The organism is Pseudomonas sp. 2835 (assembly GCF_050435905.1).
Classification (GTDB): domain Bacteria; phylum Pseudomonadota; class Gammaproteobacteria; order Pseudomonadales; family Pseudomonadaceae; genus Aquipseudomonas.
Genome location: NZ_JBNDLE010000026.1, coordinates 1 through 56846, shown reverse-complemented (window position 1 = coordinate 56846; position 56846 = coordinate 1). Strand labels below are relative to the sequence as shown.

Annotated in this window: 53 protein-coding genes and 1 tRNA gene; 38 read left to right on the top strand and 16 right to left on the bottom strand. The window is 62.5% G+C overall.

Annotated elements, in window-relative coordinates:
- Positions 1-250: 250 nt before the first annotated feature.
- From tssF to ABIE20_RS25050, 11 genes are all read left to right on the top strand, one after another.
- Complete coding sequence (gene tssF, locus ABIE20_RS25100; RefSeq protein ID WP_429508076.1) at positions 251-2029, top strand: type VI secretion system baseplate subunit TssF; 1779 nt, start codon at positions 251-253, stop codon at positions 2027-2029.
- 317 nt (positions 2030-2346) lie between these two features.
- Complete coding sequence (locus ABIE20_RS25095) at positions 2347-5064, top strand: type VI secretion system Vgr family protein (RefSeq protein WP_429508074.1); 2718 nt, start codon at positions 2347-2349, stop codon at positions 5062-5064.
- Complete coding sequence (locus tag ABIE20_RS25090; RefSeq protein WP_429508073.1) at positions 5051-9631, top strand: RHS repeat-associated core domain-containing protein; 4581 nt, start codon at positions 5051-5053, stop codon at positions 9629-9631. Before ABIE20_RS25095 ends, ABIE20_RS25090 begins: the two co-directional genes overlap by 14 nt.
- A 23-nt stretch (positions 9632-9654) precedes the next feature.
- Positions 9655-10089, top strand: a complete 435-nt coding sequence (locus ABIE20_RS25085; protein WP_429508072.1) for an SMI1/KNR4 family protein — start codon at positions 9655-9657, stop codon at positions 10087-10089.
- 58 nt (positions 10090-10147) lie between these two features.
- Positions 10148-10411, top strand: a complete 264-nt coding sequence (locus ABIE20_RS25080) for a PAAR domain-containing protein (RefSeq protein WP_429508071.1) — start codon at positions 10148-10150, stop codon at positions 10409-10411.
- A gap of 69 nt (positions 10412-10480) precedes the next feature.
- On the top strand, positions 10481-10819 hold the full coding sequence (locus ABIE20_RS25075; protein ID WP_429508069.1) for a hypothetical protein: 339 nt from the start codon (positions 10481-10483) through the stop codon (positions 10817-10819).
- Between the two features lie 18 nt (positions 10820-10837).
- Entirely contained in the window at positions 10838-11767 is a 930-nt protein-coding gene (locus tag ABIE20_RS25070; RefSeq protein ID WP_429508068.1) for an RHS repeat domain-containing protein, read from the top strand.
- Positions 11764-12297 carry an Imm15 family immunity protein gene (locus tag ABIE20_RS25065; protein WP_429508067.1) on the top strand — a complete coding sequence of 178 codons (534 nt, stop codon included), beginning with the start codon at positions 11764-11766 and terminating at the stop codon, positions 12295-12297. Before ABIE20_RS25070 ends, ABIE20_RS25065 begins: the two co-directional genes overlap by 4 nt.
- A gap of 36 nt (positions 12298-12333) precedes the next feature.
- Entirely contained in the window at positions 12334-12489 is a 156-nt protein-coding gene (locus ABIE20_RS25060) for an RHS repeat-associated core domain-containing protein (RefSeq protein WP_429508092.1), read from the top strand.
- A gap of 102 nt (positions 12490-12591) precedes the next feature.
- Entirely contained in the window at positions 12592-12945 is a 354-nt protein-coding gene (locus ABIE20_RS25055; protein WP_429508065.1) for a DUF7668 domain-containing protein, read from the top strand.
- 67 nt (positions 12946-13012) lie between these two features.
- Positions 13013-13276, top strand: coding sequence for a PAAR domain-containing protein (locus ABIE20_RS25050; RefSeq protein ID WP_258715203.1), 264 nt, complete (start codon positions 13013-13015; stop codon positions 13274-13276).
- 51 nt (positions 13277-13327) lie between these two features.
- On the opposite strand, the gene ABIE20_RS25045 is transcribed toward ABIE20_RS25050, so the two are convergent.
- Positions 13328-13534: a hypothetical protein gene (locus tag ABIE20_RS25045; protein WP_429508063.1), complete on the bottom strand. Its 207-nt coding sequence runs from the start codon at positions 13532-13534 to the stop codon at positions 13328-13330.
- 307 nt (positions 13535-13841) lie between these two features.
- Here ABIE20_RS25045 and ABIE20_RS25040 point away from each other — a divergent pair, with 307 nt between their 5' ends.
- The gene (locus ABIE20_RS25040; protein ID WP_429508062.1) at positions 13842-14732 is read left to right on the top strand and encodes a hypothetical protein; all 891 of its coding nucleotides are present in this window, start codon (positions 13842-13844) and stop codon (positions 14730-14732) included.
- A 62-nt stretch (positions 14733-14794) separates the two neighbouring features.
- Positions 14795-14995, top strand: a complete 201-nt coding sequence (locus ABIE20_RS25035) for a hypothetical protein (protein ID WP_429508060.1) — start codon at positions 14795-14797, stop codon at positions 14993-14995.
- Between the two features lie 129 nt (positions 14996-15124).
- Here ABIE20_RS25035 and ABIE20_RS25030 read toward each other — a convergent pair.
- The 5 genes from ABIE20_RS25030 to ABIE20_RS25010 form a co-directional block, all read right to left on the bottom strand.
- Positions 15125-15200, bottom strand: a tRNA-Gly gene (locus tag ABIE20_RS25030).
- A 63-nt stretch (positions 15201-15263) separates the two neighbouring features.
- A complete protein-coding gene (pgsA, locus tag ABIE20_RS25025) occupies positions 15264-15824 on the bottom strand; it encodes a CDP-diacylglycerol--glycerol-3-phosphate 3-phosphatidyltransferase (RefSeq protein WP_010221879.1) in 561 nt (186 codons plus the stop codon).
- A gap of 32 nt (positions 15825-15856) precedes the next feature.
- A complete protein-coding gene (gene uvrC, locus ABIE20_RS25020) occupies positions 15857-17680 on the bottom strand; it encodes an excinuclease ABC subunit UvrC (protein ID WP_429508059.1) in 1824 nt (607 codons plus the stop codon).
- A gap of 8 nt (positions 17681-17688) precedes the next feature.
- Entirely contained in the window at positions 17689-18327 is a 639-nt protein-coding gene (gene gacA, locus ABIE20_RS25015; RefSeq protein ID WP_010221877.1) for a response regulator transcription factor GacA, read from the bottom strand.
- Positions 18328-18427: 100 nt separating this feature from the next.
- Entirely contained in the window at positions 18428-18814 is a 387-nt protein-coding gene (locus tag ABIE20_RS25010; protein WP_429508057.1) for a helix-turn-helix domain-containing protein, read from the bottom strand.
- Positions 18815-19475: 661 nt separating this feature from the next.
- On the opposite strand from ABIE20_RS25010, the gene ABIE20_RS25005 reads away from it, so the two are divergent.
- The 11 genes from ABIE20_RS25005 (at position 19476) to ABIE20_RS24955 (ending at position 33781) form a co-directional block, all read left to right on the top strand.
- Positions 19476-20783, top strand: coding sequence for a nucleotide sugar dehydrogenase (locus ABIE20_RS25005; protein WP_429508056.1), 1308 nt, complete (start codon positions 19476-19478; stop codon positions 20781-20783).
- A gap of 177 nt (positions 20784-20960) precedes the next feature.
- Positions 20961-22493, top strand: a complete 1533-nt coding sequence (locus ABIE20_RS25000) for a glycosyltransferase (protein WP_429508055.1) — start codon at positions 20961-20963, stop codon at positions 22491-22493.
- 15 nt (positions 22494-22508) lie between these two features.
- Positions 22509-23660, top strand: coding sequence for a PilZ domain-containing protein (locus ABIE20_RS24995; RefSeq protein WP_429508054.1), 1152 nt, complete (start codon positions 22509-22511; stop codon positions 23658-23660).
- Between the two features lie 24 nt (positions 23661-23684).
- The gene (locus ABIE20_RS24990) at positions 23685-25136 is read left to right on the top strand and encodes a sel1 repeat family protein (RefSeq protein WP_429508052.1); all 1452 of its coding nucleotides are present in this window, start codon (positions 23685-23687) and stop codon (positions 25134-25136) included.
- Entirely contained in the window at positions 25133-26584 is a 1452-nt protein-coding gene (locus ABIE20_RS24985) for an alginate export family protein (protein ID WP_429508051.1), read from the top strand. The genes ABIE20_RS24990 and ABIE20_RS24985 overlap by 4 nt, the downstream gene beginning before the upstream one ends.
- Before the next feature lie 14 nt (positions 26585-26598).
- Positions 26599-28026: an MBOAT family O-acyltransferase gene (locus tag ABIE20_RS24980; protein ID WP_258715208.1), complete on the top strand. Its 1428-nt coding sequence runs from the start codon at positions 26599-26601 to the stop codon at positions 28024-28026.
- Between the two features lie 9 nt (positions 28027-28035).
- Entirely contained in the window at positions 28036-29130 is a 1095-nt protein-coding gene (locus ABIE20_RS24975; RefSeq protein WP_429508050.1) for an alginate O-acetyltransferase, read from the top strand.
- A 10-nt stretch (positions 29131-29140) separates the two neighbouring features.
- Positions 29141-29785 (top strand): alginate O-acetyltransferase AlgF, encoded by a 645-nt coding sequence (locus tag ABIE20_RS24970; protein WP_429508048.1) that lies wholly within the window; start codon positions 29141-29143, stop codon positions 29783-29785.
- Between the two features lie 2 nt (positions 29786-29787).
- Entirely contained in the window at positions 29788-31191 is a 1404-nt protein-coding gene (locus ABIE20_RS24965) for an alginate O-acetyltransferase AlgX-related protein (RefSeq protein ID WP_429508047.1), read from the top strand.
- The gene (locus ABIE20_RS24960) at positions 31182-32297 is read left to right on the top strand and encodes a polysaccharide lyase (protein WP_429508045.1); all 1116 of its coding nucleotides are present in this window, start codon (positions 31182-31184) and stop codon (positions 32295-32297) included. Before ABIE20_RS24965 ends, ABIE20_RS24960 begins: the two co-directional genes overlap by 10 nt.
- Before the next feature lie 17 nt (positions 32298-32314).
- Positions 32315-33781 carry a right-handed parallel beta-helix repeat-containing protein gene (locus tag ABIE20_RS24955; protein ID WP_429508043.1) on the top strand — a complete coding sequence of 489 codons (1467 nt, stop codon included), beginning with the start codon at positions 32315-32317 and terminating at the stop codon, positions 33779-33781.
- Position 33782: 1 nt separating this feature from the next.
- On the opposite strand, the gene ABIE20_RS24950 is transcribed toward ABIE20_RS24955, so the two are convergent.
- The 3 genes from ABIE20_RS24950 to ABIE20_RS24940 form a co-directional block, all read right to left on the bottom strand.
- Entirely contained in the window at positions 33783-34112 is a 330-nt protein-coding gene (locus ABIE20_RS24950; protein WP_429508041.1) for an Ig-like domain-containing protein, read from the bottom strand.
- A gap of 68 nt (positions 34113-34180) precedes the next feature.
- Positions 34181-34630, bottom strand: a complete 450-nt coding sequence (locus ABIE20_RS24945) for a GNAT family N-acetyltransferase (RefSeq protein WP_429508040.1) — start codon at positions 34628-34630, stop codon at positions 34181-34183.
- 93 nt (positions 34631-34723) lie between these two features.
- Positions 34724-35122 (bottom strand): DUF488 domain-containing protein, encoded by a 399-nt coding sequence (locus ABIE20_RS24940; RefSeq protein WP_429508038.1) that lies wholly within the window; start codon positions 35120-35122, stop codon positions 34724-34726.
- Between the two features lie 128 nt (positions 35123-35250).
- On the opposite strand from ABIE20_RS24940, the gene ABIE20_RS24935 reads away from it, so the two are divergent.
- A complete protein-coding gene (locus ABIE20_RS24935; protein WP_429508037.1) occupies positions 35251-36867 on the top strand; it encodes an inorganic phosphate transporter in 1617 nt (538 codons plus the stop codon).
- A 62-nt stretch (positions 36868-36929) separates the two neighbouring features.
- Here ABIE20_RS24935 and ABIE20_RS24930 read toward each other — a convergent pair whose 3' ends face one another.
- From ABIE20_RS24930 to ABIE20_RS24910, 5 genes are all read right to left on the bottom strand, one after another.
- Positions 36930-37625 carry a glutathione S-transferase N-terminal domain-containing protein gene (locus ABIE20_RS24930; RefSeq protein WP_429508035.1) on the bottom strand — a complete coding sequence of 232 codons (696 nt, stop codon included), beginning with the start codon at positions 37623-37625 and terminating at the stop codon, positions 36930-36932.
- A gap of 49 nt (positions 37626-37674) precedes the next feature.
- Positions 37675-38181, bottom strand: coding sequence for an N-acetyltransferase family protein (locus ABIE20_RS24925; RefSeq protein WP_429508033.1), 507 nt, complete (start codon positions 38179-38181; stop codon positions 37675-37677).
- Between the two features lie 58 nt (positions 38182-38239).
- Entirely contained in the window at positions 38240-38734 is a 495-nt protein-coding gene (locus ABIE20_RS24920; RefSeq protein WP_429508031.1) for a DUF934 domain-containing protein, read from the bottom strand.
- Positions 38722-40404, bottom strand: coding sequence for a nitrite/sulfite reductase (locus ABIE20_RS24915; RefSeq protein WP_429508029.1), 1683 nt, complete (start codon positions 40402-40404; stop codon positions 38722-38724). Before ABIE20_RS24915 ends, ABIE20_RS24920 begins: the two co-directional genes overlap by 13 nt.
- Positions 40405-40510: 106 nt before the next feature.
- Entirely contained in the window at positions 40511-41584 is a 1074-nt protein-coding gene (locus tag ABIE20_RS24910) for a sigma-54 interaction domain-containing protein (protein ID WP_429508027.1), read from the bottom strand.
- A 274-nt stretch (positions 41585-41858) separates the two neighbouring features.
- On the opposite strand from ABIE20_RS24910, the gene ABIE20_RS24905 reads away from it, so the two are divergent.
- The 3 genes from ABIE20_RS24905 to ABIE20_RS24895 are packed head-to-tail and all read left to right on the top strand — an operon-like array spanning position 41859 to position 45854.
- Positions 41859-43082: a lipase family protein gene (locus ABIE20_RS24905; RefSeq protein ID WP_429508025.1), complete on the top strand. Its 1224-nt coding sequence runs from the start codon at positions 41859-41861 to the stop codon at positions 43080-43082.
- Between the two features lie 11 nt (positions 43083-43093).
- A complete protein-coding gene (locus ABIE20_RS24900) occupies positions 43094-44290 on the top strand; it encodes an LLM class flavin-dependent oxidoreductase (RefSeq protein ID WP_429508024.1) in 1197 nt (398 codons plus the stop codon).
- A gap of 4 nt (positions 44291-44294) precedes the next feature.
- Positions 44295-45854, top strand: a complete 1560-nt coding sequence (locus ABIE20_RS24895) for an ABC transporter substrate-binding protein (protein WP_429508023.1) — start codon at positions 44295-44297, stop codon at positions 45852-45854.
- On the opposite strand, the gene hpaA is transcribed toward ABIE20_RS24895, so the two are convergent.
- Positions 45851-46753 (bottom strand): 4-hydroxyphenylacetate catabolism regulatory protein HpaA, encoded by a 903-nt coding sequence (gene hpaA, locus ABIE20_RS24890; RefSeq protein WP_045194037.1) that lies wholly within the window; start codon positions 46751-46753, stop codon positions 45851-45853. The two genes, ABIE20_RS24895 and hpaA, sit on opposite strands and share 4 nt — an antisense overlap.
- Before the next feature lie 143 nt (positions 46754-46896).
- Between hpaA and ABIE20_RS24885 the strand changes: the two genes are divergently transcribed.
- The 8 genes from ABIE20_RS24885 (at position 46897) to hpaI (ending at position 54254) form a co-directional block, all read left to right on the top strand.
- On the top strand, positions 46897-47568 hold the full coding sequence (locus ABIE20_RS24885; protein ID WP_045194038.1) for a fumarylacetoacetate hydrolase family protein: 672 nt from the start codon (positions 46897-46899) through the stop codon (positions 47566-47568).
- Complete coding sequence (locus tag ABIE20_RS24880; RefSeq protein WP_429508021.1) at positions 47568-48341, top strand: fumarylacetoacetate hydrolase family protein; 774 nt, start codon at positions 47568-47570, stop codon at positions 48339-48341. The genes ABIE20_RS24885 and ABIE20_RS24880 overlap by 1 nt, the downstream gene beginning before the upstream one ends.
- A 5-nt stretch (positions 48342-48346) precedes the next feature.
- A complete protein-coding gene (hpaE, locus tag ABIE20_RS24875) occupies positions 48347-49807 on the top strand; it encodes a 5-carboxymethyl-2-hydroxymuconate semialdehyde dehydrogenase (protein WP_429508020.1) in 1461 nt (486 codons plus the stop codon).
- 106 nt (positions 49808-49913) lie between these two features.
- Complete coding sequence (gene hpaD / locus ABIE20_RS24870) at positions 49914-50771, top strand: 3,4-dihydroxyphenylacetate 2,3-dioxygenase (RefSeq protein WP_195884412.1); 858 nt, start codon at positions 49914-49916, stop codon at positions 50769-50771.
- 105 nt (positions 50772-50876) lie between these two features.
- Positions 50877-51269 (top strand): 5-carboxymethyl-2-hydroxymuconate Delta-isomerase, encoded by a 393-nt coding sequence (locus ABIE20_RS24865; RefSeq protein WP_429508018.1) that lies wholly within the window; start codon positions 50877-50879, stop codon positions 51267-51269.
- A gap of 51 nt (positions 51270-51320) precedes the next feature.
- Entirely contained in the window at positions 51321-52625 is a 1305-nt protein-coding gene (locus tag ABIE20_RS24860; protein WP_429508017.1) for an MFS transporter, read from the top strand.
- A gap of 11 nt (positions 52626-52636) precedes the next feature.
- Positions 52637-53440 (top strand): 2-oxo-hept-4-ene-1,7-dioate hydratase, encoded by an 804-nt coding sequence (hpaH, locus tag ABIE20_RS24855; RefSeq protein WP_429508016.1) that lies wholly within the window; start codon positions 52637-52639, stop codon positions 53438-53440.
- A gap of 10 nt (positions 53441-53450) precedes the next feature.
- Positions 53451-54254 carry a 4-hydroxy-2-oxoheptanedioate aldolase gene (gene hpaI / locus ABIE20_RS24850; RefSeq protein WP_429508015.1) on the top strand — a complete coding sequence of 268 codons (804 nt, stop codon included), beginning with the start codon at positions 53451-53453 and terminating at the stop codon, positions 54252-54254.
- A 73-nt stretch (positions 54255-54327) separates the two neighbouring features.
- Here hpaI and hpaR read toward each other — a convergent pair whose 3' ends face one another.
- On the bottom strand, positions 54328-54750 hold the full coding sequence (gene hpaR / locus ABIE20_RS24845; RefSeq protein WP_429508091.1) for a homoprotocatechuate degradation operon regulator HpaR: 423 nt from the start codon (positions 54748-54750) through the stop codon (positions 54328-54330).
- A 164-nt stretch (positions 54751-54914) separates the two neighbouring features.
- On the opposite strand from hpaR, the gene ABIE20_RS24840 reads away from it, so the two are divergent.
- Positions 54915-56213: an NAD(P)/FAD-dependent oxidoreductase gene (locus ABIE20_RS24840; protein ID WP_045194046.1), complete on the top strand. Its 1299-nt coding sequence runs from the start codon at positions 54915-54917 to the stop codon at positions 56211-56213.
- Between the two features lie 34 nt (positions 56214-56247).
- Complete coding sequence (locus ABIE20_RS24835) at positions 56248-56613, top strand: cupin domain-containing protein (protein WP_429508013.1); 366 nt, start codon at positions 56248-56250, stop codon at positions 56611-56613.
- Positions 56614-56846: the final 233 nt, after the last annotated feature.

Genomic DNA, 56846 nt, shown 5'->3' with positions numbered 1-56846 from the left:
GATAGACCGTATCATGCTGTCGATTTAGCAGCTTAAACATGCCTCAATCCGCACTAAAAGAACACGAACTTACATCTTGTCAAAACATTTACGTTGACGCTTCAACCTCTCTGGCTAAAACAATAAACCCAGACCGAGCCATACGTGGAAGTTTGAAAAGCAAATATTAAAGAAGCTTCCTACAAACAATAAAAGACACTAAACAACTCCCCCCAATACGTTGAATACAAACGTTCACGCAGGGCCGCACATGTCGTTGAAAAGTCGCTTTATGGAAGAACGCCGGCGCCTGCGCGAACTGGCCGACGAATTTGCCGAAGACGATCCGCGCCTGGCGCACTTTCTCGGCAGCGAAGCCTCTGACCCCGACGTCGAGCGATTGATGGAAGGCTTTGCGTTCCTGACTGCAAAGCTTGCGATGAAGATCGATGACCACCTGCCGGAAATCACCCAGCCGCTGCTGCAACTGGTCTACCCCAATTTCCTGCGGCCCTTGCCCAGCGTCACCCTGGTGCGCTTCGACCCGATCGATCACGCGCTGAGCGAAAGCCAGCTGATACCCAAGGGCACCGCGCTGTTCTCCAAGCCGGTCAACGGCGTGAACTGTACCTTCCGCACCTGTACCGACGTGACCCTCTACCCCTTGGTCATCGATGAGATCTGCCACATCGACAGTGCGGACAAATCCATTGTCCACATCGACCTTGGCGCGCTGACCGAGCAACCGCTGCGCCAGCTCGACTGCGACCAGTTGAGCTTTCAGTTGGGAGGCGGTGACAGCAACGCCCTGACACTCTATCAATGGTTGTCACAGCACCTGCACAAGGTGGTTTTGCACATCAACGAACATCGCTATTCCCTCCCGCCCGCGACCTTGACCTTTGCCGGCTTCGAACCCGGCGAGGCACTTCTGCCAAGCCCTGGCGCGCACCTGGACGGCTACCGCCTGATACAGGAGTACTTCTATTTCCCACAGCGCTTTCACGGCTTCAAGCTGACCGAGCTGCGCCGCTATTGGCCGGACGCCGCAGCCAAACATATCCGCCTGGAACTGCGTTTTGACACACCCTTTCCCAACGGTTTCCAGCTCGACCGCGACAGCCTTTCACTGTACTGCACACCGGCCATCAACCTGTTCGACCACCCGGCCAGACCCATCCGGCTTGACGGGCAGGCCGTCTGCGAGGCCGTGCAACCCAGCGGGAGGCGAGCGCAGGCCTATGAGATTTTCAGCGTTGACAAGGTCGCTACCCGACGCCGGGACACGCAGACATCGCAGGGTGAAAAAAGCCTGGTGTTCGCGCCCTACGAAGCATTGCACCGGCGTGTCGAACGCGCCAAAGAGCGTGCCGCACCCTATTACAGCGTGACGCTCGAACAGGACCTGATCAAAGAGCGTGCGCGCCATATCATCCGCCTGCTGCACGCTGATCAGAGCCCTTACCGGGGCCAGCAGCAGACCCTCAACATCGAGCTCACCTGCTGCAATGGCAACCTGCCCCTGCAACTGGACATCGGCGATATCAACCTCACCACCCAGGCCACGCCATCGTTTGCCACCTACCGCAACCTTACCCGCCCGACCCGCTATTACCCACCAGCGCTGGATGACGACCTGCACGGGGATGTGCAATGGGGACTGCTTTCCAACCTGGCCCTGAATGACCTGTCGCTGTCCTGCGCCGACGCACTCAAGGCGGTGTTGCAGGTCTATGACTTCGTGGCGCCCTATGACCTGCAGCACAAACGCGCTACCCAGCGCCGCCTGAACGCTATCGAACACGCCAGCACCGCGCCGACTGACTGGTTGATCAAGGGCCTGCCCGTACGGGGCATGCTCACCACGCTCAAGGTCAACCCCAGCGCCTTCGACAGTGAGGGCGACCTGCAGCTGTTTGGCAGCGTGCTTTCGCACTTCATGGCGCTGTATGCCAGCGGCAACTCCTTTCATCAACTGGAAATCATCAACAGCGTGCGCAACACCCGCTTCGTCTGGCCCGCACGCACCGGCCAGCAGCCGGTGATGTGAACCCAGCAGACCGCCACTACCTGAGTTGGCAAGTTCCGCAGTCGCTGAAAGAACTACGCGTGCGTTGCGCTTAGTTGCGCTCGATAACCTGCACGTCAGTCGCCCTGTAGTCAGCAGGGCGGACTACTGCACCTCCAAGAAACACTTCAAAGACAACAAGTGACTTTTCCCACAAAAGTTTGGGAAGCCCAACAAAGACAAGGCAGTGAGTTACCTCTTACTGTTTCACCCCACTGTAAGAACAAACCTTGTTGGACGTATGAAGTTCCATCCGCGTCCGTTCGACCTGCCCGATGGAATGAACAGCAGGAGTTGCCATGCCCGGCCAGCGCGATGTGCGTTTTACCTTCAGCTCGACGGCTGACATTGACTTTGATGTGGTGTCTTTCGAACTGAACGAAGGTATTTCCCAACTCTATCGTTTGACCATCGAGCTGGTCAGTACAGCCGCCGACGCCGACTTTGCCACCCTGCTCGACCAGCCTGCGGCACTGACCATCTGGCAAGGCAACCAGGCCGTTCGCCATGTGCAGGGTCTGATCAGTCGTTTCGACCAGGGCCAGACCGGCTTTCGCCGCACCCGCTATCGGGCCGAGATCGAACCGCAGCTGGCCCGCGCGCAACTGCGCTCCGACTGGCGCATCTTTCAGAAGCGCAGCGTGCCGCAGATCCTTGAGCACCTGTTCAAGGAGCGCCAATGGGGCCAGGCCAGCCAGCACCTGAGCGAACCCCACCTGCCACGCGAGTACTGCGTGCAGGCGGGTGAACTGGACCTGGACTTCTACCTGCGCCTGGCGGCTGAAGAAGGCTTGCTGTCGAGCTTCGAGCACAGCGAAGCCGGCCATCGGTTGATCCAGGCCGACCATATCGCGACCTTCGGCGCCATCGAGGGCGGGCCGGTGGTGTATGAGGCCAATCCGGGGGGCGAAGCCTCGCAACCGTCTCTGCGCCTGTTCACCTACCGTGAACAGGTACGGACCAGTTGCCAGACCCAGCGTGACTACACCTTCAACCATCCGCGCTACAACCTGGAGCAAAACGTGCTGGCGGCCGAGATGGGCAGCCAGACCGTCGACTACGAACGCTACGACTACCCCGGTCGCTACAAGCACGATGACGCCGGCAAGCCCTTCACCCAGACCCGCCTCAAGGCCCTGCGTGGTGATGCGCGCACCGCCGAGGTCGAAGGCGACGATGCGCGTCTGCTACCGGGCAAAGCCTTCACTCTCAGCGGACATCCGCGCGAAGACCTCAACAGCGGCTGGCGGCCAATCCAGATCAAGCACCTGGGCCGCCAGCACACCGCCCTTGAAGAAGAGGCCAGCGAAAGCGAACACGGCACCTGGTACAGCCTGACCGCCACCTTGATCCCCGACACCGTCGAGTGGCATGCCCCGGCGCACCCGAAGCCGTGCATCGAAGGGCCGCAGATCGCCATGGTGGTCGGCCCTGCCAAGGAAGAAATCTACTGCGACGAGCACGGCCGCGTGCGCGTGCAATTTCCCTGGGACCGCGAAGGCTGCGAAGACGATCGCAGTTCGTGTTGGGTGCGCGTGGCCCAGACCTGGGCCGGGGCGGGCTGGGGGCATGTGGCCCTACCGCGGATCGGCCAGGAAGTGCTGGTGGGCTTTCTTCACGGCGATCCGGACCAGCCGATGATCATGGGCCGCAGCTATCACGCGACCAACCGCACACCGTACCGCTTGCCCGAGTTCAAGGCACTGAGCCCGCTGCGCAGCAAAGAGCACCACGGTCTGCGCCACAACGAACTGCGCCTGGACGACACCACCGGTCAGATCAGCGCCACCTTGATGAGCGATCACGCCGCCAGTGCCTTGAACCTGGGTTACCTGACCCATCCCCGGCCCGGTGGCGGGCAGCCCCGGGGTGAAGGCTTCGAACTGCGCACCGACGCCCACGGCGTGGTGCGTGCCGGCGGCGGCCTGCTACTGACAACTGAACTGCGCGCCCGCGCCGCCGCCCACCACACCGACCTGCCGCAAACCGCCGAACGCCTCAAGACCGCCCAGCAATACCACGCCACCTTCGCCAGCGAAGCCCGCGACCACCTGGCCCAGGAAAGCGGCGACCAGGACGAAGTCGCCGATGCGCTGCAGGCCCAGCACGACGGCATACGCGGCCGCGGTACCGGCAACCCGAACGCCAATCAATTCCCCGAGTTCAGTGAACCCTTCCTGGTCCTCGACAGCCCGGCCGGGATCGCCAGCAGCACGCCGCAATCCACGCACCTGGCCAGCGGCGAACACCTGGGCCTGAGCAGTGGCGGGCACACCAGCCTGGCGGTCGGCAAGCGCCTGCTGATCAGTGTCAGCCGAGGCCTGCGCACCTTCGTGCAAAGCCTCGGCTGGCGCCTGGTCGCAGCCTCCGGCGATATCGACATCCGCGCCTTGAAAGACAGCATCAACCTGCTGGCCAAACTCAAGGTCACCGTCAGCGCCGAACGCATCATCCTCAGCGCCAAGGAGGAGCTGGTGATCCAGGCGGCGGGCAGCAGCAGCACCTACAACGCCGGCGGCATCACCCACGCCACCAGCGGCGTGTACACAACCCACGCCACGGACTTTTTCTACAAAGGCGCAAAGAGCCAGGCGGCGGCCTTTCCTGACGGGCCAAAAGCCGGGAAAGGCAATCTTGAGCTGTTTCAGCACTACGCCAATGGCTTTGCGTTCAAGGGCTCGGAGTATCAGGTCGAGGATGCACTCGGGCAGGTTTTCAAGGGCACGCTGGATGACAACGGGTTTGCGGCGGTAGCGGGCCTGGCGCCAGGACCGGTCAAGGTGCTGTTCGGCACAGACCAGACTCGCGCCGCCTCGGCAGCGCCCTTTGCAGACCCGGCAGCACGATCCTCCGCGACACCAGGCGCCATGACTACCTCGCGACCGTCGCAGGTCATCCAGCAGACGTTGGACCGCCTCTTCGCAATGGAGTCCGCTGAAAAAGGACTGCCCCTCTCCCTTCCCGCTATTCCAGCAAATCGACCCAGTAACGGAGGCGGCCCGAATGGCTCGATGTGAAGGTGCGGTCGCGCCCAAGAATACATTTACCGAAGAGGATGTAAGGGCTGGCACAGACACGCTGGCGCAGTGGCTGACCGGGCTCACCGGTGATGCCGTCAACTGGCGCGCTGTTATTACTGTCGGTGAAATGCTACCCGTCGCAGGCTCCATCTTCGCTGCGGCCGATGCGATCGGCGACATCATTGAGCTGGCCCAGGGCGACGCCACTTACAGGGCCGATCTCTACAATTGGGTCGGCCTGGGGATCAACATGTTCGGCCTGGTTCCGCTCCCTGGAGTCGGAGCAGCCCGAGCGGTCATGCGCCCGTCACTGAAGACCATCAGAACCACCAAAGGCGACATCAGCCAGGCGCTCCTGACCACCATCGAAAGCGCGCTGGCCGATGTCTGCCCCGGCGATCTCGAGGCGTTCGTCAAGGAGGTTGAAGCCACCCTGCAAAGCATCCTCAAGGCCTTTGCACAAAAGGTCATCGAGGTTTGTAATTTCCTCGCTGACCTCATCCGTTCAGTGGCAAGCGGCACTGTGCAGGACGTGGCGCTGACCGCGCTCTTTCCTGGAATCCGCCTGATAGTTGAAGCTGCTGATGCCTTCAAGAGACGCACCGGATTCGGCTTTGGAAAAGACGATATCGGCTTAGGCGACACCCAAAAGCAACAGTTGCAGAAAACCCTTGAGCCCGTTGCGGCCAGCATCGAGCAGATTGGCAATATTGCCAGCGACAAGATCATCCAGACAGGCAGTGAAACCAACCCGGACAGCCTTCTCACCATCATCAGGGCACTTTCCAGTGCCTTGCAGCGACGCAAGCATGCCCCACGCCAGGCCAACATGGCGCCTGGCAGAACCAACGAAGCCAGGAGGCCACAGCCGCAAAATGGCACGCAAGCCAGTCCGGCCCAGCGCTCTGCCCGTGCTGACGGTAACTGCCAAAAGCAGGGAAGCAAAGCTGGCACCCAGTGCAGCATCAGCTTCGCCATGGGCAGCGAAACAATTGTCCATACCGACTTCGAGCTTCCCGGCACCTTCCCTCTGGTGTGGAACAGGACTTACCGCTCCTCACTCTCAGCCTTTGACAACAACCCGTTCGGTGCCCGCTGGATCACGCCGTTCTCCAGCCGCTTCGATCTGAACGAAGATCAACTTACCTACCATGCGACCGATGGGCGTAGCCACCACTACCCGCTTCCCGACGTTCACCATCACCATCTGGACCCGATTGAAAACCTGGTCATTGCGCGCACCAGCAAAAGCAAACTGGTATTGCTTCGGGGGCATGACAGCCAGGAGCACTACGAACGGGTAAGCAATCAGTTCCGACTGACAGCCATCAGCCTGCGCGGCGGTGCCCGCATTGCCTTGCACTACGAGCACCAACACGCTGAACACAGCGTGCTCTCGGACTTGCTCACCTACCAGAACGACACCCCGCACCAGCACATCCATACCCAGATCGACGACCAGGGCCGAATCAAGGCACTTTGGCTCATGCATGACGGCCAAGCGCTTCGACAGTTGGCAAGTTATGAATTCGACAACCAGGGTGACCTGCGCGCCGCCCGCGACGAGCACGATGCTCAATGGAACTATGACTATCAGCACCATCTGCTAACCCGCTACACCGACCGCACCGGCCGCGGCATGAACCTGCAATGGCAAGGCAACGGGCCGGATGCCAAAGCGGTTCGAGAATGGGCCGACGATGGCAGCCAGGACACCCGCCTGAGCTGGGATCCGAACATCCGCCTGACACGCCTGCTCGACGCCAACGGCCAAGAGACGCTGTATTACTACGATGTCCTTGGCTACACCTACCGCATCATCCATCCCGATAGCAACGAGGAGTGGTTCTATCGTGACGATGCCAAGAACGTCACTCAGCACATCCACACCGACGGCAGCATCGACAGCTACGCCTACGATGAGCGCGGCAACCTGGTCCAGCACACCCGCCCCGACGGCACGAGCGTCCACCATGCCTACGACGACCGGGACCTGCGCTTCAAGACCCGCGATGCCGAGGGCGGGCTGTGGAAGTACGACTACGACCAGCGTGGCAACATCATCGAAACCCTCGATCCGCTGGAGCGCAAGACCCAGTACAGGTACAACAGCGACAACCTGCCCGTTGCCATCATCGACGCCAATGGCGCGGAAAAAAAGCTCGCCTACAACGCCGACGGCCAACTAACTCGCTACACCGACTGTTCCGGCAAAACCAGCCAATGGCGATACAACGCGCTGGGTCAACTGTCTCAGGCTACCGATGCCGTGGGCATGGTCACCAGCTACCATTACCAGGCAGGTCAGCTCAGCCGTATTGTTCACCCGGACAAGACCGAGGAGCGTTTCGAGCGCGATGCCGAAGGCCGTCTTCTCGACCACGTCGACGCCCTGCAGCGCCGCACCGTTTGGCAGTACAACGAAGCGGGGCTGATCCAGCAACGCCTGAACGCCGATGGCAGCATCCTCAACTACCGCTGGGACCGGCTTGGCCAGCTTGTCGAGTTGCGCAACGAGAACAACAGCGCGGCTACCTTCAAGTACGACCCTGTTGGCCGCCTGCTGAAGGAAACCGGTTTCGACCAGCAAACCATCCACTACCTCTACGACAACGGCAGCAACCAGCCTACCCGCCGCCTTGATGGCGATCGCGTCACCTGTTTCGAATACGACCCCCTGGGCCGACTGCTAATGCGCCAGGCAGGTCAAAGTGCGACGCAGGAATGGCAAACCGAAACGTTCGCCTACGACGGTAACGGCAATCTGCTGCTCGCCGAGAACGACGCCTGCAAACTGCAATGGTTCTACGATGCCGCCGGCAACAACACGCGCGAACACCAGTACCTGCGCTACCTGAAAAACCCCCAAGTCGCCATCTGGAGGCACGAGTATGACGCGCTGAACCAGCGGGTTGCCACGGTGCGGCCCGATGGCCATCGGGTCAGTTGGTTGACCTATGGCAGCGGCCACCTGCTGGCGCTCAAGCTGGACGACCGGGAACTGCTGAATTATCAGCGTGACGACCTGCACCGCGAGATTGGCCGCGAGCAAGGCAACGGCCTGCAACAGCGCCAGAGCTGGACACCGAACGGTCACTTGCAGGAACAGACCGTCGCTCGACGCGGTGAGTCAAACCGCTTGTCAGTACGCAACTACCGTTACGACGTTGCCGGTCAGCTCACGACCATCCAGGACCTGCGCCGTGGCGCCATCAACTACCGCTACGATCCTGTTGGCCGCCTGCTGGAAGCAGGCAGTTTGGCAAATAGCGAACATTTCGCCTTCGACCCGGCCAGCAACCTCCTCGACCCGCAGGCACCCCAGGAGCGCAACGGCTACCCGCGCAGCAAACTGCTCGACAACCTGCTGCGCGACTATTGCGGCAAGCACTACGTCTACGACGAACGCGGCAACCTCAAGGAGCGCATCGAGAACGGCAAGAAAGCCAGCTTCAGCTGGGACCTCTACGACCGCTTGACGCACTACGAGGATGGTCGACTGACTGTCCACTATGCCTATGACGCCCTCGGCCGGCGCCTGTGCAAGCGCTCCCGCGCCAAGTACCAGCACCGCCGCGAGGCCGGGCCCGCATGGAACCAGAACGAACAGCGCAAGCTCGATCAGCAGTACGGTTGTGGCAACACCCTCTACGGCTGGGATGGCGACACCCTGGCCTTCGAAAACCGCACCCATGACCTTGGCGCCCGCCTGACCCACTACGTGTACGAGCCCGGCACCTTCGTGCCCGTTGCTCAAGCGGTGGAGCACCGCTCCATCAAGTTGCTGCTCGAGCCCGTCTACGACTTTCCCTACGACATCGAGCGTGATCCCGTCTGGCAGCACAAGCCCGCGCCAACGCCCTTCGATGCGTTTGCCTGGTACCAGTGCGACCACCTGGGCACGCCCATGGAGCTGACCGACGAACAGGGCGAAGTGGCCTGGAGCGGCACCTACAAGGCCTGGGGCGCGGCACAGGAGAAACGCAGCGACACCGCCAAGCGCGCGGACATCCGCAATCCGTTGCGCTTTCAGGGTCAGTACTTCGATGTCGAGACAGGGCTGCATTACAACCGGTATCGGTACTATGATCCGGGGGTTGGGCGGTTTGTTGGGAAGGATCCGATCGGGTTTGCGGGTGGGTTAAACATCTTCACTTACGCGCCGAACCCAACTACGTGGATTGACCCACTAGGGCTGGCCAAAACTTGCTGCTGCGGTGATAGCTTTGTAAATTCAAGTACTCGCTGGCAACAGATCTCCGAAGACCCCAAAACCCCAAGTGCAATGAGAGGGTGGATTAAAAACCAAGTCAGACAAGTAAACTCTGGAAAAAAAACTACAATTAAAGCACCTCCTGGATATGAACTTGCACACAGGCCCGGTTACGAAAGTGAAAAAGGGTTTGACTACTCCCATGCCGACCCGATGTTAGCCGCTGACCATAGAGGGATCCAGCATCGCTACTGGCGAAAAAGAGATGGTTGCTGGACTGCAAGAATGCCAAGATCAGGACCTCGCGGAAGCGGAGCCCTGAGCCTACCGAAGCCAGGCACCCTCCCTTAATTCAGCAAACGAGGACATACAAAATGTCAAAAGCACGCGTAATTGGAACAACTATTGATGCAATCCTCGCCGCTGAAGCAGAATTGGGCAGGCAACTCCCAGAATCACTCTCGAAATGGCTACTAGCCAATAATGGGAAAACACTCGACAGTTTGACAATATTCCCAGTTTACGATAAGCGCGACCCGAGGAAAACATGGGACTCAATTGTAAGAACTTTTAGAGGAAATTGGCGAAGCTGGATCAATAACTTTCCAGAGAATCAAAAGAAACTTGAAGAACTACTACCCATCGCAGAATTCGGCACAGGCGATTACTATTGCCTGGACTACTCAAAAACCGGAATTAGCGGAGAGCCAATAATAACCAAATGGTCGCACGAAACTGGAGAGACGACTTTTATTGCGGAGAGCTTTTCTGAATTTCTGAAAATCGATCCAGAATCACTTATTCCATAACCCCACTGATACGAGATGGAAACCATCCTACAAACAATCGAATCTAGCGAAGAATAATTTGAATAATATTGTTCGGCTCAACGACGCTACTGACCATGGCGGCTTTGTTATGGAGTCTATTGCCCATACAAATCTCATCGGCCGCCCAATGGCAGGCAAAGGCAACCTAGTCTCCTGCCCGCTCTGCAAAGGCATCTTCCCCATCATCGAAGGCAGTAGCACCTACAGCATCAACGGTATCCCGGTCGCGCTCGACGGCATGAAAACCGCCTGTGGCGCCAACCTGATCGCCAGCGCCTCTCACGGCAGCGTGCATCGATAACCCGAAACTAAAGAGCACTTTGTTCGCACGGATTGCGACCACACCTCAGCGTCAACGGAGGATGAGGCCATGGGCCAACTGAAAACCCGAATTGCCGAGCTGAAGCAAGCCCTGCATCAGCTTGTCGAGCACAACGTCCACAACCCGGACGACGATGACCACTGGAGCGGCGTGCTGTTCTTCTGCGCCACGGACGAACGCACCCGCACTCTGGTTGAACAGGTTGAAATCCTCGCCAGCGAGCTGTTCTTCGACCCTCAAGGCAGGGCCCTGCGCCACCGCATGCGCACCGCCTGCATTGACGGCGTCATCATCCAGGAGTCAATGCCCTCCCGCGTCGATGAAACGGTTATCTGCATCGAGCTATTACAAGCAGGTCGTATCACCGTGAGTGCTGCCAGGGAGTAAGGGCTACCGCTTGAATCCTTGGCCTTCGACCCGGCCAGCAACCGCGCCAAGTACCAGCACCACCGCGAGGCCGGTCCCGCATGGAACCAGAACGAACAGCGCAAGCTCGATCAGCAGTACGGCTGCGGCAACACCCTCTACGGCTGGGATGGCGACACCCTGGCCTTCGAAAACCGCACCCATGACCTCGGCGCCCGCCTGACCCACTACGTGTACGAGCCCGGCACCTTCGTGCCCGTTGCTCAAGCGGTGGAGCACCGCTCAATCAAGTTGCTGGTCGAGCCTGTCTACGACTTCCCCTACGACATCGAGCGTGATCCCGTCTGGCAGCACAAGCCCGCGCCGGCGCCCTTCGATGCGTTTGCCTGGTACCAGTGCGACCACCTGGGCATGCCCATGGAGCTTACCGACGAACAGGCCGAAGTGGCCTGGAGCGGGACCTACAAGGCCTGGGGCGCGGTGCAGGAGAAACGCAGCGACACCGCCAAGCGCGCGGACATCCGCAATCCGTTGCGCTTTCAGGGGCAGTACTTCGATGTCGAGACAGGGCTGCATTACAACCGGTATCGGTACTATGATCCGGGGGTGGGGCGGTTTGTTGGGAAGGATCCGATCGGGTTTGCGGGTGGGTTGAATGTATTTGCTTATGCGCCGAATCCGGTTGAGTGGGTTGATCCGCTGGGTCTTGCAAAAAAGAAGATCAAGGCAAGCGGAACACCCAAACAAGCACAAACCAAAGTTAAAAGGGAGCAAGCACCGTCTGAAATTGATCGTATCGACGCCCCCCAGAATAATGTTCCTCACAGCCAATGGCATGCACACTGCCCATGTGGCTCAGGTTACAACCTTGACGGATCAATCCACGACAAGGGCAGAGGCGATGTAACATTTTCTAGAAAAACAATCGAATGGCTTAACGACCATGGCTGGAGCATACCATTAAAATGAAATTAACAGACTTGTACACTTCAATAATAAGCAAGGAATCATATGATGATATGGACGTGTTTTTCTTGAGATACGAAAGCTTTGAGGAAATTCCACTTATTTCAAGATACAACAGACTTGACCAGCTTGCCGACATATTAGGGAAAAGCAACACTCTAGACTTTTTGATTGGCCTTTCAGCGTTCCTACTTAACTCAATCACCACCCTGGCAAGGGTAAAAAAACTAAATGAGGACGAACTTTTCATAGCAATAACATTTACAGATTTTGACAATCCCTACGGAAGCGAACCCATAATCCCAAATATTTTTATCTACCCAAACCAAAACAAAGAAAATGACTTCCATCAAAGTCTAAAAAACAACACCCCCAACAAGAAATCCATTGAGCTAACAACAATCCAAAAGCACTTCTCAAAATGCAACTTGGAAAATAGCTTTATATTTTACGAGAGCAGATTTTTTGACCCAGCTTGCGATGAAGAAATTATAAGGATATTTGCCGTCCCCAAGCGTTCCCACAAAATATAATGCCGGCATAAGCGACGACCACAACAGAACAAAAATATCGAGACCGGCCTGCATTACAACCGGAACCGATACTATGATCCAGGGGTCGGGTGGTTTGTTGGCAAGGACCCGATCGGGTTTGCGGGTGGGTTGAATGTTTATGCCTATGCGCCGAATCCGGTTGAGTGGACAAGCAAGAGTATCGCAAGATAATGCTAGAGCCAACATTCACAGAGCTGATCAATACTTCGAGTCTATTGGAGTTAACAAATCAACTCAAACACGCACAGTAAAAAACAGACTAGGATCACAACGATGAGAGTTCTCCCACACGAAGCGTCCAAAGAATTGCTTAGCATCATTACCTTGCTCACAAACGGCCAGTATCAGAAAATTGAGAGTCTTACATCAAAAGGCGGATTGACTGCCGACGAAATGCGCAGAGCGATAGATGATTATGGACAAAAATTAACCACACCAACATCCGAAGAGCTCAACTCAAGTATTGACGCCATAAAAATTAACTGCAGCAACAAAGAAGCCTGGTCAATTCAACTACCACTCTGGACTGAGGAAGAAGGAGAATCAGATTTCACGTTAGAGGTCACCGTTACATTAAGCAATGGGGATGGCATACAAATACAAATTGAAAATATTCACATCCTATAGTATTCATGCCCCCAACAGAGCGCACCCGAAAAATAGCGACATAGTTACACGCGATGCTGGAGACAACATGAGAGCAATTGTTCGCCTCAACGACTCGACAGACCACGGCGGTACTGTGAGTAATTCCATCCCTCGTACGGACCTCAACGGCAAACCAATAGCCGGCAAAGGCAACCTAGTCTCCTGCCCACTCTGCAAAGGCATCTTCCCCATCATCGAAGGCAGTAGCACCTACAGCATCAACGGTATCCCGGTCGCGCTCGACGGCATGAAAACCGCCTGTGGCGCCAGCCTGATTGCCAGCGCCTCTCACGGCAGCGTGCATCGTTAACCAGAAGCCAAAGAGCACTTTGTTCGCACGGATTGCGACCACACCTCAGCGTCAACGGAGGATGAGGCCATGGGCCAACTGAAAACCCGAATTACCGAGCTGAAGCAAGCCCTGCAACAGCTTGTCGAGCACAACGCCCACAACCCGGACGACGATGACCACTGGAGCGGCGTGCTGTTCTTCTGCGCCACGGACGAACGCACCCGCACTCTGGTTGAACAGGTTGAAATCCTCGCCAGCGAGCTGTTCTTCGAACATCCTCGACAACCTTTTGCGCGACTATTGCGCCAAGCACTACGTCTACGACGAACGCGGCAACCTCGGGTGACCACTCAACCAATTTGCAAGACAATGTGTCCAGGCGACCGGTCAGTCGAGTGTATGAAATGTCGTTGAGGCGCGTACCAGAGCCTTGGCTGAAAGCATTTAGCAAAACCGTCATGCTTCGGGCCCTGACCACTTGCGATTTCACCCCACCCCACCGCTTGCCCTGTGCACGCTCCTTGCCCGAAGATCCAGCCTGGCGATAGCAGATCGTCGAAACAACTCAGGCAAAGGACTTACCGTGAACAACAAGAAATCGCCAAACTCAGGCGACAGCCTCTCACCGCCCTGGACCACCCATATGCCGCGCGCACTGCACCAGCTGGAGCAGTTTCGCCGCGAGTACACCCGCAACTGGCGGATCAATGCCAACAGCCACCGCAACCAGGGACACTATGCCTGGATGACCGCTCAGGTTGAGGGCTACCTGCGCATCCTGGAGATTGGTTGCGGCGTCGGCCATTCCACCCTGGCGCTGCTGAAAAATGGTCACAGCGTGGTCTGCGTGGAAGAGAACCCCCACTGCATAGCAGCCACTCAGGCCCTGCTCTCAGAACACGGCTACTCGGTCGCGGTCATTGCACGCGAATCTGCCCAAAGCCTGGACGACAACGCCTACCGACTCGACTACTGCGCGCCGGGTGATGCGCCCAAGGCCGACTGTCTGCTGATCGAAGGCGATGCCCTGGGTGACCCGCAGCTCGAGCAGTGGCTCAAGGCCCAGCCTCGATTCGACGCAGTGGCCTGCTGGCTGCTCGGCACCCACAACGCCCGAGGCCACAACGTCGCGGTGGACACTCGCCTGATGCCAACCGCCTTCGAGCATCGAATTTTCGTGCAGAACAGCGTCTATGAACTCGCCGATGAAGTGCTGCGTCCCGGAGGATTGTTGAGCGTGATCGACCGTGGCCAAACACCCGACACGGACGTTCTCAAGCACGCCGTCCTTGGCGGTCACCGTGATCAGGCCAGTGTCACCTCATTGCAGGTCGAGAAGCTGGAGCACACGCCCTACATGCACACCCGCGAGGAAGGTGCGATGGGGATGCAACTGACAGCCCCCGTAGCCTCTGCCGTACCGACCGGTCCCGTGACGCTGTCGCTGACGGCGGTGACTTCGCGCAAACCCTGAAGCGGCTACCCCGTCCTGCGTGGGCGGGCACTGCCACTTCACAGACCGTCAATGGAGAGCCAATGGACAACCCGCACCGAAACCTCAAGGCCGCTGCCGATATCCGCCAAACCCTGAAGGCCCTGCAAGAAAGCCTGCCACTTTTGGCAGCCAAAGGGTTTGCCAAGGAAGCACACCGAATTGGCGAAATCGTCAAAGACACGCAGAAGACGATGGACCGCATTGCCGTAGACACGGATGGTGAAATCACCTCAAGGCACTGATGGTTCAACGATGCGTCAGTGCCCTGGACCAGACACCTGCACAGCACCGAACAGCAGAAACGAAAAAAGGCCCCGAAGGGCCTTTTTTCTATCACCACAGCACTCTGCTGAATGCTGTAGCGCCATATTTGGAGCGGGAAACGAGACTCGAACTCGCGACCCCGACCTTGGCAAGGTCGTGCTCTACCAACTGAGCTATTCCCGCGTCGTGATGGGGGCTATTGTAACGATTCAATAAATCTCGTCAAGCCCTTGATTCAAAAAAGCTTTATTTCTGCTCCGAGCCTTCGCGCAGGTGCGGCCAGGCGGCGCGCAGGTAGTGCACCATCGACCACAGGGTCAGGCCGGCGGAGATCATCAGCAAGGCGTAGCCCAGAATCACCCAGAAGGTCAGCACCGGCGGGTTGGCCAGCAGGATCACCAGGGCGAGCATTTGCGCCGCGGTCTTCCACTTGCCCAGGTTCGACACCGCCACGTGCGCCCTCGCCCCCAGCTCGGCCATCCACTCGCGCAGCGCCGAGACCACGATCTCGCGGCCGATGATCACCGCCGCCGGCAGGGTCAGCCAGAAGTTGGCGTGCACTTGCACCAGCAATACCAGGGCCACCGCCACCATCAGCTTGTCGGCCACCGGGTCCAGGAAGGCACCGAACGGCGTGCTCTGCTGCAGGCGACGGGCCAGGTAACCGTCCAGCCAGTCAGTGGCCGCGGCGATGGCGAAGACACTGCTCGCTGCGATATAGCTCCAGTGATACGGAACATAGAACAGCAAAATGAAGATCGGAATGAGCAGGACGCGAAGAACGGTAAGCAGATTTGGAATATTCATCGGCACAACTGGCTGCAAAGTGAGCGGGCATTCTACTCGCTATGCAGGTTGGCATAAATCGACTCGGCAAGCTTTTTACTGATTCCCGGTGCTTTGGCGATTTCTTCGACGCTGGCGCGGGTCAGTTCCTGCAAGCCACCGAAGTGTTTGAGCAGGTCGCGGCGGCGTTTCGGGCCGACCCCGGCGACGCCTTCAAGGGTCGAGGTGCGGCGGGTCTTGCCACGGCGGGCGCGGTGGCCGGTGATGGCGAAGCGGTGGGCTTCGTCGCGAATCTGCTGGATCAGGTGCAGCGCCGGCGAGTCGCCCTTGAGGGTGAACTCGTGGGCCACGTCGTTCAGGTACAGGGTTTCGAAACCGGCCTTGCGCGTGGTGCCCTTGGCCACCCCGAGCAAAATCAGGTCGGGCACCGCCAGTTCCTGCAGCACTTCACGGGCCATGTTCAGCTGGCCCTTGCCGCCGTCCACCAGCAGCACGTCGGGCAGCTTGCCCTCGCCGTCCTTGAGCCGGCCAAAGCGCCGGGTCAGGGCCTGGTGCATGGCCGCATAGTCGTCGCCCGGGGTTACGCCTTCGATGTTGTAGCGCCGGTAATCGGACTTGAGCGGCCCTTCCGGGCCGAACACCACGCACGAAGCGACGGTGGCTTCGCCGCTGGAATGGCTGATGTCGTAGCACTCCAGGCGCTGTGGGGTTTCGTCCAGGGCCAGGACCTGGGCCAGGGCCTCGAAGCGCGAGGCCATGTGCTGGCGGTTGGCCAGGCGCGCGCCGAGCGCCTGTTCGGCGTTGGTCACCGCCAGTTGCTGCCAGCGCGCACGGGTGCCGCGCACCCGGTGGCTGATGGTCAGCTCGCGGCCACGCAGGGTTTCGATGGCGGCGGTGATGGCGGCAAAATCCTCGTGGACGACGTTGACGATCAGCTCGCCGGGCAATTCGCGCTCGGCGTTGCCCACGTAATATTGCGAGAGGAACGCGGCCATGACCTCGGCCACCTCCTCCTCGATACCCACCTGCGGGAAGAAATTCTTGCTGCCCAGCACCCGCCCGCCGCGCACGCTGATCAGGTGCACGCAAGCGCCGCCGGGGTTGACGAAGGCGGCGACGACATCGACATCGCCGCTGCCGCCTTCCATGCTCTGCTGGTCCTGCACGCGGCGCAGCAAGGCGATCTGGTCGCGCAGCTCGGCGGCCTTCTCGAACGCCAGGGCCATGGCCGCCTGTTCCATCTCGGCGTTCAGCTCGTTGGTCAGCTGGTGGCTGCGCCCTTCAAGGAACATCACCGAGTGGCGCACATCCACCGCGTACTCTTCGGGCTCGACCAGGCCGACACAGGGCGCCTTGCAGCGCTTGATCTGGTATTGCAGGCACGGCCGGGTGCGGTTGGCGTAGTAGCTGTCTTCGCACTGGCGGACAAAAAAGGTCTTTTGCAGCAGGCTCAGGCTTTCGCGGATGGCGCCGGCGCTGGGGTACGGGCCAAAGTACTTGCCCTTTTGCTTCTTCGCCCCACGGTGGATGCCCAGGCGCGGGTAATCGCCGTCGGAAAGAAAGACATAAGGATAGGATTTGTCGTCGCGCAGCAGGATGTTGTACGGCGGCCGCCATTCCTTGATCAGGGTCTGCTCGAGCAGCAGCGCCTCGGTCTCGTTGGCGGTGATGGTGGTCTCGACCTGGGCGATGCGCGCCACCAGGGCAGCCGTCTTCGGCGCCAGGCCAGTCTTGCGAAAGTAACTGGCGAGGCGCTTCTTGAGGTTCTTGGCCTTGCCTACATACAGCAGCCGGGCTTCACCGTCGAACATCCGGTAGACGCCCGGGCGACCGCTGCAGGTCGCCAGGAATGCGCTTGAATCGAACACAGGTGTCATGAATGCGCTCAGAGACTGGCGTCAACCATGCCGTGGCGGACCGCCAGCAGCGTCAGCTCGACGTCGCTGGTGACCGAGAGTTTTTCGAAGATCCGGTACCGGTAAGTATTGACCGTTTTCGGTGACAGGCACAGCTTGTCGGAGATGATCTGCACCTTCTGGCAGCCAACGATCATCAGCGCGATCTGGATTTCCCGCTCCGACAACGCATCGAACGGCGAGCCTTGCGGCTGGAACGACTTGAGCGCCAGTTGCTGGGCAATCTGCGGGCTGATGTAACGCTGGCCGGCAAACACCAGGCGAATGGCCTGGACCATTTCATCCAGCCCGGCGCCCTTGGTCAGGTAGCCGGCGGCGCCGGCCTGCAACAGGCGGGTGGGGAACGGGTCTTCTTCACAGACGGTCACCGCCACCACTTTCACGTCCGGGTGGCTGCGCAGCAGTTTGCGCGTCGCCTCCAGGCCGCCGATACCGGGCATTTTCACATCCATCAGGACCACGTCGGGCTTGAGCTCGCGCGCAACTTTCAGCGATGCCTCGCCAGAGTCGGCCTCGCCCACTACCTGCAAGCCATCGATATCGGCCAGCATGCGCGTGATGCCCGTACGCACCAGATCGTGGTCATCGACCACCAGCACCCTAATCAAGCAGACACCTCGCACTGCGGCGGTAATTGGATCCCGCCACCTTAGCAAAAAATACAGCCGTAGACCTAACGGAAGACGTCATTTGCCTGACGTCATTTTTTCATTTGCCCGACAGTCGCCCATACATCCCGCGCTCATAGCCGCCAGCCCTCGCCGGCGGCAACTGGGCACGCTCGGCCAGGCTGCCGAGCAACTGCCGGACGGCAGCCTGGTCAGCCCCTTGCAGCAGGCGAAAACTGCTGAGCAACTGTTCTTCTTCGGCGTTCAGGCTGCTGTGTTCGACCGGCGTGTGCACCCCGCTCAACACATACAACGCGTCGACCCCGCGCGCCGCCACCGCCGCCAGGTAGTCGGCCTTGGGCGTGCGCTCGCCGCTTTCATACTTGCCCTGGGCGTTGGGCTCTACCCCGCCGATGTCGCCAAAGGCGCGCTGGGTCAGGCCCAGCCGTTCTCTTTCTTCCCTGATACGCGAGCCGATTCCGTTCATTTGCATGGCGTCCTTTATCCAGCATCCGGATGGATGAGCACACAGCCGTCAATGGCGTGCCTCGAACGAAGCCCGAACTATGCCGCGATCAGGTCCGCCGCACAAGTCGAAGCCCGCTCTACCTGTCAGGGGTTGTCTGGACAACCACCGCATTACGGACAAATCGCCACCGGCACTGGGTACTCAAGACACTAATAAACCAGCAACTTCACTTGCCAGCTAAAGTGCCATCATCGGGCAAACTCCACCGCACTATTACAACAATGCGCGGAGAATAAAGAAGTTCAAGACCCCCTGCAAAAGGCCCGTCAAAAAAACCATGAAAATCGACAAAAGCCACCGAGACAACGGCTTTCTGGCGTCATTTTCACGGCAAAATGCGGATATCGGATTTTTGACGCCGAACTATCCACAAACTTTAACTCATTGATTTATAACGGTTTTTAAACTTTAACAGAGTGAATTTAAACTTTATTCAACTCAAAGTTAGAGACTGCTTGCCGAAGTTAAAAAAACTCCCTTAGGATGTAATAAGACAACGAAAAAACGCTTGCATCGCCTCCTTTTAGCGCGCTGCTTTTTCTTGCGCGTCTGCCGCGTCGACCATGCCGTTTAACTGAGTATCTCGGTCAGCTTTTGCTGCACCTTGGGAGAGGGAACTATGAATATCAGTATTTTTGGATTGGGTTATGTGGGCGCTGTCTGTGCCGGTTGTTTGTCCGCTCGTGGCCACCAGGTGCTGGGCGTGGATATCTCGCCGGCCAAGATCGACATGATCAACCAGGGCAAGTCGCCCATTGTCGAACCGGGCCTTGAGCAACTGCTGCTCGACGGCGTGCGTCATGGCCGCCTGCGCGGCACTACGGATGTCCAGGCTGCGGTACTGGCTACAGAAATGTCGCTGCTGTGCGTCGGCACCCCGAGCAAGAAAAACGGCGACCTGGACCTGGTCTACATGGAAGCGGTGTGCCGCGAAATCGGCACCGCCATGCGCGACAAGGCCAGTCGCCATACCGTCGTGGTGCGCAGCACCGTGCTGCCCGGCACCGCCAAGAACGTGGTGATTCCGATCCTCGAAAAGTACTCCGGCAAGCGCGCCGGCATCGATTTCGGCGTCGCGGTCAACCCCGAGTTCCTGCGCGAAAGCACCGCGATCCAGGATTACGACTTCCCGGCCATGACCGTGATCGGCGAACTGGACGCGCAATCGGGCGACCTGCTGCAGTCGTTGTACCAGGGCCTGGACGCCCCGGTGATCCGCAAGTCGATCGAAGTCGCCGAGATGATCAAGTACACCTGCAACGTCTGGCACGCAACCAAGGTCAGTTTTGCCAACGAGATCGGCAACATTGCCAAGGCCTCCGGTGTCGACGGCCGCGAGGTGATGGATGTGGTCTGCCAGGACTACAAGCTCAACCTGTCGCGCTACTACCTGCGCCCGGGCTTCGCCTTCGGCGGCTCGTGCCTGCCCAAGGACGTACGCGCCCTCACCTACCGCGCCGGCCAGCTGGACGTCGAACACCCGCTGCTGGCCTCGATCATGGCCAGCAACCGCAACCAGGTGAAAAACGCCTTCGAGCTGATCACCCGCCAGGACAAGCGCCGCATCGGTCTGCTCGGCCTGAGCTTCAAGGCCGGCAGCGACGACCTGCGCGAAAGCCCGCTGGTGGAACTGGCGGAAATGCTCATCGGCAAAGGCTACGACCTCACCATCTACGACGCCAACGTCGAGTACGCGCGGGTGTTCGGTGCCAACCGCGAATACATCGAGTCGAAGATCCCCCACGTTTCGTCGCTGCTATGCAACGACCTGCAGCAGGTGATCCGCGACGCCGACGTGGTGGTGCTGGGCAACAACGATGAGCGTTTTGCGCAAGCCCTGGATGCCAGCGACGGCAAGCAGATCATCGACCTGGTCGGCTTCATGGCCCACGGCAGCGATGCCCAACGCGAAGGTATCTGCTGGTAAGGCCCCCGTACGCCAGTAAAGAGCACTCCACCCAGAGAGTGCCCAGCGATTCACCCAGGCACCCCGCCTGACTGTCTGCTCACCTGCCTCCTGCCTAGCCGGCCTTGTCCTGGCCAGGCGCGAAAAGTGCGCATGTCATTCAGCCGGGCGTGGCCCGAACACAGGAGCAACGACTACATGGAACGACAGCAACAGCCGCCCCCGGGCCGGCCGGACTACCTGCAGGCAGGCGCGCGTTTTTGCGCCTGGGCCTGCCTGTTCGGCCTGATCGCGCTGGCGTCGGAGATGGTCGCGCCTGAGTACCTCGACCCTGCGCACCATAAGTTCATCTTCATCATCGGTGCGCTGGGCATGTGGCGCTATGGCAACGCCATCGTCCACTACCTGCGCGGCATGTACTTTCTGCACTGGAAGTTCCCGCGCATGCGCAAGGCGGTCGAGCGCATGGGCGACGCGGCGCTGCCGGCGCACATGTTCATGGTGGTGACCAGTTTTCGCATTCCCACCCACACCACCTTCAAGGTCTACCAGTCGGTATTCCAGGAAGTGCAGCGACTCAAGGTGCCGTGCACGGTGATTGCCTCGATCGTCGAGAAAGGCGACGAGCAGTTCATCAAAGAGATCATGCGCAACGAGGTCAGGGACCGCGACGACATCAAGCTGGTGATCGTCCGCGCCCGTGGCACCGGCAAGCGTGACGGCCTGGCCCATGCCTTTCGCGCCCTGTCGCGGCAGATGCCGCTGGAAGATTCGGTGGTCGGCGTAGTCGATGGCGACACCATGATGCTGCCCGGCTGCGTCGAGCGCGCGGTCAAGCTGTTCGCCTACCTGCCCAACGTCGGCGGCCTGACCACCAATGAGTTCTGCGAAGTCGAAGGCAGCAGCCTGATGCGCCAGTGGCACTCGATGCGCTTCGTCCAGCGGCACATCAACATGTGTTCGATGGCCTTGTCGCACCGGGTGCTGACCCTGACCGGGCGGCTGTCGTTCTTTCGCGCCAGTGTCATGACCGACCCGGACTTCATCCGTGACGTCGAGGCGGACTTTCTTCAGCACTGGCGCCTGGGGCGCTTTCAGTTTTTGACCGGTGACGACAAGTCGTCGTGGCTGAGCCTGATGCGCGCCGGCTGGGACACCTTCTATGTGCCCGACAGCAACACCCTGACCGTCGAGCATCCGCCAGACAACAGCTTCTGGCGCGCCACCCGCCAGTTGATGTTCCGCTGGTACGGCAACTCGCTGCGCCAGAACTTCCGTGCCACTGCCCTGCTCGGCCGCGCCCGCCTGGGCCTGTTCACCCTGTACGTGCTGCTCGATCAGCGGGTGTCGATGTGGACCTGCCTGATGGGCCTGACCGCTTCGGTGGTCGCCGGCATCGTGTTCGGCATCCAGTACCTGCTGGTGTACCTGTTCTGGGTGCTGCTGTCGCGCAGCCTTGTCACCGTGCTGTTTCTGTTCGCCGGCCACCCGGTCAGCCCGGTGTACCCGTTCGTTCTTTATTACAACCAGATCATCGGCTCGCTGATGAAAGTCTACGCCCTGTTCCACATGGACCAGCAGAGCTGGACCCGGCAAAAAACCACATTAAGCAACGGCGCCGTCAACTTCGACGCCGCCCTGAACCGCTGGTCCTCGAAGGCGATGCTGTTTTCATCCATCGCGATTTTCTTCGGGGTCATCTCGGTTCTTCTCGAACTCACGCAACGTTAAGGAAAGGCGCCTGCCATGAGTAGCTCAAGCACACCCGCAGTACCGGCCAACGTAGTCCACGAAGCCATCGACGAACGCCAGTACGTACGCACCAAACTCAACGCCCGGGTCAAGCTCAGCGCGGCCGGCCAGGCGCCGTTCGACAGCACCCTGCAGGATATCTCCCTGGGCGGCATCGGCCTGGTCCACGCCGAGCCGCTGAAGATCGGCAGCCTGTACCATGCCTCGATCCAGCTGCGCCTGAACCAGGTCGACCTGAACATCGACAGCCAGATCAAGATCGTTTCCCAGCGCGGCCAGGAAGTCGGCGCCCAGTTCGTCGAGCTCGATTCGCAAAAGCGCGACATTCTGCGCTACATCATCAGCGCCTACCTGTCGGGTGAAATCGCCGACATCAATGGCCTGTTCAACGTGATGCAGCGGGAAAACTACATCAAGGAACGCAAGCACAAGTACGCCAGTGCGCGCAGCTCCGGTGAGCGTCTCAAGGCCACCCTCGGCACCCTGCTGTATGCCGCCGCCGGCCTCGCCGCGCTGGGCTTTGTCGCCTACAAGTGCTACCTGCTGTTCTTCCGTATCCCGGCAGTACAGGCCCAGGTCTCGGCCAATGCCCAGGTCATCAGCATGCCCGACAACGGCTATGTGAAGTTCCTCCTGGCGCCGGGGCAGACCGAGGTCAAGGCCGGCGCGCCGGTGGCGAGCATTTCCACCCAGCTGGCCACCAGCTTCACCAGCCCGGCCGACATGAAGGCGGTGGCCGATCTCTCGCCCGGCGACCTGCAGACCCTGCTCGGGCGCGCCACCATCGAAACCGTGATCAACAGCCCGTGCGACTGCGAGCTGTACTTCCCGAACAAGCCCCTCGACGGCTATGGCTACAAGCAGGCGCCGCTGGTGCATTTGCTGCCCAAGGATGAAGGCCTGTTCGTCACCGCCAACGTGCCGTTCGACAAGCTCGCCGACATCGGCCGGGTGACCTCGGTGGACCTCAAGGTGTTCGGCCTGGATGAAACCTTCAGCGGCAAGGTCGTCGACTCCCACGTCGATGAAGCCAACAAGAACCTGGCCCTGACCATCGTTCCCGACAGCCCGCTGCCACGCGCCGCGTACCAGAAGCCGGTGGCGGTGGACCTGTACCTGGGCCTGCCGTTCACGGCGTCGCGCTAAGCACCCCCAAGGAAGGAATAGGCAATGAATGCGAAGACGCCCTCCCGCCTGCTGCTGGCCAGCATCGGCCTTGCCTGCGCCGGCAATGCCCTGGCCGGGCAAAGCCTTGAGCAGATCCGCTACGCGCTGTACAAGGACCCGAGCGCCAATGTCAGTGCCGACCTGCGCATCCTGGCCGAGCGCGGCGACCTGGCGTCCAAGCTGCTGCTCGGTGATGTGCTGGCCAACAGCGATGGCGCCAGCCGCGCAGAAATCATCGCCCTGTACAAGGAGGCGTTTGCCGATGGCCGCGGCCAGGTACCGGCGCTGGCCTCGTTGGCGCGCCTGCTGGACCGCACCCCGAGCCTGCAAAAGAGCCAACAGCAATGGATGGCCCAGGCCCTGACGCGCTACCCGGCAACCCTCGACCCGCGCAATGCCAGCACCACCCTGGAGGTATTCCTGGTCTACCCGCAGCTGGTCTCCAGCGACCAGGCGGCGCAGTTGCTGGCCCTGTACCAGCAGTCGTGCCTGCTCAACTGCCGTCCCGAGCTGTACCAGGCGGTGCTGGCCGAGCGCCAGGGCGACCGCGCCGGCGCCGAGCGCTGGTACCAACAGGCGGTGCGTGTCGATGTACGGGCGATCGACCGCTATTACCGCTTTCTCGGTGACGATCAGGACCGCGCCTTCCCGGCCTTTGCCCGCAGCCTCGAAGCGCTGCGCCCGACCCTGGCGGTTGAAATCGTGCACCGCATCGGCTCGCTGCTCGACAGCATCAACAGCGTGCAGCGCGCCGAGCAGGAAGCCGACCGCTACCAGCGCCAGGCCAGTGCCATGGGCCCGGCGCGGGTGCAGCCGGACGCCGCGCAGCTGGCCCTGGAAAAACAGCGCAGCGATGCCCTGGACCTGGCCCGCGGCGAAGCCCATCGCTGGCGCGACAACGCCGTCGAGCGCGGCTTCGTGCCGGCGATGGTGTCCAAGGCCAACTACATGATTTCCAACCCCACCGAGCACAACGCCGAAGAGACCCAAGCGCTGATCGACCAGGTGCGGGCCCGCGAAGCGACCCGGGCCAAGGCACTGCAGGCCTCGTTCTACATGGTCAACAACTGGCTGACCCTGGACCCGGACAAGGCCCGCGCGCTGATCGACGAGCTGGTTGCCAGCCGCTACCCCGACGCCGAGCTGCTGCTGGCCGAGTACTACAGCAAGGGCGTGGCCGACCAGCCCGACCAGGACAAGGCCCTGGAGATTTTCCAGGCCCAGGCCCGCGCCGGCTCCACCGCCGCCTGGTACCGCATGGCCACCCTGCACGCTTACGGGCGCGCCCTCTGCCACGACCCGGTCAAGGCCTACACCTATGCCCAGGTGGCCGTGGCGCTGGGCGAGAACGGTGCCCGCAGCCTGGTCACGCGCCTGGAAAAGACCCTGAAAAAGGATGACATCGCGCGCGCCCTGGCGGCACGCAACGATCTGTTGAAGGAGGCAACCCTGTGAAAGCCCACCACACCCTGTTCGGCGCCCTGCTGGCCCTGGCACCGCTGTACCCAGCGCACGCGCTGGAAGAAGTCACCGGCCCCGAGGCCGACAGCAGCGAGCCGGTGCGGGTCGCCGATGGCAGCGAGCCGGTGATCACCTCGGAATTTTTCAACAAGCTCACCGTGCAAACCGGCTACGGCCCTGAAAACTCCGAAGTCGGCCGCAGCCGCGAGATGTTCTACAGCTTGCGCTACGAGCCGTCGTTCGCCTGGTACTCGCCGGAAAAACGCTGGGCCAAGTGGATGGTCTACGGCCGCCTGTGGCTGAACTACGACTCCAGCGAGTCGGCCAGCGTGCAGAACGAAAACGCCAACAATCTCGACCGCGAACAGCCCGAAGGCTGGTACGCCGAACTGCGCGAGCTGTATGTGAAACGCAACCTGCTCGGCGACGACCCGCGTTTTTCGCTGTCGGCCGGGCGCCAGCGCTACTTCGACGACTACGGCATCTGGTGGGACGACAGCATCGAGTCGCTGCGTTTCAACTACAACGACACCTTCTCCCGCGGCTTTGTCGCCGTGGCGCAGAAGTTCTACAACTACAACAGCGACGTCAATCGCCTGGCCGACAGCGAGGAGCGCACCACCTACCTGATGGGCGAGTACGCCTACCGCTGGAGCGAGCACAACTGGGCCGGCGTGCGCCTGATGCACGAGAACGACCACAGCGGCCACGATGCTGAAGACCGCTACGACTTCAAGGGCATGCGCTACGGTCTGTTCTTCAAGGCTGACGATCTTGAGGTGACGCCGCTGTTCAGCGACTACCACCTGGAGCTCGCGGGCCTGGACGGCAAGGTCGACAACACCGACGTCAACGGCGTCACCAGCACCGGCCACAACGCCAGCGGCTGGGCGGCCCTGGGCGAAATCGGCAAGCGCTTTCACGACTTGCCGTGGACGCCAAGGGTGGCCCTGCGCGGCGGCCTGACCGACAAACCGAGCAACGACAACGACGGCTTTCGCCTGAATGCCATCCAGTCCGACCGCATCACCCGCCAGGGCAGCTACAGCACGCGCCTGGCCAGCTCTTTCGTCAGCCTCGACCTGCGCAACCTGAGCTACTACGGCATCGCCCTGGAAACCAACCCGACACCGCACAGCGCCCTGGATTTTCGCCTCACCGAACTGAAGTTGCGCGATGCCAACGGCACCCTGCCGATTCGTCTTGAAGGCGACCAGCGCAGCGAGCGCAACCGCGCCATTGCCCAGGGCAACCACGGCGGTGGCAAGGACGTCGGGCAGATGCTCGACCTCAACTACTACTGGAAGATGTTTCCAGTGGCCATCGACGGCAAGCACCTGGACGTCAACGCCCTGGTCAGCGCCAGCTACCTCAACGCCGGCAACGCCCTGGACAGTGGTGATGACTACCAGCTGACCTTTGGCGTCGTGGTCAGCTACTAAGGACGGAACCCGAGATGATCTTCGCCTCCAACGTCTTCCTGTTCCTCTACCTGCCGCTGTTCCTGGCCGTGTACTTCCTCGCCCGGGCGCCGTGGCGCTCGACGGTGATCGTCGCCGCCAGCTACATCTTCTATGCCTGGTGGCGGCCGGACTTCCTGCTGCTGTTTGTCGCCATCACCTACTGGAACTACTGGTTCGGCCTGCGCATCAAGGCGCGCCTGGATGCCGGCGACAAGCGCTGGGCGTTCCGTCTGCTGTGGATCGGCATCATCGGCAACCTGTCGACCCTGGGCTACTTCAAATACGCCAACTTTGGCGCCGAGGTGCTGGCCGCCCTGCTCGCGCCGCTGGGCATCAACACCTTCACCCTGGAGACGATCTTCCTGCCGCTGGGCATCTCCTTCTATGTGTTCCATGCCCTGAGCTACATCGTCGATATCTACCGCAAGGACGCCACGCCGACCAACAACTTCATCGACTTCGCCGCCTTTGTCGCGCTGTTCCCGCACCTGGTGGCCGGCCCGATCCTGCGCTACAGCCAGCTGGCACCGCAGCTGCGCCAGCGCACCCACTCGCTGGAGCTGTTCTCGCTGGGCGTGTGCCGGTTCATGCTCGGCTTCATCATGAAGGTGCTGATTGCCGACCAGCTGGCGCCGATCAACGTGCTGTTCATCAGCGAAGGCACCCTGCAATTGAGCGATGCCTGGTTCGGCCTGGTGGTCTCGACCCTGCAGCTGTACTTCGACTTCGCCGGCTACAGCCACATGGCCCTGGGCCTGGCATTGATGATGGGTTTCCGTTTTCCGGAAAACTTCAACCAGCCCTATGTGTCGCAGAGCATCACCGAGTTCTGGGCGCGCTGGCACATGACCCTGGCGCACTTTCTGCGCGACTACGTGTACATGCCGCTGGTGCGCAAGCGCATCGCCGGGGCGCTGCCGGCGCTGGTCTACACCATGTTGCTGTCAGGGCTGTGGCACGGCGCCAGTTTCGCCTTTATCTGCTGGGGGCTGTTCTTCGGTTTCGGCATGGTCATCGAGCGCAAGTTCAACCTGGCGACCAAGATCACCACGCCCTACCACCTGGGCCGCAACCTGCGCACCTTCGTGCTGATCATCCTGAGCATGCCGCTGTTCTTCACCAACGACCTGCGCCACAGCATCGACATCTACCAGGCGCTGTTCGGCCTCAACGGCCTCGGTTCGCTGGACCTGTACGTGCTTGGCGCCTCGAAGATGGCCATGTCGTTCGCCGCCATTGCCCTGTGCTGGCTGGTGCTGGCCGGCAGCAACAACGTGCGCTTCTACGCCGGCAACAAGGAGCAGTACTTCATGCGCCATGTCGGCGGCCTCAAGGCCCTGCTGCTGTGGGCCGGCTTTGCCCTGGCGCTGAGCAGCCTGGCGGCGCATTCGTTCTCGCCCTTTCTGTACTTTCAGTTCTAGGAGACCGCCATGTACCCGGTCATGAATTCGGCCAGCAAGGTCAACGGCATTGCCTTCGGCGTCCTGCTGGCAGGCATGTTCGTCTACTCGTTGCCCCCGGTGTTGAGCTTTGCCCGCAACCAGACCGACGCCTGGAACCTGTTCGTCGACGGCAAGCTGCTGCGCAAGTTCGAGCAGGTCTACGACAAGCGCTTCTTCCTGCGAGAGCCGTCGGTCGAGCTGTGGGCCAACGCCCAGTACCGGCTGTTCGACGAAGGCACCAAGGGCGTGGTGCTGGGCAAGGACGGCTGGCTCTACACCAACCAGGAATACCGCGTGCCGAACAATCTTGAGGCCAACCTCGACGCCCAGCTCAAGCAGATCGCCCAGGTCCAGCAACAGCTCAAGGCCCACAACAAGCGCCTGATCGTGCTGCCGCTGCCGATGAAGGTCGATGTCTATGCCGAGCACACCCAACGCGCCGTCGACCCACGGGCGATCAGCCTCTACGACCGTTTCGTCGAGCGCCTGCAAGCGCAGAAGATTGCCGTCACGCCGTTGCGCTCGGCATTTCTGGCCAACCTTGCCGGCCCCGAGCTGTTCCTCAAGTCCGACACCCACTGGAGCCCGCAAGGCGCGCGCCTGAGTGCCTATGAGCTGGCCCGCCAGCGCCCGGAACTGCTCGGTGACCAGCGTTACCTGTCGCACAAGGTCGCCGACAAGACGGTCAAGGGCGACCTGATGAACTACATCCAGTTCAACCACGCGCAACTGGCGCCGCAGTTCGGCCCCAACCAGATCGCCCTGTACGAAACCCTCAAGGCCGAACAGAGCGCCAGCGACCTGTTCGCCAGTGAAACCCAGAGCCTGATGCTGGTCGGTACCAGCTACAGCAAGATCGATGACTGGAACTTCGTCGGCTTTCTCAAGGAAGCACTCAACCGCGACCTGCTGAGCGTGTCGGTGGAAGCCCGCGGGCCGTTCGAGGCCATGAGCCAGTTCCTTGCCAGCGACCAGCTGAGCAACCCCGAGATCGACACCGTGGTCTGGGAATTCCCCCTGCGCACCCTGCTCGCCCACCGCCTCGGCTCCCTGAGCCGCCCCGGCCAGACCCAACATTTCTAAGGAGAGACTGATGAACATTGCACCGCAACGCCTGCTCGCCACTTGCGCCCTGCTGCTGGGCAGCGCCGCCGCTCATGCCGCCGAAGGCAATGCCGACCTGTACGACGCCGTGGCCCCGGCCGACTCGGCCTTCGTCCGTGTGCTTAACCTGTCCGCCAGCAACATCGATGTGACCCTGAGTGGCAAGATCACCGCGCAACGGGTCGCCGCCGGCCAGCTCAGCGGCTACCGCTTCACCCCGGCCGGCGCCCACAAGATCGCCGTCGGCGGCACTGCCATCGAGCCGCAGCTCAAGGCCAACGCCGCCAGCACTGTAGTCTTTGATGGCAGCAAGCTGACCCTGATCGCCGACAAGTACGTCAACGAGCCGAAGAAAGCCCAGGTCGCCTTCTACAACCTGACCCCGGCCCAGGCAGCGCTGAAAACCGTCGATGGCAAGCACGTGATCGTCGACCCGCTGGGCAAGGACCAGACCGGCAGCCGCATGGTCAACGAGATCAAGATCGGCTTTGCCGCTTACGTCGACGAGCAGAACGTAGCCCAGTTCGACGAACTGTTCCTGAAAAAGGGCCGCTCCTACAGCTACGTGCTCCTGCCCAAGGGCGCCGGCTACCAGAGCATGAGCCTGGCCAATAGCATCGACCCGAGCGAGTGATCATGAAGCGCATTCTTCCCCTTGGCCTGGCGGCGCTGCTGGGCCCTCTGCTGAGCGCCCCGAGCGTGGCCGCAGAGCCCGCCAAGGCCGGTTGCACGAGCCTTGAGTGCATGGTCTGCCCGGGCCTGAGCAACCCGCAGAATTACGCCGAAGGGCGCATGAAGCTGATGCGCGAGATCGTCCCGGCCAAGGACCGCTGGCTGTTCCGCTCGGCGGTGGACCTGACCAACGATTTCGGCATCCCGGCGCCCATGCGCCCGGAGTTCGCACGTTTGATGGCCGCCTTTCGCCAGCAGGGTATCCACGTGGCCATGGCGGTGCAACCGACCCGTGGCCTGATGCACCGCGACAAGCTCTACGCCGACAAGCTGCATGGCTTCGACTTTGCCCGCGCCAGCGGCAACCTGGAGAACTACCTGCAGCAATTGCGCGCCGGTGGCGCGGTGGTGCCACCGTTGATGCAACTGGTGCACACCCCGCCCAAGGGCGAGTTCTTTTTTCGCCGTGACCACCACTGGACCCCGGCCGGTGCCCAGGCCACGGCAAGGCTGGTTGCCGAAGAAATCCGCCGGCAGCCGTTCTACGCCGACCTGAGCAAAAAAAGCTACCGCACCGAACCCGGGGTCATGGTGCCCAAGGACGGCACCCTGAACCTGGCGCTGAGCTATATCTGCGGCAACAACTACGGATTCCAGTACGTGCGCGGTTACCAGACCATCCCCGAAGCCGACGGCGCCGATGCGCTGTTCGACGACGCGCCGGACCCGCAAGTGATCCTGGTTGGCGACAGTAACGCCGCCGCCCGTGAAGACGAGAGCAAGCAGTTCAACTTCGACGGCTACCTCAAGCAGTACCTTGAGGTCGACATCCTCAACTACGCCCTGCCCGGCGTCGGCCAGGACGGCTCGCTGCTCGAATACCTGCTGTCGGAGAACTACAAGCCCAAGGCGCCGCCGAAGTTGATCATCTGGGAGCTGCCGGCCAACTACCAACTGGAATCCGAGCAGATGTACCGCCAGCTGATCCCGGCGATCAAGGGCGGCTGCCCGGTATCGACCGAGATCCTGGCCAACCGGGTGCAGCGCCCGCCGCTGCGGGTCAACGAGCGCATCGAGCTGCTCAGCAATACCGGTGAACACCGCAAGAGCCTCGGCAACGGCCAGGGCTTTCTCGATATCCGCATCAGCGACAAGAACGTCAAGGATTTCTACGTGATCGTCTATTACGACAACGGTGCCCGCGACAAGGTCTGGTTTCGCCGCGAGGCGGTGGTTACCGGCGGCCAGTACTATCTTGAGCTGAGCCGGGCCAAGGAATTTGCCGGGGCCAACCTGCTGTCGGTGTTCATGGAGCCGACCAAGCCCGGCACCGCCGCCACCCAAGTGGAAACCCGCGTATGCCTGTAAAGACCTGGACCGCGCTGGGCCTGGGCCTGTGCGCCAGCCTGCAGTTGGCCGACAGCCTGGCGGCCAGCTCGATCTGGCCGCCGCGGGCCACCGCGCAGTCGGCGATGATCGCCGACTACCGCACCTTGAGCTGCAGCAAGCAAGCACCGCCGCCCTACACCGGCAGCTTGCAGCTACAAAGCAAGTACGACCAGCGCGACGCCAGCAAGTCGACCCTGCGCAGCAGCCCGGACGCCAACAGCGAACAGATCGGCAAGCAGGTCAAACAGTTCATCGTCGGCCTGATCTACGCCAGCAAGCGCTTCCAGCGGGCGAAGAATCCGCAGGAGGCGAACATGGCCCTGGCCTGCCAGGACCAGTGGCTGGAGCGCTGGGCCGAGGCCGGTGCCCTGCTCAACCCCGACGCCAGCAGCACCGGCATGGCTGCGCGCAAATGGGCGGTGGCGGCCATGGCCTCGACCCTGCTGATGACCCAGGCCGCCAGCGACGCCAAGCTGCAATTGTCGCCGGCGCAGAAGGCCTGGTTCAGCCAGTTGGGCGAGCGCATCATCGCCGAGTACCAGCCGCGTCGCGGCCCCGGTTTTAGCTGGTTCAACAACCACGACTACTGGGCGGCCTGGGCCGTGGCGGCGACCGGCATGCTGGTGCAGCGCGACGACTTCATCCAGTGGGCCGACGGCAACCTGCGCCGCGGCCTGCAGCAGGCGGTGAAGTCCGCTGACGGCAGCTACGCCTACCTGCCGCTGGAAGTGGCGCGCAGCAAACTGGCCGCCACCTACAGCCAGTACGCCCTGGTGCCGCTGGTGCTGCTGGCAGAATCGGCGCAGGCCAACGGCCTGGCGTGGAGCCGCGACGATCAGCAGACCCTGGAACTGCTGGCCAACTTCGCCGCCCGCAGCATCCTCGACCCCGACGGCCTGCCCGAGCTCAAGGGCAAGTCGCAGAGCGACGTCGCCCCGTACAAACTGGCCTGGCTGATCCCCTTCCTGCAGCGCGCCCCGGGCCACCGCCTGGCCCGTCAGCTGTATGACAGCGAGGATGGCGAGGTCGACAACTACAGCCAGATCGGCGGCCCGCTCAAGCCGTTCTATCCCACACTGCCGTAACCCAAGGACGAACCGTCATGGCCATGCTTGCCCGCCCGCTTACCCTTTCCTGCCTGGCGCTGCTGTTCAGCGCCGTGGCCCAGGCTGCCAGCCAGAGCTTGCCGCTGCAGCAAACACTGAGCGCGGTAGACAGCGCCGAACACCAGCGCGACCTGCAGCAGTTGCAGCAACAGGTCAGCCAGGCCGTGCAACTGCAGGTCAGCGAACGCCCGCGCCCGGCCGGCCGCGCCAGTGTCAGCCTGCAACCGATGTTCTCGTCACAGGCCGGCAGCTGGCCGTTCGAGCCGTTCGTCAACAACGGCCTGTTCCGCGCCATCGCCGGCTACCAGGCGCATCACCCGCAAGCGGTGCTGGTGCGCGGCGGCAGCGTCAGCCTGGCGCAACTGCACGAGGCCCTTGACGACCCGAAGATCATCAAGCGCTACAAGGACGGCTACCTGCTCAGCTACCCGCTGGTGATCGCCAGCGACGGCGGCCTGCTGCTCGAAGGCACCAGCCTGTACCTGTACAGCTACTCCGGCACGGCGCTGATCAACCAGGGCTGGCTGGGCCTGAACCAGTCGCGCCTGGAGAGCGTCGCCGGCGACAAGCCCGGCAGCACCGACCGCGCCTGGCGGCCGTTCGTGGTGGCCTGGGCCGGCAGCCACACCCAGGTGATCGGCTCGACCCTCAACCGCCTGGGCTACAACGCCAACCTCTCGCGCGGCCTGACCACCGCCTTGAGCAGCCAGCAGGCGGCATCCACCCGCCCGGCCACGCTGATCATCCGCGACAGCCAGTTCAATGAACTGTCCAGCGCGGTAGAGCTGCAACACAGCCAGGCGCAGATCGACAACAGCCAGTTCGGCCGGTCCCAGCAGTACGCCATCGACGTGCGTGACAGCCAGGTGGTGGTACGCAACAACCAGTTGCGCGGCATCGACAACAACAGCGGCATCCGCCTGCGCGGCCAGACCCGCGCACGTATCGAGCACAATTTGATCCTTGGCGCGCACAAGGCGGCCATCGAGGTCAGCGAGCAACAGGGAGCGCTGCTGCTGACCGGCAACCTGATCGGTGACAGCCGGGGCAACGGCATCCAGCTGCGCAACCTGGCGCCGAGCGCTGCCGCGCCGCTGCTGATCAGCGACAACCTGATCGGCAACAGCCAGGGCAGCGCCGTGGATGCCAGCGAGGTCGGCGCCGTCAGCCTGATCGGCAACCGCATCGGCAACAGCCCGGAATACGCCGTCAGCCTGCGCAATGCCGCGCCGCTGCCCGGGCCGCTAACCTTGAGCGGCAACACCCTGGGCAAGGTCGGCAAGGCGGTGGTGCGGGTCGAGGGGTTGCAGCAGGTGGTGTTGGGGCCGAACACCTTCGAGGGCAAGCCGATTTTGCAGAACCTGCTGATTGGTGACCTGTTGCCGGTGCAAAGCAAACTGCTGGAGGCCACCGTTGCTCAGCAGGGGGTCATTCGAATGCAGTCCCAGACCTCAAGCCGTTAGTTCAACGCTGGTCGCGAAACTTGAGCTTAGGGGAAGTAAAACGCTCGTCACTGATAGCAGCGGTGATGAAGCCTTCCCCGCCAATCAAGCTCTTTCCAGGGTCAATGGGCACAAACTTGGTTTCCACCTTACAGGTAGCCTTGCCAAAAGTATCCGTCGAGCTGTCTGACTCTTTTATCTCGATGGAGCCACTGGAGGTCCAGGTAACAGTTACGCCTGGGACGGGGTTCCCCCTTGAATCGTAAATACTTAGAGTCAAATCAATGCTCTGCTCGTAGTCGACCTCGGTTACGGGAACATGGAGTCCACTAACATTCTTCGCTTCGCTCATTTGCGTTCACCTTGGGTTAGTTGATCCGGTTACTGCCATGCCCGGTCGACTCTATGCCCGAGGTTCACTCAGCCGCTACTGGTAAAAATGTCAGTACGCCGCTGCATGCGCACGAAACATTCGTCCTCACCGACTGCCTCAAAGCCGTGGCGCAGGTACAACGCCTGCGCCGGGTTGCTCCTGAACACCATCAGGCGCAGCAGCGGCAATTGCCGCTGGCCGGTCCAGTCGGCCAGTTGCGTTAATACCCAGCTGCCGATGCCGCGGCCGCGAAAGCCTTCGAGCAGGTGCAGTTCACGGATGAACAGGGCCTGGCGGTCCTGGCTCAGGCTGAAGTAACCCAGCGGTTGCTGGGCTTCACTGATCAGCCACTGCTCACGCCATTCCCAGGCCTGGTCGAAGGCTTCTTCCTGCCAGAGCAGGTCGAACTCGCGGTAATAGGGCAGCATGGCCCGGCGGGTGAGGTCGCGGGCGAAGGTGCGGTGCTGGTCGGTGGCGGGGGTCAGTTGCACAGTCATTGCGGTCTTTCTCAATAAGCAAGGGCCAGGATGCACGCAGCCCCTGTGGGAGCCGGCGTTGCCGGCGATGGGCTGCAAAGCAGCCCCATTGACTCAAGTGTTGAACTCATCGGCATAACACACCGGCGAACTCCCCGGCCCCTGGCGCTCCAGCTCATCCTCAAGCCATTGCGCCAGCACCCTGGCATTGTTGTGCTCAGTGTCCTTGCCCGCATACAGCAAGGTCAGATCGCCCTGCCCGGCCATGCCCAGCAGCTTCCACCAATGCTCGGGACGCGCCGCAAGTTCCTGGCGATAACGCTCGGCAAAGCCGGCAAAATCTACCTCCCCCTGATGAAACGCCTGGCGCAACGCCGTTGACGGCGCCACCTGTGGCAGCCACAGGGCCTGCAACTGGTCCTTGCGCGTGTTGCGCGGCCACAGGCGGTCGACCAGCACGCGCTGGCCATCGGCAGCATCCTGCGGGTCATAAACGCGTTTGCAACGGATCATCGTTACCCTCCATCGGCAGGTCCCTTGATCCTAGGACTTTCCTTGATCGAGGTCACGGTGCTGTCACCGATTGTTTTTATCATGGCCGGGCAAGGCTAGACCCTTTCTGGTAACCCGGACCCGTCATCATGACCACCCCGACCCTGGCTGGCAGCCCATCGCTGGCCAACCACGATCCACGCCCACGTCTCGATCACAAACCCGGCCGCACCACCCTGACCCTGTTCTTCGGCCTGCTGGTGGCCGGCCTTTTATATACCGCCTGGAGCGTGTTGCGCGACATCGACGCCACCGGCACCGTAGTCACCACCTGGACCCCCTTTCTGCTGCTCGGCCTGGCGTTGCTGATTGCCCTGGGCTTCGAGTTCGTCAACGGTTTTCACGACACCGCCAACGCCGTGGCCACGGTGATTTACACCCATTCGTTGCCGCCGTCGGTGGCGGTGGTGTGGTCTGGCTGTTTCAACTTTCTTGGCGTGCTGCTGTCCAGCGGCGCGGTGGCCTTCGGCATCATCGCCTTGCTGCCGGTGGAGCTGATTTTGCAGGTCGGCTCCTCGGCCGGCTTCTCGATGGTCTTCGCCCTGCTGTTGTCGGCGATCATCTGGAACCTGGGCACCTGGTGGCTGGGCCTGCCGGCTTCGTCCTCGCATACCTTGATCGGCTCGATCATCGGCGTCGGCATCGCCAACGCGCTGATGCACGGGCGCGACGGCACCAGCGGCGTGGACTGGGCCCAGGCCAGCAAGGTCGGTTATTCACTGCTGCTCTCGCCGCTGGTGGGTTTTACCTGCGCGGCGCTGTTGCTGCTGGCCCTGCGTATGCTGGTCAAGCGCCGCGAGCTGTACCAGGCGCCGGTCGGCAACACGCCGCCGCCCTGGTGGATTCGCGGGCTTTTGATCCTCACCTGCACCGGGGTGTCGTTCGCCCACGGCTCCAACGACGGGCAAAAAGGCATGGGCCTGATCATGCTGATCCTGGTCGGCACCCTGCCCATGGCCTATGCCCTGAACCGGACCATGCCGGCCGACCAGTCGCTGCAGTTCGCCGCCGTCGCCGAGGTCACCCAGCAGGCTTTGCAGCGCAGCGCCCCGCAGGCACCGCCGGCGGACCCACGGCAGGCCCTTAGCGCTTTCATCCGCCAGCCACAGGCCAGCGACGAACTGCTGCCGGCCCTGGCGGCGCTGGCCGGGATGATCGGCAGCGAAGTCAAGGGCTACGGCTCGCTCAACCGGGTGCCAGCCGAAGCCATGGCCAACGTGCGCAACGACATGTACCTGACCTCCGAGGCCATCCGCCTGATCGACAAGCACCAGTTGGCGCAGTTCGATGCCGATACCCAGGCCAAGGTGCAGCTGTTCAAGCAACAGATCGACAGCGCCACCCGCTACATTCCGTTGTGGGTGAAGATCGCCGTGGCTATCGCCCTGGGGCTGGGGACCATGGTCGGCTGGCGGCGCATCGTGGTGACCGTCGGCGAGAAGATCGGCAAGACCCACCTGACCTACGCCCAGGGCGCCTCGGCGGAGCTGGTGGCGATGTGCACCATTGGCGCGGCCGACATGTACGGGCTGCCGGTGTCGACCACCCACGTGCTGTCGTCCGGGGTGGCCGGGAGCATGGTTGCCAACGGCTCGGGCTTGCAGATGCGCACCCTGTTCAACCTGCTGATGGCCTGGGTGCTGACCTTGCCGGCGGCGATTGTGCTGGCCGGGGGGTTGTACTGGGTGTTTCGGCAGGTGTTTTAGTCATCGCGGGGCAAGCCCGCTCCCACAGGAATGTGCGAGCGGGCTTGCCCCGCGATAAGGCGCTAAGCTGGGATCTTCAGCCCCCGCTCCACCGCCGGCCGCGCCACAAACGCCGCCAGCACGCGCTTGACGTTGGCAAAGTCGTCAAAGCCGACCAGCTCGCCCGCCTCATAAAAACCGATCAGGTTGCGTACCCAGGGCAGAATCGCGATGTCGGCAATGCTGTACTCGTCCATCACCCAGTCGCGCCCTTCAAGACGCTTGTCGAGCACCCCGAGCAAACGCCGCGACTCGGCCACATAGCGGTCACGCGGGCGCTTGTCTTCATAGTCCTTGCCGGCGAACTTGTTGAAGAACCCTAGCTGGCCGAACATCGGCCCGATCCCGCCCATCTGGAACATCAGCCACTGCAGGGTTTGGTAGCGCTTGGCCGGGTCGGCCGGCAGCAGCTTGCCGGTTTTTTCCGCCAGGTAGATGAGGATCGCCCCGGACTCGAACAGCGGCAGCGGCTGGCCGCCCGGGCCGTCAGGGTCGAGGATCGCCGGGATCTTGTTGTTGGCGCTCAGGGAGATGAATTCGGGGGTCAGCTGGTCATTGGTCTCGAAGCTGACCTTGTGCACCTCGTAGGCCAGGCCGATCTCCTCAAGCATGATCGACACCTTGACGCCGTTGGGCGTGGGCAGCGAATACAGCTGCAGCAGCTCGGGCTGTTTGGCCGGCCATTTGCGGGTGATCGGGAATGCGCTGAGATCAGTCATGAACACAACCTTGAGCAATAAGAGGAGGACGACACTTTAACCAGTTTTGTCAGCGCCGCGCGACCATCACCCAGTCGCGATGACGCTCCGGCCCGCATTCGAACACGGCCTCGCCGACCTTGCTAAAGCCATTGCGCTGGTAAAAGCGGATCGCCCGGGCGTTCTGTTCGTTGACGGTCAGGCGAATGGCGCCGTGCACCTGCGCCAGGGTGTCGTCGAGCAACAGCTGCGCGCCACCCTGGCCATGCAGCTCGGGCAGCACATAGCAGCGGCTCAGTTCAGGCAAGCCATCGGCTTCGGCAATCCCCAGCACTTCGGGGGCAGTGTCGACCAGGCTGTAGCCCACCACGGTGCCCAGGTGCTCCAGCACGCGCAGGCGTTTGCGTCGGTTGAGCAGGTGCAGTACAAAATGCTCGGGCTGCAGCCGGCTGTCGATGTATTCCTGCATTGCCTGCTCGCCAGCCTCCGGCGGGCTGGCCAGGGCGAAGGTCTGGCTGGCAACCAGGCTGAGCGCCTCGGCATCACTGGGCCGGGCAACGCGGGTAGTGAATGGCATGCAGCAACATCCTGTCGAACGGGCGATTCGGCATGGTAGCCCGAACCCGGCGACGGCGTCAGCGTCGACGAAACAGCGGCCGTGGTTCGATCACCGAACGCCCGTACAGCACGCTCATGCCGGCCAGGCCCTTGAGGGCATCCTCGGCACACTTGTCTTCGCGCACGGCATAGCTGTCGAAACCGCACTGGCGCATATGGCTGAGCTGGTCACGCAGCACGTCGCCCACCGCGCGCAGCTCGCCATGCCAGCCCAGGCGGCTGCGCAGCAGGTAGGCCTGGCTGTAGCCACGACCATCGCGAAAGCTCGGGAAATCCACGGCGATCAGCGGCACCTGGGGCAGCCACGGGCGCAGCGGCTCAAGCTCGTCGTCTGGCCCCAGCAATACGCCGTCACGGCCAAAGGGCCGCTGGGCACGGCGGGCAATCCAGCTGGCCAGCGGCAAGATCACCAGGCCGTCAGGCAGCACCTCGCCGGGTTCGCGCAACAGCTGCCAGGGATCATGCTCGATCAACTGCGCTTCACCGTTGCGCAGGCCAATCACATTACGCATATCAGCTCCTCCGGCCGCTTGGCATAGACCCGTTCCTTGAAGGGTTCCAGGCCAACCCGGCGCACGGTGTCGACAAAGGGTTCTTCCAGCTCGCGGTAGGCGCAGTAGGTGGCGATGATCTGCTCGATCACCTGGGGGATCTCGGCGGCGCTGAACGACGGGCCGATGACCTTGCCCAGCGTGCTGTGCTTGCCCTGGGCGCCACCGAGGGTCACCTGGTACCACTCGCTGCCGTTTTTATCGACGCCGAGGATGCCGATGTTGCCGATGTGGTGGTGGCCGCAGGCGTTGATGCAGCCGGAGATATTCAGGCTCAGCTCGCCCAGGTCGTGCAGGTAGTCAAGATCATCGAAGCGGCGCTGGATCGACTGCGCGATAGGGATCGAGGTGGCGTTGGCCAGGGCGCAGAAGTCGCCGCCCGGGCAGGCGATGATGTCGGTCAACAGGCCAATGTTGGCGGTGCCCAGGCCGCGCTCGCAGGCCAGGCGCCAGAGCGCGTGCAGGTCGCGCTTGCGCACGTCGGGAAGGATCAGGTTCTGTTCGTGGGCGATGCGGATCTCGCCGAAGCCGAACTGCTCCGACCAGTCGGCCACCGCATCCATCTGCGCATCGGTCAGATCGCCCGGTGGCGAGGCATCGCCCGGCTTGGTCGAGAGCACCACGCTGGCATAACCCGGGACCTTGTGCGCCTTGACGCAACAGGCCACCCAGCGGGCGAAGGCGTGGTCCTGGGCCAGGTGGGTGTCGTAGGCCAGCTCATCATCGATGACGCTGTCGTAGGCCGGTGGTTCGAAGGCGGCGGCGACACGCTGGAACTCGTCCTCGGTCAGTTGCGCCGGGCCGTCCTTGATGTGTTGCCACTCCTCCTCCACCTCGCGGGAGAACGCCTCGATGCCCAGCGCCTTGACCAGGATCTTGATCCGCGCCTTGTACTTGTTGTCGCGCCGGCCATGGCGGTTGTACACGCGCAAGATGGCTTCGACGTAGGACAACAGGTGTTGCCACGGCAGCCCTTCGCGAATCTGCAAACCGAGGATCGGCGTGCGCCCCAGGCCGCCGCCGACCATCACCCGCAGGCACATCTGGCCACGGCCGTCGCGGTAAAGGTACAGGCCGATGTCATGCATCATGATCGCTGCACGGTCTTCGATGGCCGAGCAGATGGCGATCTTGAACTTGCGCGGCAGAAAGAGGAATTCCGGGTTGATGGTCGACCACTGACGGAGGATCTCGGCCAGCGGCCGCGGGTCGAGCAGCTCGTCGGCGGCCACCCCGGCGAAGGCTTCGGTGGTGATGTTGCGCACGCAGTTGCCGGAGGTCTGGATCGCATGCATCTCGACCTCGGCCAGGCGCTGGAGAATGTCCGGCACCTGGGCCAGTTCGATCCAGTTGAACTGGATGTTCTGGCGCGTGGTGAAGTGGCCGTAGCCACGGTCGTACTCGCGCGCGATCTGCGCCAGGGTACGCATCTGCCGGGCGCCGAGGGTGCCGTAGGGGATGGCCACGCGCAGCATGTAGGCATGTTTTTGCAGGTACAGGCCGTTTTGCAGGCGCAGGGGCAGGAACTCTTCTTCACTCAGTTCGCCAGCCATGAACCGGCGCACCTGATCGCGAAATTGCGCCACGCGCTCGAACACCAGCGCACGGTCATACTCGTCATAGTGATACATGGTTCGGACCTCATCAGGGAGGCCGTTACTATGACTTTCGGGTGTACTGAGTTACAGATTCAGGTTGGCGGTATTTATACGGATCAGATGCTCGAATTGCGCTGGCCTAAAGGGCGACACCGTCCGTGCGCTTCAACTCACCAATCTTCTCCAGCCGCGCCCGCACGATATTGCGGCTGATATTCAGCAAGCGCCCGGTCTGCAACTGGTTGCCATGGCAGAAGCGGTACGCGGTGCGAAACACCGTCTCCTCGATATGCTCGTACAAATCCGGGATGTTCTGCTCGAACAGCGCCGTCAGCGCCGCTTCAAGGTTTGGCGGCTCACTGGCGATGCGCAGCGGCTGGCTGTGTTCTTCCTGGCGGATACCCACCGAACGCATGTCCACCAGGTGCAGGTCGGCCGGCTGCACCACCTGTTGCCGGCACACCAACAGCGCATGGTGAATGGCGTTCTCCAGCTCGCGGATGTTGCCCGGCCAGCTGTGCGAGAGCAGCTTGCGTTCGCTTTCCAGGCTCAGGCTGGCGCGGCTGTAACCCAGGCGCTGGCAGTGCTCTTCGAGGAAGAACTCGGCCAGTGGCAGGATATCCCCGGGCCGTTCGCGCAGCGGCGGCAGGCGGATGGTTGCCACGTGCAGACGGTAGAACAGGTCTTCGCGAAAATGCCCGGCCACCACCGCATCGGCAAGGTTGACGTTGGTCGCCGCCACCAGGCGCACGTTGATCGGGATCGGTGTGCGCGAACCGAGGCGCACCACTTCGCGTTCCTGCAACACGCGCAATAATTTCACCTGCATGTTCAACGGCAGGTCACCGATTTCATCGAGGAACAGCGTGCCGCCATTGGCCGCTTCGAACCAGCCGGCCTTGCTGTTGGTGGCGCCGGTAAAAGCGCCCTTCTCGTGGCCAAACAGCTCGCTCTCGACCAGGGTTTCGGCGAAAGCGCCGCAGTTGACTGCCACGAACGGCTCGCGTCCGCGGCGGCTCAGTTGATGAATATGGCGGGCGACCAGCTCCTTGCCGGTGCCGGTCTCGCCGATGATCAGGGTGTTGGCTTCACTCGGCGCCAGGCGTTCGATGCGGCTGAGCAATTCCTGGGAGCGCGGGTCCTTGAACACCAGAACGGTGGCGCGAACGGATTTGGTCAGTTCCCGGGCGTGGGGATGGGTTATCAGCGACATGGTGCATTCCTGGCAGTGAAAGCGCAGGGCCATAGTGCCCGAAACAAATTAGAACAAATAATTATTAATTAGCATTTATATATTCCAGTTAGAGATAAGCGCTTGAGGCTGCTGCCACAGCAGCAGTCGCCCAGCAATCCGTGGCTGCCAGCCAGCATCGACACGCCCTCAGGATTACTCGTTACGGCAGCCCACCCCCGCAAAATCGGGCCCTGCAGCGCTCTGGCACGCATTTCGCTCAAGCCTGGCAAACGCACCGTGCAAGGACCTCTCGATGAAACTGGAAAAAACCTTCGCCTTCGGCCTGGGCCTTTTGGCCCTGTCGCTCAGCGCCGTAGCGGCAGAAACCTTCGCGCCCAAACCCGACCCGCTGCAAGGCGATGGCCGGGTCTCGGCGTTCTACAGCTGGAGCCAGGCCATCCCTGGCACACCGGGCAAACTGCTGCGCAGCGAACCGCTGGAAAAAACCCTGAGCCTGCCTGGCGCCGGCTCGCAGCTGCGCATTCTCTACAGCTCTACCGACGGCATCGACGGCAAGACCCCGGTGGCGGTCTCCGGCGCGCTGTTCATTCCCAAGGGCCAGGCGCCGGCAGGCGGCTGGCCGGTGGTGACCTGGGGCCATGGCACGGTGGGCGTTGCGGATGTCTGCGCACCGTCCTGGGCCGGGCGTTCGTACCGCGACGTGCAGTACCTGGCGCGCTGGCTCAACGAGGGCTACGCCATCGTCGCCACCGACTACCAGGGCCTGGGCGTGCCCGGCGGCCACCCGCTGTTGAACAACCGCATGGCCGCCTACGGCATCCTCGATGCCGCCCGCGCGGTAATTGCAGGAGTGCCGGATCTGGCCAACAAGGTGCTGGTGGTCGGCCAGTCCCAGGGCGGCGCCGGCGCCTTCGCCTCGGCTGCCTATGCGCCCACCTATGCCCCCGACCTGGGCCTTAAGGGCAGCGTCGGTACCGGGGTGATCTACACCGTTGGCGCCAAGAACGTCGGCGAACAGGACCAGGACAAGTTCGATGCCTCGCTGGCCTACGGTTTCTACACCCTGCTGGCAGCCCAGCAGTACGACCCGAGCATCGACCCACGCGACTTCTACACCGACAAGGCCCTGCCGCTGTTCGAACAGGCGCGCAGCACTTGCCTGTCGTCACTGGTGGCCGATGTGGTCGGCACCGGCCTGACCCCGGCCAACACCCGCAAGGCCAACAGTGGCGACAAACTCAAGCCGTGGCTGGCGCAGGTGTCCTACCCGACCCTGAAACTCGCCCAGCCGATCTTCATCGGCACCGGCGCCGAAGACAAGACCCCGGCTGCCGCCACCCAGGTGGCACTGATGCAGGATGCCTGCAAGACCGGCTCGATCGTCGAAGGCCACCTGTACAAGGGCCTGGGCCACAGCGAGACGGTCAACGCTTCGCTCAAGGACTCGCTGCCGTTTGCCCGCAAGGTGTTCAACGACCAGCCCATCGCCCCCCTCTGCAACCCCACCGTGCAATAAGGACGCTGACCGTGAGCATCGAATTCTTCACCCGCCTGCCCTTGCACGGCGAAACCCAGTTCCTCCCTGGCGATCCGCGCAACCGCGGCGACTGGCATGCCGGCGGCGACAGTACCGGCGCCGTGTCGAACTTTGCCGTGGGCGATCACTTCACCTACATCGACTACCTCGGGCAGATCGCCCGCGCCGCCGAAATAAACGGCTTCGGTGGCGCGCTGATGGTCAACGCGCCGTCCGGCGAAGAGCCCTGGACGGTGTGCTCGCTACTGGCCCGCGAAACCCGCACGTTGAACTACGTCACCGCCTTCCAGCCCTTCCACTACACGCCCTGGGTCGCGGTGCAGCAAGCGGCGACCTACCAGCGCGCCAGCGGCAATCGCCTGGTGTGGAACATCATCAATGGCGGCTCGGATGCCGTACAGCGCCAAGTCGGCGACTTCAGCGACCACGATGAACGTTACGAGCGCGCCATCGAGTTCATGGACGTGGTCAAGGGTTACTGGCACTCGGAGAATTTCCACTACCAGGGGCGCTTCTACAAGGCCGAAGGTGGCGGCCTGCGCGGCCCGCAGAAAAAAGCCGAGTTGCCGCTGATCTGCACCGCCGGCTCGTCGATCGCCGCGCGGGAATTCGCCGCCCGTCACGCCGACTTCTACCTGATGCGCGCCGAGCACCCGGACGAGATCCGCGCGCTGATTGCCGACATTCGCGAGCGCGCGCTCAAGCATGGCCGCAGCAATATCCGCTTCGGCCTGTCGATCGATGTGATTACCCGCGAGACCGAAGCCCAGGCATTGGCCGAGGCCAGGCGCTTTTTCGATGAAGGCGTAGCCAAGGGTGCGGTGAAGGCTGTAGCCGCCCATGCCGGGCTGCGCACCGCGCGCAAGCTCAGTTACGAAAACGAGTACGCGGCCAAGGACGAAACCCGGCCGTTCGACGACTTTTTCATCTACCCCAACGTCTGGGCCGGTTTTGGTTACATCGGCATCCCGCCGGGCCTGGCGCTGGTCGGCAGCTACGCCAACGTGGTGGCGCGGATTCGCGAGTACAACGCGCTGGGCATCGACCTGTTCTTCCTCGCCGGCTACCCGCACCTGGAAGAAGCCTACCGTCTGGGCGAGCACATCCTCCCGCACTTTCGCGGCGAACGGGCGCCGCTCAAGCGCATCGACACCCAGGCGCCAGCCCTGCGTGCAGCAGGAGCCTGAGGCTATGGACCTTTTCGATCAGCAGCGCCGACGCTTTCTCGGCTACAGCCTGGCGCTGGGCGGCGGCCTGCTGCTCAGCGGCTGCGGCCCTGATGCACCGGCCGCCAGCAGCCCGGCCAGCGACCAGCCGCGCCATGGTGGGCGCCTGCGCCTGGGCGTGCTGGCCGGGGGCCAGGTCGGCAACCTCGATGCCCACAAGCCGATCGGCAGCGGCATCGTCCGCGGCTTTGCCCTCTACAGCAAGCTGTGGGAATGGGACGAGCAGATGCAGCCACGCCTGGCCCTGGCCGAAGAAGCCCAAGCCAGCGCCGACGCCAGCAGCTGGACCGTGCGCCTGCGCCAGGGCCTGGAGTTTCACAACGGCAAGACCATCGATGCCGACGACCTGATCTTCTCCATTCGCCGCCTGACCGACCCGCAACTGGCCTCGCCTTACGCCGCGCTGCTGCACTGGGTCGATCGCGACAACCTGGAAAAACTCGACGCGCGCACCGTGCGCATTCGCTTCAAGGACGGGCGCAGCTACCTGCCGCTGGCCGAAACCTGGGTCAACTTCGGCGGCATCGTGCCGGTGGATTACCACCCGGTGACCAACCCGGTCGGTGCCGGGCCGTACAAGCTGAAAAGCTTCAGCCCCGGCCAGCGCTCGGTGTTCAGCCGCTTCGAGAACTATTACAAGGACGGCAAACCCTACGCCGACGAGCTGGAGATCATCGACTTCAAGGACCAGGTCTCGCGCCTCGCGGCCCTGCGCGCCGGGCAGATCGACATGGCCAACGGCCTGCCCAGCGAGCAGTTGCAGATCATCGAACGCGACCCGCGTTTGCAATTGGTAACCTCGGTCAGCGGCAACTGGTTGTCGTTCGAGATGAACACCAGCAAGCCGCCGTTCGACAACCCCAAGGTGCGCGAGGCGTTTCGCCTGCTCGCCGACCGCCCGGAGCTGGTGCGCCGTGCCTTGAACGGCCAGGGCCGGGTAGCCAACGACCTGTACGCACCTGATGACCCGACCTTCAACCACAGCCTCGGCCCACGCCCCCATGACCCGCAACGGGCGGCGCAACTGTTGCGCGAGGCCGGCTACGAGCAACTGCAAGTCGAGCTGGTGACCACCAGCGGCCCGGCCCTGGCCTCGGCGCTGGTGTTCGCCGAACAGGCCAAGGCCATCGGCGTGAGCCTCAAGGTGCGCCAGGTCGACCAGGCCACCTTCGACGGCCCGCAGCACGACCAGTGGCAACTGAGCACCGGCGGCACCATCGGCGCGCCGTTTCTGGCCAGCGCCATGCACATCGATGCGCCCTTCGCCGTGGCCAACAAGACCCACTTCAACGACCCGCAGTTCAGCGAACTGTTCCTCCAGGCCATGGCCCAACCGGACCTGGCCAAGCGCAGCGCCCTGGTGCACCAGGCCCAGCAGATCCAGTACGAACGGGGCGGCTTGCTGATCTGGGGCTACCTGAATCTGCTCGATGCTTTCTCGCGCCAGGTCGGCGGCGCCGCAGCCGAGCAGACGCTGTTCAGCACCTGGCGTTTCGACAACCTCTGGCTACGCGGCCAGGCTTAGCGCAACCCCGCCTGACGCTGGCGGTACTCCCCCGGCGTCAGCTGCGCATAGCGCAAAAAGAACCGGCTGAAGTACGCCGGGTCTTTGAAGCCCAGGCGGTAGCAGATCTCGTTGGCCGAGCTGCCGGTGTACAGCAGCAGGCGCCGCGCCTCCTGCATCAGCCGTTCGAGGATCAGCCGCTTGGACGGCAGGTCGGCGATGCGCCGGCACACTTCGTTGAGCCGCGCTTCGGTGACGCCAATGCCCTGGGCATAGCGCGCCAGCGGCCAGTGCTCGAGGTAGTGGGCCTCGATCAGTTCATTGAAACGATGAAACACCTGCAAGTCTTCATGACGGGTTTGCCGCGCCGGCAGCGAGCGCGCGCACAGGCGCAGCAGGCTGGTCATGATCAGTCGCGTCAGGCTTTCCAGCGCCGCCCCGCGCCCGGCGGCGCTGGCGTTAATTTCACTGTGCAGCTCATCGAACAGCAGCGCCAGGCGCCGCGCTTCGGCGGCGTAGCTTGGCTCCAGGCCGCTCAAGGCCACGCAGGCCGGCGCCACCTGCGGCCCCGGCGCCAACCCGGGGTCGGCTTCAAGTAGCTGCCAGACCAGTTGCTGGCGCACGGTCAGCACATGGCCGTCGGCATCGGGTTCGGTTACGAAGGAATGCGGGATGGTCGGCGGTGTAAGGAAGAACATCGGCCCCGATTCGACGTATTGCTGATCGTCCAGGTACACCCGCACCGTGCCGCTTTTGACGTAATGCACCTGGAAAAACCGGTCGTGACGATGCACCGGCATATTGCGGCCGAAAAACCCGGCGAGGTTGCCGAGCTTGTCGTAATGCACCTCGGCATCGCTGTAGCGCTGATCGTAGACCTGGCCGATGTTGATGTTGGGGATTGGCTGTTGCTCGCGCATGGCCCTGCTCACGCTTGTTGTTATGCCGCCAGCTTACTCCTGCAGCAAGCCGCTTGCATTTCGTTAACATCTTAATTATAACGTTAACACATTAACAATTATTCGAGCAGGGACCCTGCCCCTGCCCCAGCCAGGAGAACCCCATGAGCCGTGCCTTGCACGATGCTGCCAGCGGTACCTTGTTCGGCGTAGCGCTGAACTACCAGGGCCTGCTTGACCAGCGTCTCGCCGAATTCGAACAGCCGCCGTATCAAAAGCCGCCGGTCAAGCCGGTGCTGTTCATCAAGACCCCCAACACCCGCAATGGCCATGGCCAGCCGGTGGTCTACCCGCAAGGCATCGAGCACCTGCAACCGGGCCCGGCCCTGGGCGTGGTGATCGGCAAGCGTGCCACCCGGGTCAGCGTCGACGAGGCCCTCAGCCATGTCGCCGGCTACACCATCGTCAACGAATTCAGCCTGCCCGAAGACAGCTACTACCGCCCGGCGGTCAAGGCCAAGTGCCGCGACGGTTTCTGCGCCCTGGGCCCTGAACTGGTGCCGGCCGCGCAGGTCGCCGACCCGCAGCAACTGAGCATCAAGCTGTTCGTCAACGGCGCCCTGCGCCAGCACAACAGCACCGCCAACATGGTCCGCAGCGTCGCCCAGCTGATTGCCGAAATCAGCGAATTCATGACCCTGCATGAAGGCGATGTGCTGATCACCGGCACCCCCGAAGGCCGCGTCGATGTGCTGCCCGGGGACCAGGTTGAAGTCGAGATCAGCGGCCTCGGGCGCCTGACCAACAGCATCGTTGCCGCGCAGGAGAAGCGCTGATGAAACACGCACGTATCCGTTACCAGGGCGAAGTCCACGCCGTCACCGTCGAAGCCGACAACGCCGTGCGCCTGGCGGATGGCCGCTTGCTCGCCGAGCAGCAGGTCGAGTGGCTGCCACCGGCCACCGGCAATATGTTCGCCCTGGGCCTGAACTACGCCGACCACGCCGCCGAGCTTGCCTTCACGCCACCCTCCGAGCCGCTGGCGTTCGTCAAGTCGGTGGGCACCTACACCGGCCACAACCAGGTCAGCTGGCGCCCGGACAACGTCGCCTACATGCACTACGAGTGCGAACTGGTGGCGGTGATCGGCAAGCCTGCGCGCAACGTCAAGCGCGAGGATGCGCTGGAGTACCTGGCCGGCTACACGGTGTGCAACGACTACGCGATTCGCGATTACCTCGAGAATTACTACCGGCCCAACCTGCGGGTGAAAAACCGCGACGCCACCACCCCGGTCGGGCCGTGGATCGTAGACGTCGCCGATGTGCCGGACGCCTCCAACCTGACCTTGCGCACCTGGATCAACGGTGAGCTCAAGCAGCAAGGCAGCACCAAGGACATGATTTTCGACATCCCCTACCTGATCGAATACCTGTCCAGCTTCATGACCCTGCAGCCGGGCGACATGATCGCCACCGGCACCCCCGAAGGCCTGGCCGACGTGGTGCCGGGCGATGAAGTGGTGGTCGAAGTCGAAGGCGTCGGGCGCCTGGTCAACCGTATTGTCAGCGAAGCCGAGTTCTTCGCCCTCAACCGCCAAGAGGCATGAGCAACATGATCAAACACTGGATCAACGGCCGTGAGGTCGAAAGCAAAGACGTGTTCGTCAACTACAACCCGGCCACCGGCGAGGCCATTGGCGAAGTCGCCAGCGGCGGCGCCGAAGAAGTGGCCCAAGCGGTAGCGGCGGCAAAAGAGGCGTTCCCGAAATGGGCCAACACCCCGGCCAAGGAACGTGCGCGGCTGATGCGCAAGCTCGGCGAGCTGATCGAGCAGAACGTGCCGCACCTGGCTGAGCTTGAAACCCTCGACACCGGCCTGCCGATCCACCAGACCAAGAACGTGCTGATCCCGCGGGCCTCGCACAACTTCGACTTTTTCGCCGAAGTCTGCACCCGCATGGACGGCCACACCTACCCGGTCGACGACCAGATGCTCAACTACACCCTGTACCAGCCGGTGGGCGTGTGCGGGCTGGTGTCGCCGTGGAACGTGCCGTTCATGACCGCCACCTGGAAGACCGCGCCGTGCCTGGCCCTGGGCAACACCGCGGTGCTGAAGATGAGCGAACTGTCGCCGCTGACCGCCAACGAGCTGGGGCGCCTGGCGGTGGAAGCCGGCATCCCCAACGGCGTGCTCAACGTCATCCAGGGCTACGGTGCCACCGCTGGCGACGCCCTGGTGCGCCACCCGGACGTGCGTGCCATCTCCTTTACCGGCGGCACCGCCACCGGCAAGAAGATCATGCAGACCGCGGGCCTGAAAAAGTACTCCATGGAGCTGGGTGGCAAGTCGCCGGTGCTGATTTTCGAAGACGCCGACCTGGAGCGCGCCCTGGATGCGGCGCTGTTCACCATCTTCTCGCTCAATGGCGAGCGTTGCACCGCCGGCAGCCGCATCTTCATCCAGCAGAGCGTCTACCCGCAGTTCGTCGCCGAGTTCGCCGCACGGGCCAAGCGCCTGATCGTCGGCGACCCGCAAGACCCGCAAACCCAGGTAGGCTCGATGATCACTCAAGCCCACTATGACAAGGTCACCGGTTACATCAAGATCGGCATCGAGGAAGGCGCCACCCTGCTCGCCGGCGGCCTGGAGCGCCCGGCCAACCTGCCAGCGCACCTGGCCCGCGGGCAGTTCATCCAGCCGACGGTGTTTGCCGATGTGAACAACAACATGCGCATCGCCCAGGAAGAAATCTTCGGCCCGGTGGTGTGCCTGATCCCCTTCAAGGACGAAGCCGAGGCGCTGCAACTGGCCAACGACACCGAGTATGGCCTGGCCTCGTACATCTGGACGCAGGACATCGGCAAGGCGCATCGTCTGGCCCGCGGCATCGAGGCCGGCATGGTGTTCATCAACAGCCAGAACGTGCGCGACCTGCGCCAGCCGTTCGGCGGCGTCAAGGGTTCGGGCACTGGCCGTGAAGGCGGGCAGTACAGCTTCGAGGTGTTTGCCGAAATCAAGAACGTGTGTATCTCGATGGGCAGTCATCATATTCCGCGCTGGGGCGTCTAAAAGCAGATCCCTGTAGGAGCGGGCTTGCCCCGCGATCTTGCTTCGGTCCTACACCACATCGCGGGGCAAGCCCGCTCCAACAACAACAATTTCCAGGAGTTCCATCATGGGCGAAGTCGTCCTGGCAGCCAAAGTCTGCCACGTACCCTCGATGTACCTGTCCGAACTGCCCGGCAAGCATCATGGCTGCCGCGAGGCGGCGATCGCCGGGCACAAGGAAATCGGCCGCCGCGCCCGCGAGCTGGGCGCTGATACCGCTGTGGTGTTCGACGTCCACTGGCTGGTTAACAGCGGCTACCACATCAACTGTGGCGAGCACTTCAAGGGCACCTACACCAGCAACGAACTGCCGCACTTCATCAAGAACATGGACTTCGAGTACCCCGGCTGCCCGCAGCTGGGCGAGCTGATCGGCCTTGAAGCCAACGCCGCCGACGTGCGCACCCTGGCCCACAACATCCCCAGCCTTGAGCTTGAATACGGCACCCTGGTGCCGATGCGCTACATGCACATGGACGTGCCCGACGCGCACAAGCTCAAGGTCGTGTCGATTGCCGCCTGGTGCGCCTGGCACCGCCTGGAAGACAGCTTTGCCTTCGGCGCCGCGGTGCGCCGGGCCATCGAAAAGAGCGACCGCAAGGTTCTGGTGCTGGCCTCCGGGTCGCTGTCGCACCGTTTCTCCGATGACCGCAACGCCGAAGCCAATATCCACAACTGGACCCGCGAATTCGACAAGCAGATGGACCTGCGGGTGGTCGAGCTGTGGAAGCAGGGCCGCTTCAAGGAGTTCTGCGCGATGCTCCCGGACTACGCCAACCACTGCTACGGCGAAGGCGGCATGCACGACACGGCGATGCTCCTGGGCCTGCTGGGCGGCGCCGACTACAACAAGCCGGTCGAGGTGCTGACCGAGCCGTTCGGCAGCTCCGGCACCGGGCAAATCAACGCCATCTTCCCGCTGTAGCGCGAAGGCAGCAGCCACAAGCTTCAAGCCACAAGCTGCAAGCGAAGAGCACGCGCTCTTGCCGCTTGTAGCTTGCCGCTTGCCGCCGTTCAAACGGAGATCTTCATGCCACACTTCATCGCCGAGTACACCGACAACATCGAGCAGCAGGCCGACCTGCCCGGCCTGTTCGAGAAGGTCCACGCCAGCCTGGGCGCCAGCGGCGTGTTCCCCCTGGGTGGCATCCGCAGCCGTGGCGTGCGCCTGGACAACTGGCGCATGGCCGATGGCAAGCACGACTACGCCTTCGTCCACATGACCCTCAAGGTCGGCCACGGCCGCGACCTGCAAACCCGCACCGAGGTCGCCGAGGCGCTGTTCGAGGTGATCACCGCGCACTTTGCCGAGCTGCAAAGCCAACACCTGCTGGCGCTGTCGTTCGAGATGATCGAGCTGCACCCGCAGCTGAATTTCAAACAGAACAACGTGCACGCCTTTTTGCAAAACCAGGCGGGCTGAACCACAGCCACCCGCCCTCCCCAACGGCCCTCTGACAAAAAGTACAAGATCATGAGCACAGCCAATACTGCCCAACACGCTGCCCTTGCCCAACATGACTCGACCCACAGCAAGATCACCTGGCGGCTGATGCCGCTGCTGCTGATTTGCTACCTGTTCGCTCACCTGGACCGCATCAACATCGGTTTTGCCAAGATGCAGATGAGCAGCGACCTGCACTTTAGCGACACGGTCTACGGCTTTGGTGCCGGGCTGTTCTTCATTGCCTACGCGCTGTTCGGCGTACCCAGCAACATGGCCCTGGACCGCGTCGGCCCGCGGCGCTGGATCGCCACCCTGATGGTGGTCTGGGGCACGCTGTCGACCAGCATGCTCTGGGTCGAATCGGCCTCGGGCTTCTACGTCCTGCGCTTTTTGCTTGGCGTCGCTGAAGCCGGCTTCTTCCCGGGCATCCTGGTTTACCTCAACCGCTGGTACCCGGCCCGCCGCCGTGGGCAGATCACTGCGCTGTTCGCCATCGCCGTGCCCATGGCCGGGGTGGTCGGCGGGCCGCTGTCGGGCGGCATCCTCGAGCTGTTCCACGACGCCGCCGGCCTGCGTGGCTGGCAGTGGATGTTCCTGATCGAGGGCGCGCCGGTAATCTTCCTCGGGCTGGTGGTGCTCAAGTGCCTGCCCGACAGTTTCGAGAGCGTCAGCTGGCTGAACGGCAACGAGAAGCAGCAACTGCGCGAGCAACTGAACCAGGAAGAGCAGCGCAAATCCATCACCTCGTTCGCCGGCATCCTGCGTGACAGCCAGGTCTGGCTGCTGGTGGCGGTGTACTTTGCGGTGATGCTGGCGGTCAACACCCTGGCGTTCTGGATGCCGACCCTGATCCACGGTGCCGGCATCGGCAGCGATGGCCGGGTCGGGCTTTTGAGCGCCGTGCCGTACCTGGCCGGGTGCTTTTTCATGATCGCCTGCGGGCGCTCGTCCGACCGTCAGCGTGAACGCCGCTGGCACCTGTGCGTACCGCTGCTGATGTCGGCCACCGGCATCGCCGTGGCCGGCCTGGCGCCCGGCAACCCGGTAATGGTGCTGGGCGGCCTGATCATCGCCGGCATGGGCGCCAGCGCCGCCTTGCCGATGTTCTGGCAACTACCGCCGGCGTTCCTGTCGAACACTACCCAGGCCGCCGGTATCGCCCTGATCAGCTCGTTCGGCAGCATTGCCTCGTTCCTCGCCCCGTACCTGATCGGCTGGATGCGCGACACCACCCAGAGCGCCAGCCTGGCCCTGTACGTGCTGGCGCTGTTCATCACCCTCGGCGGCTTGCTGGTGCTGCGCACCAAGGCTGCCATCGTCAACCCTCAGTAAGAGATTTCGCCATGCTTGACCACAGCCAGATCCTGCAAGCCGCCGCTCAGCTCGAGCGCGCCGAACGCAGCCGCGAACAGGTGCGGCAGTTCTCCCTGGAGCACCCGGGCATCAGCATTGAGGACGCCTACGCCATCCAGCGTGCCTGGGTCGCACAAAAAATCGAGAGCGGGCGCAAGCTGGTCGGCCACAAGATCGGCCTGACCTCGCGGGCCATGCAGGTGTCGTCGAACATCACCGAACCGGACTACGGCGCGCTGCTCGACGACATGTTCTTCGACGAAGGCAGCGACATCCCCTTCGAGCGCTTTATCGTGCCGCGAGTCGAGGTAGAGCTGGCGTTCGTCCTCGGCAAGCCGCTCAAAGGCCCCAACGTGACCCTGTTCGACGTGCTTGATGCCACCGAGTGGGTGATTCCGGCGCTGGAAATCATCGATGCGCGCATCCAGCAGGTCGACCCGCAGACCCAGGCCACCCGCAAGGTCTTCGACACCATCTCCGACAACGCCGCCAACGCCGGCGTGGTCATGGGCGGGCGCGCGGTGCGCCCGGGCGATATCGACCTGCGCAAGGTGCCGGCGGTGCTCTACCGCAACGGCGTGATCGAAGAGTCCGGGGTCTCGGCGGCGGTGCTCAACCACCCGGCCAAGGGCGTCGCCTGGCTGGCCAACAAGCTGGCGCCGTACGACGTCACCCTCGAAGCCGGGCAAATCATCCTCGGTGGCTCCTTCACCCGCCCGGTGGCGGCCAACCCCGGCGATACCTTCCATGTCGACTACGACATGCTCGGTTCGATTGCCTGCCGTTTCGTTTGAGGAATTGCCCATGGACATGCCCCTCAACCGCTTCAAACAACGCCTGCAACGCGGCGAGGCGCAAATCGGCCTGTGGCTTGGCCTGGCCGAGCCGTACTGCGCCGAGCTTGCCGCCAACGCCGGTTTCGACTGGCTGCTGATCGACGGCGAACACGCGCCCAACGACCTGCGCGGCATGCTCGGCCAGTTGCAGGCCATCGCCCCCTACCCGGCCCAGGCGATCATCCGCCCGGTGATCGGCGACACTGCGCTGATCAAGCAGGTGCTGGATATCGGCGCACAAACCCTGCTGGTGCCGATGGTCGAAAGCGCCGACCAGGCGCGCGAACTGGTGCGCGCCATGCACTACCCGCCCAGGGGTGTGCGTGGGGTCGGCAGCGCCCTGGCGCGGGCCTCGCGCTGGAACAGCATCCCCGCCTACCTGGACCAGGCCGATGAGCAGATGTGCCTGCTGGTGCAGATCGAAAGCCTTGAAGGGCTGCGCAACCTTGATGCGATTGCGGCAGTCGAGGGCGTTGACGGGGTGTTCATCGGCCCGGCGGATTTGAGTGCCTCCATGGGCTATCGCGGCAACCCCGGCCACCCCGAGGTACAAGCGGCGATTGAACAGGCGATTGTGCAGATTCAACAGGCCGGCAAGGCGGCGGGAATTCTCAGTGCCGATGAGGGCCTGGCGCGGCGCTATCTGGAGCTGGGCGCAGGCTTCGTGGCGGTGGGGGTCGATACCACGGTGTTGATGAAGGGCTTGCAGGGCTTGGCGGGTAAGTTCAAGGGGGATGTGGTAGTGGGTTCGTCTGGGCCTTCTGTGTATTGACTGTACTGGCCTCATCGCGGGTCAAGCCCGCTCCTGCACATTCCCGTAGGAGCGGGCTTGACCCGCGATGCAGTCACCGCCCTACCTGCTTCAACTCCTCCAGCAGTCCCAGCAGCGCCTGCAGCTTCTGCTCGCCGAACTGCTCCTGAATGCGCCGGTAATTGCTCTCCATGCACTGGCTCATCGAAGCAAAAATCTCCTCGCCCTTATGCGCCAGGTTGACCAGCACCCGGCGCTGGTCCTGTTCGGCCTTGCGCCGGCTGACAAGGCCGGCGGCCTCCATGCGCACCAGCACCCCGGTCATGCTCGGCTTGAGGATGCAGGCCAGTTCCGCCAGGCGGTAGATCTCCATTTCGCCCTGTTGGCGCAGGATACGGATCACCCGCCACTGCTGCTCGGTGAGCCCGTGCTGGTTGAGCGAGGGGCGAAAAAAACGCATGGCCGCTTCGCGGGCTTGCAACAAGGTCAGGGTCAACGACGGGCGCGGCTGGGGCATGGGAAGGCTAATCATCAGGCTACTTTGTTAACACTTTAACAAAATCAACGCCTTGCCACAGCCCTGGCACCGGCAGTCAAGCCCGGCGGCACGCAGGGTCAAGACGCAGGCGCCGGGCAAGGCCTTAATAGAGCCCATCAGTACTTCACTTTTCAGGCTGCGCCATGATCAACATCGAAACGCCGACCTACTACACCGCCACCAAAAAATACAACCTGAGCTTTCCGACCCTGGAACAGGACGTGGACGCCGACGTGGTCATCATCGGCGGCGGCTTTTCCGGGATCAACACGGCCCTGGAACTGGCGGAAAAAGGCATCACCAACATCGTCGTGCTCGAAGCCCGCTACCTGGGCTTTGGCGGCACCGGGCGCAATGGCGGGCAGATCATGGCCGGCATCGGCCATGACCTGGAGAAGATCAAACAGCACGTCGGCGACGATGGCCTGCGGCAGATCTTCGAGATCAGCGACCTGGGCGCCGACATCATCAAGAACCGCATCGCCAAGTACGCCATCGACGCCGACTTCTGCCACGGCTATGGCTATATGGGCTTCAACGCCCGTCAGGAAAAGACCCTGCGCGCCTGGGAAAAAGACTTCAAGTCGGTCAACTCCCAGCATGAGATCCGTTTTCTCGGTGGCAGCGAGGTCAAGCAGATCATCGGCTCCGACGCCTACAGCAGCGCCCTGCTGCACATGGGCGGTGGCCATGTGCACTCGTTGAACCTGTTGCTCGGTGAAGCCAAGGCGCTCAGCGAACACGGCGTGCGCATCTTCGAGAACAGCCCGGCGCTGCAGGTGCAGTACGGCGAGCGCATCCGCGTGCGCACCGGGCGCGGTTCGGTGACCGCCAGCAAGCTGCTGTGGGCTTGCGACAGTTTCCTCAACAAGCTGGAGCCGGAACTGCACCGCTCGACCATCAACACCTACGCCTTCCAGATGATGACCGAGCCGCTGCCGGACGAGCTGATCCAGCGCATCAGCCCGATCCGCGGGGCCTACAGCGACATCCGCCCGGTGATCGATTATTACCGGGTGACCAACGAGAACCGCCTGTTGTTTGGCGCCGCCACGCCGTTGGTCGAACACATCCCGGGCGATCTCAAGGCCTGGAACCGCAACCTGATGCTGAAGATTTTCCCCTACCTCAAGGACGTGAAAATCGACCTGGCCTGGGGCGGGCCGATGGCCTGCAGCCCCAACCTGTTCCCGCAGATCGGCACCCTGCCCGGTCGGCGCAACGCCTTTTACGTGCAAGGTTATTCCGGCTTTGGCGTCACCCCCAGCCACATCATCTGCAAGGTCCTGGCCGAAGGCATGAGCGAAGGCTCGGCGCGCTATGACCTGATCAGCTCGGTGCCACGCCCGACCATCCCGGCCAAGGATCAACTGCGCTCGCTGCTGCTGACCGCCGGCAAATCCTGGCACCAGTTGTCCGGCTACTGGAATGGCCGGCGCTAAGCCCTAACGCTTTCAACCCTCAAGGAACACTGCCATGACCCTGACTGCCGTCACCCAGAACCTCCAGCTCAGCCAACTCGACGCCTGGGGCACCGTTGCCGACCTGGGCTCGGAAATACTCGAAGGCGAAGTACGCGCCTTCGGCAAAATGACCTTCGGCGCACCGACCGACCCGGTCAGCAGCGCCTACTTTGGCACCACCACCGGCAAGTTCCGCATGGTCTACCCGTTCAACGAACAGGCCGTGGTAGTCACCGGCCAGGTACGCCTGACCGACGAAGCCACGGGTGTGAGCCGCACCTACAACGTGGGTGACAGCTGGTTCGTGACCAAGGGCACGCCGGTGCTCTGGGAGATTCTCAGCGAGAGCTTTGTGAAGCATTACTTTGCGGTGGTCTGACTGAAAGCATCGCGGGTCAAGTCGGGGGGGGGGGGGGGGGGGGGGGGGGGCGGCGCGGGGGGGGGGGGGGGGGGGGGGGGGGGGGGGGGGGCGGCGGGGGGGGGGGGGGGGGGGGGGGGGGGGGGGGGGGCGGGGCGGGGGGGGGGGGGGGGGGGGGGGGGGCGGGGGGGGGGGGGGCGGGGGGGGGGGGGGGCCGCCCGCGCGCGCCCCCGCCCCGAGGGCGCCCCAGGCAC

Excerpts from the sequence above, each read along its gene's own strand:
- tssF (WP_429508076.1), top strand. The coding sequence starts at position 251 with ATGTCGTTGAAAAGTCGCTTTATGGAAGAACGCCGGCGCCTGCGCGAA.
- ABIE20_RS25095 (WP_429508074.1), top strand. The coding sequence starts at position 2,347 with ATGCCCGGCCAGCGCGATGTGCGTTTTACCTTCAGCTCGACGGCTGAC.
- ABIE20_RS25090 (WP_429508073.1), top strand. The coding sequence starts at position 5,051 with ATGGCTCGATGTGAAGGTGCGGTCGCGCCCAAGAATACATTTACCGAA.
- ABIE20_RS25085 (WP_429508072.1), top strand. The coding sequence starts at position 9,655 with ATGTCAAAAGCACGCGTAATTGGAACAACTATTGATGCAATCCTCGCC.
- ABIE20_RS25075 (WP_429508069.1), top strand. The coding sequence starts at position 10,481 with ATGGGCCAACTGAAAACCCGAATTGCCGAGCTGAAGCAAGCCCTGCAT.
- ABIE20_RS25065 (WP_429508067.1), top strand. The coding sequence starts at position 11,764 with ATGAAATTAACAGACTTGTACACTTCAATAATAAGCAAGGAATCATAT.
- ABIE20_RS25055 (WP_429508065.1), top strand. The coding sequence starts at position 12,592 with ATGAGAGTTCTCCCACACGAAGCGTCCAAAGAATTGCTTAGCATCATT.
- ABIE20_RS25050 (WP_258715203.1), top strand. The coding sequence starts at position 13,013 with ATGAGAGCAATTGTTCGCCTCAACGACTCGACAGACCACGGCGGTACT.
- ABIE20_RS25045 (WP_429508063.1), bottom strand. The coding sequence starts at position 13,534 with ATGTTCGAAGAACAGCTCGCTGGCGAGGATTTCAACCTGTTCAACCAG.
- ABIE20_RS25035 (WP_429508060.1), top strand. The coding sequence starts at position 14,795 with ATGGACAACCCGCACCGAAACCTCAAGGCCGCTGCCGATATCCGCCAA.
- pgsA (WP_010221879.1), bottom strand. The coding sequence starts at position 15,824 with ATGAATATTCCAAATCTGCTTACCGTTCTTCGCGTCCTGCTCATTCCG.
- uvrC (WP_429508059.1), bottom strand. The coding sequence starts at position 17,680 with ATGACACCTGTGTTCGATTCAAGCGCATTCCTGGCGACCTGCAGCGGT.
- ABIE20_RS25010 (WP_429508057.1), bottom strand. The coding sequence starts at position 18,814 with ATGAACGGAATCGGCTCGCGTATCAGGGAAGAAAGAGAACGGCTGGGC.
- ABIE20_RS25005 (WP_429508056.1), top strand. The coding sequence starts at position 19,476 with ATGAATATCAGTATTTTTGGATTGGGTTATGTGGGCGCTGTCTGTGCC.
- ABIE20_RS25000 (WP_429508055.1), top strand. The coding sequence starts at position 20,961 with ATGGAACGACAGCAACAGCCGCCCCCGGGCCGGCCGGACTACCTGCAG.
- ABIE20_RS24995 (WP_429508054.1), top strand. The coding sequence starts at position 22,509 with ATGAGTAGCTCAAGCACACCCGCAGTACCGGCCAACGTAGTCCACGAA.
- ABIE20_RS24990 (WP_429508052.1), top strand. The coding sequence starts at position 23,685 with ATGAATGCGAAGACGCCCTCCCGCCTGCTGCTGGCCAGCATCGGCCTT.
- ABIE20_RS24980 (WP_258715208.1), top strand. The coding sequence starts at position 26,599 with ATGATCTTCGCCTCCAACGTCTTCCTGTTCCTCTACCTGCCGCTGTTC.
- ABIE20_RS24975 (WP_429508050.1), top strand. The coding sequence starts at position 28,036 with ATGTACCCGGTCATGAATTCGGCCAGCAAGGTCAACGGCATTGCCTTC.
- ABIE20_RS24970 (WP_429508048.1), top strand. The coding sequence starts at position 29,141 with ATGAACATTGCACCGCAACGCCTGCTCGCCACTTGCGCCCTGCTGCTG.
- ABIE20_RS24965 (WP_429508047.1), top strand. The coding sequence starts at position 29,788 with ATGAAGCGCATTCTTCCCCTTGGCCTGGCGGCGCTGCTGGGCCCTCTG.
- ABIE20_RS24960 (WP_429508045.1), top strand. The coding sequence starts at position 31,182 with ATGCCTGTAAAGACCTGGACCGCGCTGGGCCTGGGCCTGTGCGCCAGC.
- ABIE20_RS24955 (WP_429508043.1), top strand. The coding sequence starts at position 32,315 with ATGGCCATGCTTGCCCGCCCGCTTACCCTTTCCTGCCTGGCGCTGCTG.
- ABIE20_RS24950 (WP_429508041.1), bottom strand. The coding sequence starts at position 34,112 with ATGAGCGAAGCGAAGAATGTTAGTGGACTCCATGTTCCCGTAACCGAG.
- ABIE20_RS24945 (WP_429508040.1), bottom strand. The coding sequence starts at position 34,630 with ATGACTGTGCAACTGACCCCCGCCACCGACCAGCACCGCACCTTCGCC.
- ABIE20_RS24940 (WP_429508038.1), bottom strand. The coding sequence starts at position 35,122 with ATGATCCGTTGCAAACGCGTTTATGACCCGCAGGATGCTGCCGATGGC.
- ABIE20_RS24935 (WP_429508037.1), top strand. The coding sequence starts at position 35,251 with ATGACCACCCCGACCCTGGCTGGCAGCCCATCGCTGGCCAACCACGAT.
- ABIE20_RS24930 (WP_429508035.1), bottom strand. The coding sequence starts at position 37,625 with ATGACTGATCTCAGCGCATTCCCGATCACCCGCAAATGGCCGGCCAAA.
- ABIE20_RS24925 (WP_429508033.1), bottom strand. The coding sequence starts at position 38,181 with ATGCCATTCACTACCCGCGTTGCCCGGCCCAGTGATGCCGAGGCGCTC.
- ABIE20_RS24920 (WP_429508031.1), bottom strand. The coding sequence starts at position 38,734 with ATGCGTAATGTGATTGGCCTGCGCAACGGTGAAGCGCAGTTGATCGAG.
- ABIE20_RS24915 (WP_429508029.1), bottom strand. The coding sequence starts at position 40,404 with ATGTATCACTATGACGAGTATGACCGTGCGCTGGTGTTCGAGCGCGTG.
- ABIE20_RS24910 (WP_429508027.1), bottom strand. The coding sequence starts at position 41,584 with ATGTCGCTGATAACCCATCCCCACGCCCGGGAACTGACCAAATCCGTT.
- ABIE20_RS24905 (WP_429508025.1), top strand. The coding sequence starts at position 41,859 with ATGAAACTGGAAAAAACCTTCGCCTTCGGCCTGGGCCTTTTGGCCCTG.
- ABIE20_RS24895 (WP_429508023.1), top strand. The coding sequence starts at position 44,295 with ATGGACCTTTTCGATCAGCAGCGCCGACGCTTTCTCGGCTACAGCCTG.
- hpaA (WP_045194037.1), bottom strand. The coding sequence starts at position 46,753 with ATGCGCGAGCAACAGCCAATCCCCAACATCAACATCGGCCAGGTCTAC.
- ABIE20_RS24885 (WP_045194038.1), top strand. The coding sequence starts at position 46,897 with ATGAGCCGTGCCTTGCACGATGCTGCCAGCGGTACCTTGTTCGGCGTA.
- ABIE20_RS24880 (WP_429508021.1), top strand. The coding sequence starts at position 47,568 with ATGAAACACGCACGTATCCGTTACCAGGGCGAAGTCCACGCCGTCACC.
- hpaE (WP_429508020.1), top strand. The coding sequence starts at position 48,347 with ATGATCAAACACTGGATCAACGGCCGTGAGGTCGAAAGCAAAGACGTG.
- hpaD (WP_195884412.1), top strand. The coding sequence starts at position 49,914 with ATGGGCGAAGTCGTCCTGGCAGCCAAAGTCTGCCACGTACCCTCGATG.
- ABIE20_RS24865 (WP_429508018.1), top strand. The coding sequence starts at position 50,877 with ATGCCACACTTCATCGCCGAGTACACCGACAACATCGAGCAGCAGGCC.
- ABIE20_RS24860 (WP_429508017.1), top strand. The coding sequence starts at position 51,321 with ATGAGCACAGCCAATACTGCCCAACACGCTGCCCTTGCCCAACATGAC.
- hpaH (WP_429508016.1), top strand. The coding sequence starts at position 52,637 with ATGCTTGACCACAGCCAGATCCTGCAAGCCGCCGCTCAGCTCGAGCGC.
- hpaI (WP_429508015.1), top strand. The coding sequence starts at position 53,451 with ATGGACATGCCCCTCAACCGCTTCAAACAACGCCTGCAACGCGGCGAG.
- hpaR (WP_429508091.1), bottom strand. The coding sequence starts at position 54,750 with ATGCCCCAGCCGCGCCCGTCGTTGACCCTGACCTTGTTGCAAGCCCGC.
- ABIE20_RS24840 (WP_045194046.1), top strand. The coding sequence starts at position 54,915 with ATGATCAACATCGAAACGCCGACCTACTACACCGCCACCAAAAAATAC.
- ABIE20_RS24835 (WP_429508013.1), top strand. The coding sequence starts at position 56,248 with ATGACCCTGACTGCCGTCACCCAGAACCTCCAGCTCAGCCAACTCGAC.